The sequence below is a fragment of the Marinobacter sediminum genome (genome assembly GCF_016820575.1).
In the GTDB taxonomy this organism is placed as follows: domain Bacteria; phylum Pseudomonadota; class Gammaproteobacteria; order Pseudomonadales; family Oleiphilaceae; genus Marinobacter; species Marinobacter sediminum.
The window spans coordinates 1-57,671 of record NZ_JAEMQH010000001.1; the positions used below are offsets into that span (position 1 = coordinate 1).

The window sequence follows — 57,671 nt, forward strand, 5'->3', positions numbered from 1 at the left end:
CACCTCTCTGTCAACCGCTTTCTGAAGAATTTTGAAACTCAATTTCTTCAACAATTTCAAACGGTTGCCTTCCTCGGTAGCCGCTGTGTCAGTGGCTTGTCCCTCAGAAGAGATGCGCATTCTACAGACCTGCTGAGAGGTGTCAACGGCGATTCTGAAAAAAACTCAAAATCGCCGTAAATCGATCACGCAGTGATCACTACCCGGGCAATCTTCTTCTTTCCGGCCTGCACCACACAGTCATCACCCTCTTTAAAGAGCCGATCACCCTCAAATTGCTCGCCATCCACAAAGACCGCACCACGACCGAGAACATCCCGGGCTGCCGCACCGTTCTTCACCAGACCCGCCAAACGCAGAACCGAGGCCATCGGGATTTCCGACTGCCCATCCAGTGACACCTCTACTGTAGGTACGTTTTCAGGAATCGCACCAAGCGCCACTCGGTTACCAGCAGACTTGTGCGCAGACTCGGCAGCTTCTTTATCATGGAAGCGGGTAATGATCTCTTCCGCCAGCAGCTTTTTATAGTCCTGGGGATTGGCGCCACCGTCTACAGCCTTGCGGAACTCATCCACCTCCGCCAGCGGCCGGAAGCTCAGCAGCTCATAGTAACGCCAAAGCAAATCGTCCGGCATGGACAACAGCTTGGTGTACATCTCACCAGGGGAATCGTTCACACCTATATAGTTGCCCAATGACTTGGACATCTTCTGGACACCATCCAGCCCTTCAAGGATCGGCATGGTGAGAATGGCCTGCGGAGTCTGGCCATAGGCTTTCTGCAGAATTCGCCCCATCAACAGGTTGAACTTCTGATCTGTCCCGCCCAGCTCAACGTCAGCTTCCATGGCCACCGAGTCGTAGCCCTGCACCAGGGGATACAGAAACTCATGAATCGCGATGGACTGCTCGGCGCGGTAGCGCTTGGTAAAATCATCACGCTCCAGCATCCGCGCCACGGTGTACTGCCCAGCCAGCTTGATCATGTCGGCCGCGCTCATCTTGCTCATCCATTCGGAGTTGAACATGACACGGGTCTTGGCCGGATCGAGAATTTTAAACACCTGCTCCTTATAACTGAGGGCGTTCTGGGCAACCTGCTCTTCTGTTAAAGGGGGACGCGTTGCACTTTTACCCGTGGGGTCGCCGATCATCCCGGTGAAATCCCCAATAAGGAACATCACCTCATGACCGAGATCCTGGAATTGCCTTAGCTTGTTAATAAGGACGGTGTGCCCAAGATGCAGATCCGGGGCGGTGGGATCGAAACCTGCCTTGATTCGAAGCGGGCGACCTTCCTTTAACTTCTCAACCAGCCCCTCTTCGGGAATAAGCTCGTCAACGCCGCGCTTGATTACGGCCAACGCCTCATCAATAGATGCCATGAACAACACGTCCCCAGTTTTTACCTAGATGGATTCTGACAGTTACAGACTTCTACAAAAGAAATCTGTGAGTTACCTGCACTCCTGCTACAGTAGATTTGCCTAGTTTTTGACCAACTCTGACTGGGCAGGGCGGCGTATTATAACAATGCCACCCGAAGAAATCCGGAGGATGGAGCAGTTACCGTAATGTTCCACGCTGTCCCGCATGCATTTTATACGGTAATCTGTTTGTCTATACTTGAACAACAGCTTTAATTAGGTAGTTCAACCTACCGAAATACCGATTAAAACGGGTGCGATACGTGCTGAATATGTTTCCCAAAACACACCTTACCATTGCCGCCGCTGCCACCGTTGTAGTGACTGCCGCCATTTTAATGAGCCCTAGTTCCCAGGTCGAAGCCAAGCGTATGTCCTATGCGCTGGATCTGGAGCAAGGAACGGTGTCTGATAATGGTACCGTAGAAGCGTCTGCGCCCGAGGCGCCAGCCCAGGTAGTGGTTGAAGAACAGGCTCCAGTGGCGGATACCGAGCAACAGGCCACGGTGACCGAACCAGTACCTGCCGCTGAGCCCGCGCTCGACTGGCAGACCTACAAGATCAAATCAGGCGACACACTGTCTTCCTTATTCAAGAAAGCCGGCTTTAACGATGGCATCATGCTGTCGGTCATCCACGGCGAAGGCGAAGCAGACAAACTTCAGCGCCTGTACGCTGGCGAGACCATCCGGTTTGCCACCAACGAAACCGGTGACCTGGCCGCCGTTGAACTGCAACGCAGTCTGCTAGAATCCCTGAAAATCGAAAAAGGGGAAGAAGGCTTTGCCGGCCAGACCGTGATGCGGGAACCGGAGGCACGCCCGGCATTTGCATCCGGTACCATTGACGGCTCCCTTTACCTTTCCGCTCGTGAAGCCGGTCTGAACGACCGCCTGACCATGGAACTGGCGGGCATTTTCGGCTGGGAAATCGACTTTGTTTACGATGTCCGCAAGGGCGATCGTTTCGAAGTGGTTTACGAAGAACTGTATCTCGACGGTGAGAAATTCGACACCGGCCGCATATTGTCGGCACGCTTTGTGAACCGTGGCGAAGACAACACCGCCCTGCTCTACACCGACAGCAACGGTGACAGTGACTACTACGCCCCGAACGGCAAGAGCATGCGCAAGGCGTTCCTGAGAACGCCAATCAACGCCCGGGTATCCTCCGCCTTTAATCTGCAGCGCCGCCACCCGGTACTGGATGTAGTCCGGCCCCATGAAGGCACCGACTACGGCGCGCCAACAGGCACACCGATCAAGGCCGCAGGCGCTGGCAGAGTTCGCTTTTCCGGCTGGAAGGGAGGTTACGGCCGCACCGTTATTCTGCAGCACGGTGACAACATCACTACCCTGTATGCACACATGAGCCGCCTGGGCAAAGGCATCAAGAAAGGCGCGCGGGTGAAACAAGGTGAAACCATCGGCTACGTTGGCTCGTCCGGCATGGTCACTGGTCCGCACCTGCACTACGAATTCCGCCTGAATGGCTCGCCGCGCAACTCCCGCACGGTCAAGCTTCCGGATGCCAAGCCGGTGCCTGCCTCAGAAATGGCGCGGTTCAAGCGCCATACCGAGCAGCGGCTGGCGCAGTTCAATGGCTTTCGTGAAAACTTTCAGCAACTTGCTTTAGCATCGGACGAATAACGGGCATGGATGCCTGGATCGGACTCATGTCCGGCACCAGCATGGACGGCATTGACGCCGTGCTGGTGTCGTTCAACGGTCACTCAGTAGAAGTACATGCCTCCCAGACCCTGAATTACCCGGACGACCTTCGACATCGGCTCCTGGCTGTCAGCCAGAACCAGGGCACTCCCGATGAGATTGGCGAACTGGACACCCTGACCGGCGCGCTCTTTGCCGACGCCGCCTGCCAGCTGATTGAAGCCTCCGATATATCGCCCACATCCATTCGCGCCATCGGCAGTCACGGCCAGACCATCCGGCATCAACCGTCCGGCTCGGCACCGTTTTCCATCCAGATTGGCAACCCGTCAGTGATCGCAGAACGGACCGGCATCACCACCGTGGCCGATTTCCGGCGCCGGGATATGGCCGCGGGCGGCCAGGGTGCCCCTCTGGTACCGGCCTTTCACAAGGCATTTTTCAATTCGGGCACTGAGGACCGGTGCATTCTGAACCTGGGCGGCATTGCCAACATCACCTGGATTCCCGCGGACGACGGCAAACCGGTGACCGGATTCGATACCGGCCCGGCCAATGCCCTCATGGATGCCTGGTGCCTGAACCAGACTGGCTTGCCTTACGATACCGACGGCCACTGGGCCGAGGAAGGCACCGTCAATCAGGCTTTGCTGCACGACATGCTGTCAGACGCGTACTTCTCCCGCCCGGCTCCCAAAAGCACCGGCAAGGAACGGTTTAACCTGGAGTGGGTAAAAACCCTGGTGCGCCGACACCCCGACCTTCCGGCTGAAGACGTGCAGCGAACCCTGCTGCAACTCACAGTCACCAGCATTGTTCAGCAGCTGCCGGAAGCTCCGGCCCTGCGGGTGTACGCCTGCGGCGGTGGTACCCGGAATCCGGTGCTGATGCGGGAACTGGAACAGGCATTGGGCCCGGCGCCCCTGGCCATTACCAGTGATCTGGGCCTGAACCCCCAATGGGTTGAGCCGGTCGCCTTTGCGTGGCTGGCGCAACAATCATTGGCGGGGCAGCCCGGCAATCTGGCGGAAGTGACTGGCGCACGGGGTCCAAGAATCCTCGGTGCCATTCATCACGCCTGACACTCTGGCTCTGCTGATGCGAGAAACAAAAAAGGAGAGCCAATGGCTCTCCTTTTTTAATGCGCGCCTTACCGGCCGGCCCTCGTCAGATCGAGAACGAGCTGCCACAACCACAGGTAGAGCTGGCGTTCGGGTTCTGAACCACAAACTGTGAGCCCTGGAGGCCTTCCTGGTACTCAATGGTAGCGCCCACGAGATACTGATAGCTCATCGGGTCGACCAGCAGGCTGGCTCCATCCCTTTCTACCACGGTGTCCTCTTCGTCCTGACTGTCGTCGAACGAAAACCCATACTGGAAGCCCGAGCAACCACCACCGGTGACAAACACACGTAGCTTAAGATTGGGGTTCTCTTCTTCCTCAATCAACTCCCGCACCTTGGCAACAGCGCTGTCACTGAAGAACAGCGGGGCGGCCATTTGTTGCTGGACTACACTCAAGTTTGCCTCCGGTTTACGTGGTTACGACTCGAACGATTATGGTATTCCTGAGTAAAACAATCAACTATTCGGACTTTCCACCATCGGCGGTGTCCGTCGCCAATTCGTCAGAAACACGGGTTTCCGGCTGACTGCCGGAATTGGACCGGCCCTGGTCGTTGGTCAGCAGGCCTGTTGGCTCGCGCTGATGCACCAGGTTACCGTTAACCGAGGCCCCCATCGCCATTTCGATTAGGTTGTAATAGACGTTGCCATTGATCGAGGCTTTTTCCGCCAGTTCAAGATGAGCGGAGGCGTAGACATCACCGTGAACGGTGCCGTTAATGATGACGTGCGGCGCCACGATGTCACCAGAGACTTCACCAATTTCCGAGATCCGCAGGACGGCATCGCTGCCCTCCTCGGCAATCACTTTGCCATGGATGTGGCCATCCACATGCAAACCGCCAGAAAACTGCACGTCGCCATCAACCCGGGTGCGGGACGAGATCAGTGTGTCAAAATGGCCTGAGGCGCGGCGCGGTTTCTGTTTTTTATTTCCAAACATGTTACTTCTCCGTTAGGTCATCCCAGTCGAATGTTCGTTCGGCCTGTGAGGATTTTCGCCCCTCAGCCTGAGCCACCACCTGGATTTCGATCGGTTCGAATCCGTCTGGCAGCGCCAGCACACCTTCCACATCCTGAAAATAGCGGAAGCGGAATTTTACACCAAGGTCCTCAATATCCTGAGACAGGTCACGCAAGGCGATGACTTCTTTCTCTTCGTCACGCAGGCCTATGACGTTAACCGCCACCACGCCTGAAATATAGCTTTTATTATTACCCACCTGGGTCAGCACCAGCTTGAAGTCGTAGGCGCCGGGCTGCCGGTCGGGGGCCAGCGTAAAGCTGTCCACCTGAAGCCCCTTGCTGATTTCCGAAGGGGCCATGATGTTTTTATAGAACGTCAGATCTGATTTCAGCGATGCAATCCGGGTTTCCAGCTTCACAATGGTCGTCCGGGCCTGCTTTATAGCCTGGCCGTCAATGGCCCGGCCTCGCTCAAGATTAATGACCTGCTGGCGCGCCTCGGTGTACTTGGTCCGAAGCGAATCCAGCTCTTCTTCCAGCACCTGCTTAGACGCTTCAGCACTGGAAGAGCGCAAGCCACCCTGAGACAGCCCGGTGGCGTAGCCGGCAATGGCCGAGATGATGGAAAACGCCAGCAGTATGGCGGTCCGCCGCAGCCGGTAACCTGGCCGGTGGCGGATCACCACATACTCGTGCTCGGGCTTTTGATCCTGGCTCACCACCGCTCCCTATGGCAGAAGTGCCGGGGCTTCCAGCCCAAGCGTTTCTTTCAGGCCAAACATGATATTCATGTTCTGAACCGCCTGTCCGGCTGCGCCCTTCACCAGGTTATCAATCACCGAGGAGACGATGACAATATTGCTCTGCTCCTGCCGGTGCAGCGCCATTCGGCACTGATTGGCACCCCGGACACTGCGTGTTTCCGGGTGGCTTCCAAACGGCATGACATCAACGAACGGCTCATCCTCGAAACGCGCTTCGAACAGGCTCTGCAGCCGGTCAAAATCCGCCGGATTCTTCAGCTCGGCGTAAAGGGTAGCCTCAATACCACGGATCATCGGGATCAGGTGCGGAACAAAGGTGACGCCAACATCGGTTCCGGCCGCACCTGCCAGTCCCTGTCTGATTTCAGGCAAATGACGGTGGCCCGAGGCGCCGTACGCCTTGAAGCTCTCTCCCACTTCGCCGTGCAGCATGCCGATTTTGCCTTGCCGGCCGGCGCCGCTGGCACCGGACTTGGCGTCGGCGATCAGGCGGGCCGGGTCAACCAATTCGTTCTCCAGCAGCGGCAGGAAACCAAGCTGCACGGCTGTTGGGTAACAACCCGGATTGGCAACCAGCTGGGCTTCACGAATGGCACCACGGGCTACCTCCGGCAACCCGTAAACGGCCTTATCCGCCCACTCCGCGCTTTCGTGGGGCATGCCGTACCAGTTTGCCCAGACATCGAGATCTTTCAGGCGGAAGTCGGCCGACAGATCAACCACCCGAACCCCCGCTGCCATCAGTTCAGGCACCATGCGCATGCAGACACCGTGAGGCGTGGCAAAAAACACCAGATCACAAGCTTTGAGCACGTCGGCTTCCGGCTCGGAAAAGGCCAGGTCGTAATGCCCGCGTAAATTCGGATACATGTCAGCAACAGGCATACCTGCTTCCGACCGGGAAGTGATGCAATTGACGGTAACTTCCGGATGAACTGCCAAAATTCTCAGCAGTTCGACACCGGTATATCCGGTGCCACCAACGATGCCTACTTTTATCACCTTATTCTCCAGCGTCTCCAGTGACGTCATCTCGGGGATAGGAGGATTGACCCCGTAGTCTACCATGATAAACCAAGGACTTATTGCAGCTAGCAGGGCGACCGTTACAATGTGGTCCAAAAGGCGCTGTTACCCCATCGCACCTAACCGGAACTCCGGCGTTCATGCAAAAACTCTGGCATCAGATTACCGAGCAACTCATCCCGCTTTTCCGGCGCCGGCTATCCGGCGTTGATGCCCTGCCGCAGCTGGCGGTGCTTGGCCTCTTATCAGGACTGGTCACCGGCGGAGTCATCCTGGTGTTTCGATTAGCGATCGAATGGCCCCTTGAATACTTCCTGCCCGGGGACGGCTCGGAATCCTTTGAAGATCTGGACCTGCTGACCCGGGGATTGCTGCCACTCACCGGCGCCCTGATCCTGGGTTTCATACTCCACCGGCTGGCAGTCCAGGACCGCAAGGTCGGGATTGTTCACGTCATGGAGCGGCTGAACTATCACCAGGGCTACATCCCGTTCCGCAGCGCCGTGGTCCAGTTTGTGGCCGGCGTGGCTACCGTAGTGACGGGCCAGTCGGCGGGCCGTGAAGGCCCCGCAGTGCACCTGGGCGCTGCTTTCTCCAGCCTGATGGGCCAGTGGATGCGCCTGCCCAACAACAGCATCCGCACCCTGGTGGCCTGTGGCTGCGCCGCCGCAATCTCGGCGTCGTTCAACACCCCCATTTCCGGTGTCATCTTCGCCATGGAAGTGGTGATGATGGAGTACACCATCGCCGGCTTTACGCCGATCATTTTGGCGGCAGTGAGTGCGGCCATTGTCACCCAGGCCGTCTACGGCTCGGAACCGGCCTTTAACGTGCCGGCCCTGACCATGAATTCGCTGCTGGAAATCCCCTGGGTACTGGTGATTGCGATCATCATCGGCATTGCCGCAGCAGTTTTTATTCATCTGGTGGAACTGATGGGGCGCCACCAGAACCGCCCGGTTATGCTCAGGATCGCCCTGGCCGGATTGCTGATGGTGCCGTTCGCCATCCTGATGCCGGAAACCATGGGTATCGGCTACGACACGGTGAACGAGACCATCAACGGCCAGCTTGGTTTCTGGCTGCTGCTGGGCATTGGCGTGTCCAAGCTGCTGATCACTTCACTCAGCATTGGCCTGGGCATGCCCAGCGGGGTTATCGGCCCAACCCTGTTCATGGGCGCTACCCTGGGCGGCGCCATGGGCCTGATCGGCGCCCAGATCCTGCCGGAGCAGGCGTCATCGGTTGGCCTCTACGCCATGCTGGGCATGGGCGCGATGATGGGCGCTGTGCTGCAGGCCCCGCTGGCCGCACTGATGGCACTGATGGAGCTGACCCGCAACCCCAAAATCATTCTGCCCGGCATGCTGATCATTACCACCTCCAGCCTGGTCACCAGTGAGGCCTTCGGGAAGAAATCCCTGTTCCTGACCATCCTGAAGAGCCAGGGGCTGAGCTATCAGAATTCACCGATTACCCAGGCGCTGAGACGGGTCTCCGTGGGCGCCATCATGGATCGGAGCATTCTCCGCACTGAACGCCACCTGACGGTCGAAGAAGCCCACAGGGTGCTGAAATCCGAACCGAAATGGTTGATTGTCGAAGGCAGTAACGGACCCACTGCGCTGCTGCCCGCTGTCGATCTGGCCCGGTACCTGGAGGACACGAAACGGCCCAAGGCTGAAGATGAATCCGGGGAGCCGGAAGCCGTGGACCTGATGAACATCCCGGCCAATCGCCGTGACGTGGCGCCGGTGCAGTATCAGGCCACGCTGGAGGAGGCCCTGAACGAATTCGATACAACCAATGCCGAGGCTCTGTACGTACAAAGGCATGTCGCACCGATGATCCAGCGGGTTTACGGCGTGGTGCTGAAATCCGATATCGAAAGCCATTACCAATACCGACGGAGCTAAACCATGCTGTGGGTGAAAGCCTTTCACATAATCTCAATGGTGTGCTGGTTCGCCGGCATTTTTTATCTGCCCAGGCTGTTCGTGTATCACGCCGCCTGCGAGGACGAGCCAGGCCGCGAACGCTTCAAGATCATGGAGCGCAAACTGTATCGGGGCATCACTACGCCCTCGATGGTTGCCACGCTGATCTTTGGCTTCTGGCTGATCAGCTACAATCCGTCCGGTTATGCCAGCCAGGGCTGGCTGCACGCCAAACTTGTGCTGGTCGCGCTACTGGTCGTATATCATTTCTACTGCGGCCATCTGGTCAAGGTGTTCCGTGACGACCGCAACACCCGCAGCCACGTGTTTTACCGCTGGTTTAACGAATTGCCGGTGTTTGTCCTGCTGGCCGTTGTTATTCTGGCCGTTGTGAGACCTTTCTAGGTTTTTAAAACACTTCGAAGGAGCCAAGTCATCAAACGCTATACCCGACCTCAGGTTTTGATCCTGTCCGGCCTGGACCCCTCGGGCGGTGCCGGCATTCAGGCTGATATTCAGGCCGTAACCTCGCTGGGTTGTCACCCACTGCCTGTGCTGACCTGCCTGACCGTGCAGGACACCACCAACGTATACGGCGCCGAAGCCGTTGATGCCGAGCTAGTCCGAAAGCAGCTGAAGTGTGTGGCCGACGACGCCCCGATTCACGCCATTAAAACCGGCGCCCTGGGCAACGCGGCCATTGTCGATGTTCTGGTGGAGTTTCTCGCCCAGCACCCGGCCATTCCAGTGATTACCGATCCGGTGATCAAGGCTGCCGGTGGCGGCGACCTGGCCGATGACGACCTGATTGCCGCGATGAAACAGCGCCTGTTCCCTCTGGCCGAAATGATCACTCCAAACGGCATCGAACTGAGCATGCTGGGTGACCACGGTGACCCGGCCCAGGCGGCCCAGAACCTGCTCGACGGAGGCTGCAAGTCAGTGCTGGCGACCGGCGGCCACGGCACCGGGCCGCACATCGTCAACACCCTGTTCAACCACGCCCCGGACCCGATGACCTGGGAAATCGAACGCGTGGGTGGTGAATATCATGGCACCGGATGCACGCTCGCCGCGGCCATTGCTGCTGGCCGGGCCAGTGGCCTGTCGCCCCGGGCGGCCATATCTCAGGCCCAGAACTACGTTAACCGCGCCATCCTGCACGCTCTGGAAGTGGGCAAAGGCCAGCCAGTGCCCGATCGGGGTATCGTGTGGGAACGATGAGCAACAGTCTCCAGCCCGGGCTTTACGCCATTACCGACAGCAAGCTGACACCCCCGGAATCCTTGATTGCCTCGGTGGAAGCGGCTCTGCGTGGTGGCGCTGTTTTGGTACAATACCGCGAGAAGTCGGCGCCCATGCCGGACCGAATCCGCCAGGCCCAGGACCTTCAGGCGATATGCTCGAATGCCGGTGTGCCGCTGTTGATCAACGATGATGTGGAGCTGGCCCGACGCATTGGCGCCGCCGGCGTTCACCTCGGCCAGACCGACGGTTCTCATCGCCAGGCCCGGGAGGCACTGGGAGAAGACGCGATCATCGGTATCACCTGTCACGCTGACCTTGAGCTGGCGCAAAAGGCCTACGACACCGGCGCCAGCTACCTGGCGTTTGGCCGCTTCTACCATTCGGGCACCAAGCCCAATGCGCCGGCCGCCAACCCGTCGGTACTGACCAGCGCCAAGCGGTTTCAGCGCCCACTCACGGCGATCGGCGGCATCACCGTGGACAACGGTACCCCGCTGATTCTGGCGGGAGCGGACATGCTGGCGGTGGTCGGCGGCGTATTCGGCGGCAGCCCGGCAGACATCGAACAGCGCGCCCGGGCCTTTACCCGCCTGTTCCAGGAACATCATCCACTTTTTTCAATCTCCAGATAACAGGACCCAGCCCATGACACACTCCGAAACTCTGTTCGAAGAAGCCCAGAAATACATTCCCGGCGGTGTGAACTCCCCGGTCCGGGCTTTTCGCGGCGTGGGTGGCACCCCGGTGTTCTTCAAGCACGCCGAAGGCGCTTACCTGTACGACGAGGACGACCGCCGCTATATCGATTACATCGGCTCCTGGGGCCCGATGATCCTCGGTCACTCAGACCCACGCATCAAAGAGGCTCTGCACGCCCAGGTCGATCTGGGCATTGGCTACGGTGCACCCACCTCACTGGAAACCGACATGGCCAAGAAGGTCTGCGAACTGGTGCCCTCCATTGATCTGGTGCGCATGGTCAACTCCGGTACCGAAGCGACCATGAGTGCGGTACGACTGGCCCGTGGTTACACCGGCCGGGATAAGATCGTCAAGTTCGAGGGCTGCTATCACGGCCACGTGGATTCCCTGCTGGTTAAAGCCGGTTCAGGCGCCCTGACCCTGGGTGTGCCCAACTCACCGGGCATTCCCGCCAGCCTGGCGGAACACACCCTGACCCTGACCTTCAACGACATCGACAGCGTGCGCGAAACCTTCGCCAAGATGGGCGGCGAGATTGCCGCCATCATCGTTGAACCGGTTGCCGGCAACATGAACTGCATTCCACCGGTACCGGGTTTCCTGGAAGGCCTGCGGGAAGTCTGCGACGAACACGGCACGGTACTGATCTTTGACGAGGTGATGACTGGGTTCCGGGTTTCCCGTGGTGGCGCCCAGGAATATTACGGCGTAACACCTGACCTGACCGCCCTGGGCAAGGTCATCGGCGGCGGTTTGCCGGTCGGCGCCTTTGGTGGCAAGCGCGAAATCATGGAACACATTTCGCCGCTGGGGCCGGTATACCAGGCCGGAACCCTCAGCGGTAACCCGCTGGCCATGCGTGCAGGCCTGACCACGCTGAATGCGATCTCCGAACCCGGCTTCCATGATCGGCTGACCGAGAAGACCAACGCCGTGCGCGATGGCTTCAAGGCCGCTGCCGACGCCGCCGGCATTCCCCTGGCGGTGCAGAGCGCGGGCGGCATGTTTGGATTCTTCTTCACCAGCGAAACATCGGTAACCCGCTTTGACCAGGTCATGGGTTGCGATATTGAGCGCTTCAAGAAGTTCTTCCAGGGCATGCTCAAAGAAGGCGTTTACCTGGCGCCGTCGGCGTTTGAAGCCGGCTTCACTACTGCGGCGTTGTCCGATGCCGATATCGAGCACACCGTAAACGCGGCCCACAAAGTCATGGCTACGCTCTAACCCGCCATGCTTTAACCGCATCGGCCCGCATGACCGCCACGTTCAACGTGTCATCGCGGGCCATGCCTGTGACCAGCGTCACAACCTGCCCCGGAACTCCCCGCTCTCCCGCCCTGTAGCATTGACTTACACACCGCATCGATCAAATTATGGTCAGATCTCGCAAGAGATGCTCTGACGGTAACGACTCAACAATCACAACAAAGTAATCAGCGCACGGATGCACTCAAGTACCCAGCCCGTCGGGGCAGTTTGAATAACAAACACAACATCAAACTGTAGGAACGACAATGAAATCCTGGATCAAAGTGATGGCTTTGGCCTGCGCTGTGGCGTGGTCAGCTCCCGCTGCCGCCTGGTGGTGGAACTCAACTCCCTCGAACTATACCGACACCCGGTATCCGATTGTCCTCGTCCATGGCATGTTCGGTTTCGACTCCATTGCCGGTGTCGATTACTGGTACGGCGTGGCAGAAGACCTGCGCAAATACGGCGCCGACGTCTACACCACGCAAGTGCCAGCGCTGGACAGCACCATTGCCCGGGGCGAAGCGCTGCTGCCTCAGGTGCAGGCCATTGCCGCGGTGTATGGCAAGGTCAATCTGGTGGGGCATAGCCACGGTGGCCCAACCGCACGCTACATCGCCCGGGTACGGCCAGATCTGGTGGCCTCGGTAACGTCCGTAGGCTCTCCTCACCAAGGCTCACCGGTGGCAGACCTGATCTACGGTTCTCCGGCGGAGAGTCTGGCGGCTTCACTGGGTAATGCCCTGGGTGGGCTGATCGATCTGATCTCCGGGGGTGGCTACAGCCAGGACCTGCGCTCCAGCCTGTATTCCCTGACCTCTGAAGGCAGTGCGGAATTCAACCGCTTTGCGCCAGCCGGCATGCCCACTACTTCCTGCGGTGAAGGCGCCCACTCAGCCAACGGAGTTCGCTTCTACTCCTGGGGCGGTACTGGCGTACTCACCAACGTACTGGATCCGTCCGATGCCCTGCTGGGCACCACCAGCCTCGCCTTCGGCTTCAGCCAGAACGATGGCCTGGTTGGCCGCTGCAGCAACCACTTCGGCAAGGTGATTCGCGACAATTACTTCATGAACCACCTGGACGAAGTGAATCAGGCCCTGGGTCTGCACAGCCTGTTTGAGACTGACCCGAAAACGGTTTTCAAACAGCACGCCAACCGTTTGAAAAACGCCGGACTTTAAGCCCATAAAATAACTCGCCGGGTCGTCTCCCGACCCGGCTTGCCAACCTATCCTGACTGTTACGTTTGCTTAACACTCCTACCTCTTTCCCCAACATGTCGCTAAAGTGAAAAAGAGAATCGGCGATCATTTGTTGCCGATGGATTTCTTTGGACGGACTGAGGAGGTTGTTATGTATCGGTCACTTCGACTATTTGGAGTTTCGGCACTGGCGGCTGGTATTGCGGCCTGCGGCGGTGGTGGCAGCAGTGATTCCGGTGAGACCGGAACTGTATCGTTTGGCGTCACAGACGCTCCGGCCACGGACTTCAGCAACGTTACCGTTGCCTTCACCGAGCTCCGGCTGAAACCGGCCGAGGGCGACTGGATCAGCTTCCCCCTGGAGGGCTTTGAAAGTCAGAATCTGCTCGAGCTTCAGGGAGGCGTAAGCGCCCCGCTCATTACCGATGAGGAGGTACCGGCTGGAACGTACACCGAACTCCGACTGATCGTCGATACCGACAACTCCTTCGTTAAGCGAGAGTCCAAAGGCACCACTGAATATACCCTTGCAGTACCTTCAGGCGAACAGAGCGGCCTGAAGCTAAAAGGTGAGTTTGTGGTCGCGGCGGACACCAGCACCGACTTCACTGTCGATTTTGATGTGCATAAATCCATTGTGAACCCTCAGGGTGGTTCACTGGCGGACTATCTGCTCAAGCCGAGCATGCGGCTCGTTAACAACCTTGAGGTGGGCAAGATCACAGGATTGGTGGACCATGCCACAATTAACTCCACAAGCTCCTGCAATTACGAAGGCTCCGCCTACATCTTTGCCGGCGCTGATGTCGAGCCAAGCGACCTGAATGTGAATAACGATACCGGCAACCCATTGTTGGTCATCCCGGTAACCCCTGACGACGACACCAGCCTGTACGCCTATACCGCCGGCTTCCTGACCGCGGGTGATTACACTGTCAGCTACAGTTGTCAGTTGGACGACAACGAGGCGGATGACGCCATCGAATTCGACGGCACACAAAACGTAACGGTAACTGCCGGAGAAACGGCGCAGGCCGAAACTATTCCGTTGACCCCCTAAGCATGGACAATTCGCTTGTCACCAAAAAACCCCGCTCTTCAGCGGGGTTTTTCTTATCTGCACTTTCGAGATTCACAGATTGGCAGCCCTGGCCTCGGCCTGGTCAGCCCCCGCGACATTGCCCCGGGCCCGGCGAATATCCGCCAGCAGCAACCAGCCTGAACGCTGCAGGCGTGCGTTACTGCCCGCCAATGACAGCCCTTTCAAGGTGAATTGCTCCGCCGTACCCAGCTGATCACTGGCAACGTAGGCTTCCGATAGCTTGAAATACACCTCGGCCGAGCGAGGTGCGATGCGCTGGGCCCGTTCCAGCCGGGCGATGGCCGCCGGAGCATCACCCTGGGCCAGCAGGTTATCGGCTTCACGAATCAGGCTGATGGCCGCCGGTGACAGGCTGTCGCCGGCATCCCGGTAGCTGGGCGAACTGCTGCGTGGAGCCGGCTCGGCCGGTTCAGACACTTCCGGCTGCTCGCTCTTGCGCCATACCCGCGGCTTGTCGTCTTTGCTGCTGGCCTCGGGTGGCTCCGGCGCCTCAGCCCTGCTGCTGCCAGCCGGCACGTAGATGGATTCTCCCGGTGCGGACGCGCAGCCCGCCAGGCCCAGAAACGCCGCCGCCGTGGCGGAATAAATCAGAAAACGCGTATTCATCGGAACAGTCCCTCAAACCAGCCTTCAATTTGCCGCTGCAGGTTACCAGAACAGGACACCGTCTGGGTGGGTTCGCTGCCGGAAATCAGCGGCACCAGCCGTGCGCCGTTACAATGCTCCTTGGTCAGAGCCTGGCGCTCGGCGTTCACCCACTGGTACTGCACGCCATCCGGCACCACCGGCGAGAAGCTGTGCTGGGGCACCTGGGCCATGAACCGGGACCAGACCGGCAGTGCGCCACTGGCGCCGGTGAGCGACGTTGGGCCGTTATCATCCCGGCCGACCCAGGACACCGCCAGCAAATCCCCACTGAAGCCGGCAAACCAGGAATCCCGGCCGTCGTCCGTGGTTCCGGTCTTACCGGCCAGCGTCAACTCCCGGGGCACCGTGTAATAGGCGGACTTGCCGGTACCTTCCTGCATGGTCTCCTGCATGGCGTATTGCACCAGATGCACCGCGGCCGGATCGGCCACCTGATCCACTTCCAGGCTGTAGCGGGACAGCGCTTCCCCGCCAGCATCGGTCACTTCGCGAATGGTGCGCAGCGGCGTGTTGAAGCCGGAAGTCGCCAGCCCCTGGTACATCTGCGCCACGGTTACCGGGTTCATGGTTACCGAGCCCAGCAGCATGGACGGGTACTCTGAGATCGAGGACGTTACCCCGAACGCCTGCAGCGTGTCCTTGACCACATCCACCCCAATATCCAACCCGACCCGCACCGCCGGCAGGTTGTAGGACTGCGACAGGGCCTCGTGCAGCGGCACCTCCCCGCGCTCGGTCTTGTCATAGTTTTTCGGTTGCCAGCGGCGGCCGTCGTCGAACTCCAGAGTGAAGGATTTATCCAGCACCGGGGTGATCAAGGTGTACCGCTCGGGCTGTTCCAGGGCTGCCAGGTAGATAAAGGGTTTGATCAGGGAGCCGATGGGGCGATTGGCATCCAGTGCCCTGTTGAAGCCGGCGTATTGCGGATCGCGACCTCCCACCAGAGCCAGCACCTCGCCGCTGTCTTTCGCGGTGACTACCATGGCCGCCTCCAGCGCCTTACGGGTTTCGCCACTGGCCAGCCGGCCCAGGGTGTCGGTCACCGCATACTCGGCCGCGTTCTGAATGGCCGGGTTCAGGGTGGTGAAGATCCGCAGGCCTTCGCTGCGCAAATCTTCTTCCCGGTAATCCCGGGCCAGGTGGCGACGAACCAGATCGATATAAGCCGGATACCGGTTTTCCGAGTAGGACGGACGGGCACTGACACCCAGAGGCTTGCCCCTGGCCTTGGCGGCCCGCACCGAATCAATCAGGCCGGCCTCTTCCATCTCCGACAGCACCAGGTTGCGGCGTTTGGTGGCGCGCTCCGGGTGCCGGCGCGGGTTGTAATAACTGGGCCCCTTAACCATGCCCACCAGCAGGGCGATCTGATGCTCCTGCAGGTCACGCAGGGATTCGCCGAAATAAAACTGACTGGCCAGACCAAAACCATTGATGCTGCGGGTCCCCGCCTGCCCCAGGTAGACCTCGTTCAGGTAGGTCTCAAGGATATCGCCTTTCTCGTAGTGCAGCTCCAACAGCAGCGACATAAGAGCCTCATTGCCCTTGCGCACCAGGGTCTGGTCCCGGGTCAGGAAAAAGTTTTTGACCAACTGCTGGGTCAGGGTGCTGCCGCCCTGGACGATCTCGCCGGCGCGAATGTTGGCGAGCATCGCCCGGGCAATGGACAGCGGCGCGATCCCGGCGTGATCGAAAAAGTTACGATCCTCGACTGCCATCAGAGTGGTCGGCAGCAGGGCCGGCACTTCTTCCAGCTGCACCAGAATCCGGTCTTCTTTGTGGGATGGGTAAATACCACCGATCTGCGCGGGCTCCAGCCGGACGATGGGTGAAGCCTCGCCGCTCAACACCGAGAAATTCTCGACCCGATCCCGGTACACGGTGAGTGCCAGCCGGCGCCTGGGCTCTTGTCCATCGGGAAACAGGAAGCCACGGGTGCTGATGACAAAGCGCCCGCCGCTGCGCTGATAGGTACCGGCCCGCGAACCATCGCCCTTACGGAACCCGGACAACTCCAGCTCTCGTTCCAGAGCGCTGGCGCTGATGCTGGCGCCGTCATAAAGTTCCAGAGGGCGGGCATACACCCGGGACGGCACTTCAAAGCGGCGGCCCTCGAAACGCGAGGTTATGACCGCATCGAGGTAGACCGTCCACCCCGCCAGCAGGACCAGACCGATGGCACTGGCGCGAAAGACGAAACGCCAGAACCACGGGCGGCGACCGTTTCTTGGTGATTTGCGGGGTGTTTTTCTATTGCGCTTGGAGGAAGGGGTCGATTTTTTCATGGGCCGATTATACCGAACGCGATCGCTCCAAAGGCAGGCCAACTGTGTGTTATTTCTGTAATCCGCCCGTTATAGTAGGGCCAGAGAATTCAATAGGTTCAGGGCACTATCCAGAGCATATTAGCCAGAGCATATTAGGAGCACACTGTGAGCGAGACTTCCCCAGGCACGCTGGTTCAGGCAATGCAAAATGCCGACCTGTACCCGCACCCGGTTCATGAATTTCACGTCATCGAAACTCACATTTCCCAGGTCATCCTGACCGGTGAGTTTGCCTACAAGATCAAGAAACCCATGGATTTCGGCTTCCTGGACTTCTCGACACTGGCCCGCCGCAAGCACTTTTGCGAAGAGGAGCTACGCCTGAACCGTCGTTTGGCAGAGCCCCTGTACCTGGAGGTTCTGCCCATCACCGGCAGCCCCGAACAGCCAGTACTGGGTGGTTCCGGCGAAGCCTTCGAATACGTGATCAAAATGCGCCAATTCAGCCAGGGTCAGCTGTTTGATCGCCTGCAGGAACAGGGTGAGCTGGCACCCGAGGCATTAACCGATCTGGCCCGGCAGGTTGCAGGCTTCCACGAACAGTTGCCGCCGGTGCCTGATGACAAGCCGCTGGGGACGCCGGAAGCCGTGTACGCGGCCATGCAGGAGAACTTCGACCAGATTCGGCCGATGATTGATGATAAAACCCTGCTGGCCCAGCTCGACAACCTCGAGGCCTGGACCGAAACCACCTTTGAGCGCCATCGCGAACTGATCGCCGAGCGCCGTGCCAAGGGACTGGTGCGGGAATGCCATGGTGACCTGCACCTGGCCAACATCACCAGCTACGACGGCAAAGTCACGGTCTTCGACTGCATCGAGTTCAATGAGCCCTTCCGCTGGATCGATGTCATCAACGATCTCGCGTTCCTGCTGATGGATCTGGAATCCCGGCAGGAAGAGGCGCTGGCGAACCTGGTCCTGAACACCTACCTGGAGTATCGGGACGATTTCGAAGCCCTGCCCCTGTTGCCGCTGTACAAGGCCTACCGGGCCATGGTTCGCGCGAAGATCGCCCTATTCACCCTGGGCAATCCCGCCCTCAGCGACGATGAGAAGGCGAGCCTGCATCAGCGTTACCGGGACTATGCCCAGCTGGCTGAAGACTACAGCATTATCCCCAACCCTTACCTGCTGGCCTCAACCGGCCTGTCAGCCAGTGGCAAATCCTTTGTCTGCTCGGCGATGGCAGGTGACCTCGGGCTGATCCGGCTGCGTTCCGACGTTGAGCGCAAACGCATGCATGGGCTGGCGCCGCTGGAGAGCAGCAAGTCACCCACCGGAGGCAACCTCTACACCGAGGAAGCCAATGAGCAAACCTACCAGCGACTGGCGACATTGGCGGGTCAGCTGCTGGCGGCAGGTATGCCGGTCGTGGTGGATGCAGCGTGCCTGAAAGAGCGTGAGCGTTCGCTGTTTGCCGGTGTCGCCGAGGACCTGGCGGTGCCTTTCGCGCTGCTGCACTGCGATGCACCCGAGGAATTGCGCCGGGAATGGATTCGGAACCGCAGCGGAGACGCCTCAGAAGCCACTGAAGAACTGCTGGACGAGCAGCAAACCTGGTACGAGCCCTTAACTCCGGAAGAGCGCAGCCATACCATTCATTTGCAGACGGATCAGGAGCACGTGGCCGAGGCGGTCGCCGATCGGATCCGGCAGCATTTCGGCCTGCCCCCGCGCTGACACCCACCGACACACGGCAAGTAGCGGGAGGAACACCTTGGCGAACACGGCATCAGACAGCGGCCACTGGCAAACCGTTTGCCAGCAGAATGAGCTCCAGCCGGACCAACCCCTGGAGTTTCGTATCCAGCGGCCAGCCGCGGAACCGGGGGGCATGCCGCTGACCGGCTTCCTGCTATTGCACGATGGCCAACCCCAGGCCTACGTTAATCAATGCCCGCACCTGGGCATTGAACTGAACTGGATGCCCGGCAAGTTCATGGATGCCGACAACCTGTTCATTCAGTGCTCCACCCACGGCGCCCTGTTTAAACCGGGCACCGGCGAGTGCATCACCGGCCCCTGCCAGGGCGATGCCCTGACCGCCCTCGATCTTCGGATCGAGGGCGGTGCTATTCAGATCAGACTTCCAGAATAACCGGCACCGATTCGGTCAGCGTCATCTTGCCCGAAGGATCGCCGCTCTCGGTGGCCAGACCGGCACGGTAGGCAATCACCTCAACCCCGGCATCACAGGCTTCCCGCAGCAACCGCCCATAGGTCGGATCAATGTGATCGGCTGGGCGCACGGTCTGAATGCCGGTGTGGTTCACCACAAAGAACAACACCGCCCTATCTCCCCGGGCCACCTGGGCCATCAGCTCCCGCAGGTGTTTCTGGCCTCGAGTAGTGACCGCATCGGGGAAGAAGCCCTGATCCGTTTCTGCCAGGGTGACGTTTTTCGCTTCCACCCAGGCGTCCGGCTGATGGTCGTGGCCGGTCAGCAGAAGATCGATCCGACTCTTTTCGTCGCCGTACTTCACTTCCGACCGGCACTCCGGGTAATCCGCCAGCTCCACCACCACGCCACTTTCGACCGCAGCTCGGGCCTGAGCGTTGGGACGCGCGGTGTTGATGCAGGCCAGCATGCCCGGCGAGGTCTCCACCAGCTCCCAGGTATAGGGCAGTTTGCGCTTGGGATTGTCGCTTCGACTCAGCCAAACCCGAGCATCCTCGGGCTGGCAACCCAGCATGGAACCGGTGTTTGGACAGTGGGCGGTTACCTCGCTTCCGTCCGGCAGGCGCACGTCCGCCAGGAAGCGTTTATAACGGCGAATCAGGCGCCCTTCGACCAGGGGTTCGGGAAAGTTCATGAGGTCTCCATTCAAAAGTCGGTATCACAAGGCTGGCACCCCCGTGACTTATCTGCTATTTTCCGCAAATTCCCGTTTACGGACGAATGCTTCATCCAGGGTTAAACCGCTCAGCCACGGGGGCTCAAGCGGTGGGAAGCAAAGCGTTCTTGTGAAGTACAAACAAGAGGCCGGGTTCAATGGCAAACACTGCAGAACAACCACGCGAACGTTTTACTAACTTCACCCCTTACGAAATGAAGAAGGGTGAAGAGTACATGAGTGCTGAAATGCTGGAGCACTTCAAAAATCTGCTGCTGCAATGGAAACAGGAGCTGATGGAAGAAGTAGACCGCACTATGCACCACATGCAAGAAGACGCCGCAAATTACGCCGATCCCAGTGATCGCGCAACCCAGGAAGAGGAATTCAGCCTGGAGCTGCGGACCCGTGATCGCGAGCGCAAATTGATTAAGAAAATCGACAAGACCATTGATCGCATCGACAAAGACGATTACGGCTTCTGCGATCAGTGCGGTGTCGAAATCGGCATCCGTCGCCTGGAAGCACGGCCGACAGCGACCCTGTGCATTGACTGCAAAACCCTCGCTGAAATTCGCGAGCGCCAGACTGGTATCTAAGCCAGCTCACCCGCGGCAGCCGGCCGTGCTTTTCAAAAGCCGCCGGCTGACTGACCCATCATGACCGTAGCTCGTTACCGGGGCCGATTCGCGCCCTCACCCACCGGCCCTTTGCATTTTGGCTCTCTGGTCGCGGCCGTTGCCAGCTATCTGGAAGCCCGCAGCCACAATGGCCAATGGCTGATTCGTATCGAAGACCTGGACCCACTCCGGGAGCCCGCCGAAGCCACCGGCCAAATCCTGAACAGCCTTGAAGCCCATGGCTTGTTTTCCGACGAGCCTGTCCGTTTCCAGTCCCGCCGCCACGAGGCCTATCAGTCAGCCATCGAGCTGCTGATGTCCACTGGCGACGCCTATCGGTGCGTGTGCTCCCGCAAGGAGCTCCAGCAACACGGCGGCCGACACCCCCATGGCTGCCGGGATCGTCAAGCGGGCCCCACCGATCGCCCATCGGCGGTTCGCTTTGCCCTCACCGATGAACACAATCACTGGCAGGACCTGCTTCTAGGCCCCCAGCACCAAACCGTCAGTGCCGAACTGGACGACCCGGTCATACTGCGAAAGGAAGGCTTTTACGCCTATCAGCTGGCCGTGGTAGTGGACGACATTCACCAGGGCATTACCGATGTGGTCCGGGGCTCCGACCTGCTCGACATGACCGCCCAGCAAACCCAGATTTACCGGGCATTGGGCGCCACCCCGCCCCGTTGGCTGCATGTGCCGGTCATCGTCAACGAACAGGGACAGAAGCTCAGCAAGCAGACCCACGCCCCAGCGCTGAACGACGACAAGCCTGCTGACAACCTGATCCAGGCCCTGGTGGCATTGGGCCAGAGGCCTCCGGCATCACTGGCTGGCGCGTCGGTCGATAGCATCCTGGACTGGGGCGCCAGCCACTGGCGGCGCGAGGCCATCCACCTGACATCCGGGTGAACCCCGTGGTATAAAGCGGTTCACAAACCTCAGCGCGGATAGCATGCCTGATGTATATCTACCGTCTGGTCTTCCTGTTGGTTTTGGCCATCTACATCTTCTCTCCCAATATCCTCGATTGGTGGACCTCGCCGGGTAACGCCTGGTACAGCCCCTATTTGATCTGGGCCGGTATTATTGCCATCGGTTTCTGGCTGGAATGGCGACGGGATCCCAATGAGTTTTAGCGCCGCCGGTCTACTCGCTGCCAGCCTGCTCTACCTGGTGATCCTGTTTGCTATCGCCTGGGCAACCGAGAAAGGCACCCTGCTCCGGCACTGGGTCAGGCATCCGCTGGTCTACACCCTGAGCCTGGGCGTCTATGCCGGTATCTGGGCGGTTTATGCCGCCATTGGCGTGGCGGCGGATTCCGGTTACGGCTTTCTTGCCTATTACCTCGGCATCAGTGGTGCCTTCCTGCTGGCGCCAGTGCTGCTGAACCCGGTACTGCGCATCGGCCGCGCCTACCAGCTCACCTCGCTGGCCGATCTGTTCGCTTATCGATATCGCAGCCAGTGGGCCGGCACCCTGGTCACCCTGTGCTCCGGCGGCGCCATCCTGGCCCTGCTCAGCATGCAGATTCAGGCGGTGACCACCTCAGCCAGCCTTCTGGCTCCGGACACCTCGCCCCAGGCCATTAGCGTGATGTTCAGTATCACGGTGGTACTGTTTGCCATGCTCTTTGGTGCTCGTCGTGACCAGAAGTCTGACAATCATCAGGGCCTGGTGCTGGCCATCGCCTTCGACTCCCTGGTCAAGCTGGTGGCCATGCTGGCACTGGGCGGGGTTATCCTGTTTGGCGTCTTCGGCGGCATGAACGGCCTGGAAGGCTGGCTGCTCAGCAACAGCTCGCCGGCCGCCACCATGACCCTGAGCGTGGACGATGGCAGCTGGCGAGCGCTGATGCTGATGTCGTTTGCCGGGGCCCTGGTACTGCCGCACATGTATCACATGACATTCAGCGAGAACCCGTCACCCAAGGCGTTGGCCAAGGCCAGCTGGGGGCTGCCGCTGTACCTGCTGTTAATCGGCCTGCCGGTTCCGCTGATTCTCTGGGGTGGCCAGGCCCTGGCGGTAACCACCGGCCCGAGCTTCTACGCCATCGGCGTAGCCCAGAGCCTCGGCAGCCCGGGACTAACCCTGCTGATGTACATCGCCGGGTTGTCGGCCGCCAGCGGCCTGATGATCGTCAGCACCCTGGCCCTGGCCGGGATGGTGCTCAACCACGTGGTATTGCCTGTAAAAACCCCTCGGGACCAGGGTGACATTTACCGCTGGCTGCAGGGCATCAAGCGCCTGCTGATCGCCGGCATTATTTTCCTGGCTCTGCTGTTTCATGAAACCCTGGGCAAGAACCTGGGTTTGTCCATTCTCGGGATTATTTCCCTGTCCGGTGTACTGCAGCTGCTGCCCGGCGCCCTGGGAGTGATCTACTGGCCCGAAGGTAATCGCCGGGGCCTGATCGCCGGGCTGTTGGTCGGGCTTGCCATCTGGATCGTCACCCTGGTGCTGCCCTTTGCGCACACCGCTAACCTACTCGCCCTGTTTGATGCGCCGCTGGTGCCGGACTACAGCAACTGGCACATCTTTACCTTCATAAGCCTGACCGCCAATGTCGCGGTATTCGCGCTGATATCCATGGTCAGCACCAGCAGCAACGAAGAAAACAGCGCGGCCCAGGCCTGCTCCCTGGGCGCCCTCTCCCGCCCCCAACGTCGGGAGCTGCTGGCCGCCTCCTCCACCGAATTCGAAAAACAACTGGCCGACCCTCTGGGACGGGGCGTGGCCAAACGGGAAGTTGAACGAGCTCTGGCACAACTGAAGCTGCCCAAGCTGGAGTACCGCCCGTACCAGCTGCGCCGACTGCGGGATCAGATTGAGGTCAACCTGTCCGGCCTGCTTGGGCCTTCCGTTGCCCGGGACATGGTAAAACGGCACCTGGGCTTCAAACCCATGACACGGGGCGGCACCGGCCAGGACATCCGTTATGTCGAGCGAGCACTCGGGGAATACCAGAACCAGCTGACCGGACTTGCCGGCGAGCTGGACAACCTGCGCCGACATTACCGGCAGACCCTGCAGAATCTGCCGATTCCGGCCTGCTCGGTGGGCGAGGACGGCGAAATCCTGATGTGGAACCACACCATGGAAAGCCTGACCGGCATAACCGCCGACGATGTTGTCGGCGCCCGCCTGATGGCTCTACCTGAGCATTGGCACATCCTGCTGGAAGACTTCCACAACGGCGACGAACTGCACCGCTACAAACATCGCCTGGACCTGCGCGGCAAACCCCACTGGCTGAACCTGCACAAGGCAGCCCTGAGCGGGCCGGATCATACCGAGGGCGGCAGTATCATCCTGGTGGAAGACCAGACCGAGACCCGACAGCTGGAAGACGAGCTGATGCACAGCGAACGACTGGCCTCGGTGGGCCGGTTAGCCGCCGGGGTTGCCCATGAGATCGGCAACCCGGTAACGGGCATCTCCTCACTGGCTCAGAATCTGCGGCTGGAAACGGACAACCCGGACATCCTGGATACCGCCGACCAGATTCAGCAGCAAACCCGGCGAATTTCCACCATCCTGCAATCGCTGATGAATTTCGCCCGCACCGGCAACCGCGCCCATGCGAACCGCTATGAGCCGGTGACCATTCACCGGTGCGTGGATGAGTCCATTAATCTGCTGTCACTGAGCGACAAGGGCATGGGGGTGCACTTTGTCAACGACTGTCCCCCGAATCTTCAAGTGCTCGGCGATGAGCAACGCCTGGTACAAGTGTTCATTAACCTGTTGGCCAATGCCCGGGACGCCTCTCCCATTGGCGGCACGGTCCGGGTCAGTGGAAACGGCGACGGCTACTCCGCTATCATCGAGGTCGTCGATGAAGGCTCCGGCATACCGGCCGACCAGCTTGATCACGTGTTCGAACCGTTTTACACCACCAAGGCCCCGAACAAAGGCACCGGACTGGGCCTGTCATTGGTGTACAGTATCGTGGAAGAACATTACGGCAACATCCAGGTGGACAGTCCGGCCAACCCGGACACCGGCACCGGTACCTGTGTACGCTTGAGGCTACCCGCTTACGAGCCGGAAACCGGCACCACCACCGTCAGCCAGAACGAAAGGTCATGAAACCTATATGCCTCGCATTCTGATCGTAGAAGATGAAGACATTATCCGCTCAGCAGTGCGCAAACTGCTCCAGCATGCCGGATACACGGTATCCGACGCCGCATCGGTGGAGGAAGCAGAGCAGAATTTCGAGCCGGAACAGTTTGATCTGATCATTTCCGATCTTCGACTCCCGGGCGCCCCCGGCACCGAACTGATCAACCGGGCCCCGAACACGCCGGTCCTGATCATGACCAGCTACGCCAGCCTGCGCTCGGCGGTCGATTCCATGAAGATGGGCGCGGTCGAATACATCGCCAAGCCCTTTGATCACGATGAAATGCTCGCTGCGGTTGAAAAAATCCTGGCCCGGAAGATACCGGGCGCCACCACTGGCGACCTGCAGGATGGATCAGACGCCAGCCCGGAGGACAGCGACCCGGCCAACATCATGTTTGGCCACTGCGCCCCCATGCAGCGCGTCTTCACGCTGATACGCAAAGTCGCTCCGACCGAAACCACGGTGCTGATCCAGGGCGAATCGGGTACCGGTAAGGAGCTGGCGGCACGGGCTCTGCACCTGCTCAGCCCCCGCGCCGCCAAGCCACTGATCTCAGTGAACTGCGCCGCGATCCCGGAGAGCCTGATTGAGTCGGAGCTGTTTGGTCATGAGAAGGGCGCCTTCACCGGTGCGGTTTCAGCACGGACCGGCCTGATCGAGGCCGCCGACGGCGGCAGTCTGTTCCTGGACGAAATTGGCGAACTGCCAGCAGAAGCCCAGGCCCGCCTGCTGCGAGTGCTGCAGGAAAGCGAAATTCGCAAGGTCGGCTCGACCCAGAGCCGGACCGTGAATGTTCGGATGATTGCCGCGACCCACCGCAACCTGAAAGCCATGACCCGCACCGGCGAGTTCCGGGAGGATCTGTATTACCGTCTCAACGTCATGCAGATCCGGATTCCGCCGCTGCGCGAGCGCCAGGCCGACATACTGGGCCTGGCCCGACGCTTCCTGAAACGTCAGGGCGAGAAGATGGGCAAGCCCCTGCTCAACCTGAGCCCGGAAGCCATGCGGGCGCTGGAACGGCATCGCTGGCCGGGCAACGTGCGCGAGCTTGAGAACGCCATTGAACGCGCGACCATCCTGTGTGACGGCGACGTGATCTCACCAGGGCTGCTCGACCTGGACAGCGAAGCTGGCGACGAACACATCCCGGAAACACTGGTCGAGGGCAACAACGAGCAAACCCGCGCCACCGATGTCGATTCCTCCAACGACCTGTCTCTGGAAGACTACTTCCAGCACTTTGTCCTGGAAAACCAGGATCGCATGAGCGAAACCGAATTGGCCCAGAAACTGGGTATCAGCCGGAAGTCCCTGTGGGAGCGTCGCCAGCGCCTGGGCATTCCGCGCAAGAAAAGTTCAGGCAATTAAAAAAATGAACCCAGGCTCCATTGTTACCGCCTGTTCCTCCCGGTAACACTCGCCACAGAATTAATGAGACCTCAGTAACACTTTCGCTGTATACGGGGTAACACTTACCACCTGAAAAATCGTAAGACGCTGTTAATAAAGAGATTCTAAAAACTGGCACACGGACTGCAACCTATAGGGCGCACGACAACAAAAACAATCGTGACAACGCAGCGCCAAAACAAAAACAAAAAGCTGTAGAAGAGCGTTCAGTAATAAAAACAAATACAGAACGTGAGCGAACTGAGTGTTTTGGGTACTTTGCTTTTTAGTGGTCCCTCGGCACGTGTGAGTTGTAGATGTAGAGAAGAATCGTCCTCCAGGCGACACTGCACCTGCCCTAATCTCATTCGATGTCTCTGACCGCTCTGTGTGTTCAAAGCTTTCCGTTTGCACCGCTGACCCCCGAAATTGGGGACATGCAGTGGGGTAGAAAAACTAAGAAGAATCCCGGTAACAACAAAAACAATGCAGATCGTCAACGCTTTCAGGGCGGATTCGTGAAAACGGATCCGCCTTTTGATTATCTGGACCAGCCACCTTTCAGTGCCTCATTCCCAGTCAAACGTGGGCAAAACCTGCACAAACCGTTAAACTCTCGGTTTTTGCTCTTCGCAACCACGGATTTAAATGCCTAAACGACTCGTCGAAAAACTTCGTTCCTTTATTCCCGGCACCGGGAAAAAGAAGCTCCGTCCCTATCAGCGTCGGGAAATTCCGCGCGACCAGCACAATGTTTCCCGCTCGGCCATCAGCGAACCTGCCAAGAAGGTTCTCAACCGGCTTAACAAAGCCGGCTTCGAGGCCTACCTCGTTGGCGGCGGCGTGCGTGACATACTGCTCGGCGGTGTACCAAAAGACTTCGACATCGCGACCAACGCGACGCCGGAAGAGGTGCACGAATTGTTCCGTAATTCCCGGCTGATTGGCCGCCGCTTCCGTATCGTACACGTGGTGTTTGGCCGCGAAGTCATCGAGGTGACCACCTTCCGCGGCAACGCCAGCGAAGCCGAAGACGACGCGCCGGACGACGATCGCAAAACCTCCGAGCACGGCCTGCTGTTGCGTGACAACGTCTACGGCAGCCAGGAAGAAGACGCCCTGCGTCGGGATTTCACGGTTAATGCTCTTTACTACTGCATCCGTGACTTCACCGTGATCGATTTTGCCGATGGCGTCGAGGATCTGCGAAACCGCCAGCTTCGGCTGATTGGCGACCCGGAAACTCGGTACCGGGAAGACCCGGTGCGTATGCTGCGGGCCATCCGCTTTGCCGCCAAGTTGGATTTCGACATCGAGCCGGACACCGAAGCCCCGATCCGGGAACTCGCGCCCCTGCTCACCCACATTCCGCCCGCTCGCCTGTTCGAGGAAGTGCTCAAGCTGTTCTCGGCCGGCCAAGGCGAGGCGACCTACGATCTGTTGAGCCGCTATAACCTGCTGGCGCCACTGTTCCCCGAGACCGTTCGGGCGATCAATAACGGCGAGTCGGATGAACTTATCCGTCAGGCCCTGCGCAATACGGATGCCCGCATCGCCCAAGGCAAGTCGGTGACACCTTACTTCCTGTTTGCCGCCATGCTCTGGCCGGCCCTGCAGGCGGAATGGACCCGACGCCAAGACAACGGCGACCCGGTTCAACCGGCCCTGCACGGCGCCATCGGCAAAGTCATTGGGCGCCAGGTTCAGGCCACCTCCATCCCCAAGCGCTTCTCCGGTCCGATGAAAGAGATCTGGGAAATGCAGATGCGCCTGCCCCGTCGCCAGGGCAAGCGCGCTTTTGCCGCCATGAGCCATCCCAGATTCCGGGCTGCCTACGACTTCCTGCTGGTGCGTGAAGCGGCGGGCGAAATCGAACCCGGCCTCGGCCAATGGTGGACCGATTTCCAGAAAACCGATGAGCGCGGCCAGGAGCGCATGCTGACTGAGCTGGGCAGCGACGCTCCCAAGAAGCGTAAACGTCGGCGGAAGCCACCCACCAAGCGCCCCGCCGAGTAATGACCACGGACGCCTTTATTGGTCTCGGCAGCAACCTTGAAAACCCGGCAGCACAGCTGGCTCAGGCAGTTGCCGCCCTGGCCAGCCTGCCGGATTCAGTGCTGGTGGCGCAGTCGCCCTTTTACGCCAGCCGCCCGGTTGGCCCGCAGGATCAGCCGGACTTCGTCAATGGCGCGGTCTGGCTGCGCACCACCCTGCGCCCCCACGAGCTGCTTGACCACCTACAGACCATCGAACAGCGCCATGGCCGTGAGCGGCTCAGGCACTGGGGACCGAGAACACTGGATCTGGATCTGCTGATATTTGGCAGCCAGACCCTGGCTGACGAGCGCCTGACCGTCCCCCACAAAGAACTTCCGAACCGGGATTTTGTACTTCAGCCCCTACTGGACTTAGAGCCCGCCCTGACCCTGCCCGATGGCCGCACCGTCAAGGAACTGCGCCAGCATTGCCCCGACAACGATCTGCGCAAGTTGCCGCCAGTGGCGCGGGAACCCTTCACTCCGTCGTGAACCGCGCTCACGCCGTCCTCCCACTAATTTCCAGCAACGCCCGGCCAGGCACTGACTGCACCGGTCCAACGGGGCCCGTGCTACTATTGCCTCAAACATAGCCCCGGATTACCCTTAGCACTGTACGCCGGCAGACCCCGGCCCGGTCTTGGCCCATCCACCCACAAGGCAAGGATTTTATGGCTGTTACCATCAATACCCTTCGGGAATACAAACAAAAGGGCGAAGCCTTTTCCGTCCTGACTTCTTACGATGCCACCTTTGCCCAGGTGGTCAGTGAAGCGGGTGTCGATGTCATCCTGATCGGAGACTCGCTGGGCATGGTGCTGCAGGGCCACGACAGCACCCTGCCGGTCACCATGGACCAGATGGTTTATCACACCAATTGCGTCGCCAAGGGTAATGCCGGTGCCTTAATCATGGCCGACATGCCGTTCATGACCTACGGCACCGTGGACGCAGCCCTGGAAAATGCGGCCGAACTGATGCGTGCCGGCGCCCACCTGGTCAAGCTCGAAGGCACCGATTGGATGAAAGACACCATCCATGCTTTGAGCGAGCGTGGCGTACCCGTATGCGCGCACCTGGGCCTGACCCCTCAGTTCGTCAACAAGTTCGGTGGCTACAAGGTGCAGGGCCGCAACGAGAAAGCAGCAGAAATGATGATCGAACACGCCTGCGAACTGGAAGCGGCCGGTGCTGACCTGATCCTGCTTGAGTGCGTACCCGCACCCCTGGCCGCCCGCATCACCCAGGCCGTCAAAGCGCCGGTCATTGGCATTGGCGCTGGCGCCGATACCGACGGCCAGGTGCTGGTCCTGCACGATATGCTGGGTGTCACCACCGGGCGCAAACCCCGATTTGTGAAGAACTTCCTGGCCGAGACCAATTCCGTCCAGGAGGCCATTGAGGCCTACGTGAGCGCCGTGCGCGCACGAACTTTCCCCGCCGAGGAGCATACGTTCAAGGCATGAGAACCGTACATTCCCTGAAAGAACTTCGCACCATCCTCCGCGGCTATCGACGCCAGGGCAAAACCATTGGCCTGGTGCCGACGATGGGCAACCTCCACGAGGGCCACATATCCCTTGTGCGCAAAGCCGCGGAAGCGGCGGACGTGGTGGTCACCAGCATTTTCGTAAACCCGATGCAGTTCGGGGCTGGCGAAGATCTGGACACCTACCCGCGCACACTGACGGAAGATCAGGAGCAGCTAGAAGCTGCCGGCAACACCCTGGTGTTCGCCCCCGGTGTGGAGGAGGTCTATCCCGAAGGGCTGGCCTTGCAAACCCAGGTGGTGGTTCCAGAAGTCAGCGACGGTCATTGTGGCGCCAGCCGCCCCGGTCATTTCGAGGGTGTGGCAACGGTAGTCACCATGCTCCTGAACATGGTTCAGCCAGACGTCGCGGTGTTTGGCGAAAAGGACTTCCAGCAGCTCGCGGTAATCCGGAAACTGGTCCGCGACCTTATGCTACCGGTGGAAGTCGTGGGCGCGCCCACCATCCGGGAAGACGACGGCCTGGCCAAGAGCTCCCGAAATGGTTATCTAACAGCGAGCGAACGCAAAATCGCCCCGGTGGTCTACCAGACCCTGCAAGCAACCGCCCGCGAACTAGCCGGGGGGCGTTCGGATTTCCAGAGCCTGGAGGAAGAAGCCCGCAACCGCCTTGCCGAGGCCGGCCTGCGGCCGGACTATTTCAACATCGTTAATAGCCAAACCCTGAAGCCGGCCAGCACCGACGACACCGACATTACCCTGCTGGTGGCAGCCTTCCTGGGCACCACCCGTCTGATCGACAACCTGTCAATGAATCGCTAAGACAATACTCAGTAAATCACGGAAAAGGATGTTCTGATGTCTGATCGCGCGTCCCAACTGACCTCCTTCCCGGAGTGGCAGGCGCTGGAGCAACACCGGCTGCACATGCAGTCGGTGTCGATGAAGCAGCTATTTACCGAGGACCCAGAGCGGGCCAGCCGCTACTTCATCAAGGGCGCGGGAATATCCCTGGATTTTTCCAAGAACCGCATCACCGACGAAACCCTGAGCGCCCTGCTGGCGCTGGCCGAACGCTGTGGCCTGCCGGCACGCCGGGACGCCCTGCTGCGCGGCGAGCCGGTCAACCGCACCGAACAACGTCCAGCCCTGCACACGGCCCTGAGACACCCTGGCGACGCCTCGATCATGGTAGACGGCGTCGATGTGGTGGCCGAGGTCCAGCACACTCTGGAGCGGATGGAAGCGGTGGTCACCAACGTTCTGAATCAGTCCCAAACCGGATACAGCGGCAAGGCCTTCACCGATGTGGTCAGCATCGGCATTGGCGGTTCCTATCTCGGACCGAAGCTGGTCAATGAGGCCCTTCAGCCTTACTGGCAGGGCGGCATGCGCTGCCACTTTGTCGCCAACATCGACGGCACCGACATCCTGGAAGTGCTCCGGCAGGTGAACCCGGAAACCACCCTGTTCCTGATCCAGTCGAAATCATTCCGAACCCAGGAAACCCTGGAGAACAGCACCGTGGCGCGGCAATGGCTGGTGGATTATTGTGGAGACGACTCAGCGGTGGCCAAGCACTTCCTGGCGGTTACCGCCAACGTGCCGGGCGCGGAAAGCTTTGGCATCCACGCCGAGCAGGTGTTTCCGATGTGGGACTGGGTTGGCGGGCGCTACTCGCTGTGGTCCGCCATTGGCCTGCCGGTGGCACTGACCATCGGCATGGACAACTTCCGGCGTCTGTTGGCGGGCGCCCATGCCATGGACAGCCACTTCCAGGATGCGCCACTGGCGCTGAATCTGCCCGTGGTCATGGGCTTACTGGGTGTCTGGTACAACAATTTCTGGAACGCTCACACCCACGCCATCCTGCCGTATGACCAATACCTGCGCAGCCTTCCGGATCACCTCCAGCAACTGGACATGGAAAGCAATGGCAAGAGTGTGACCGAGACCGGAGAACCGCTGGCCTGCGAGTCGGGCCCGATCATCTGGGGTGGAACCGGCTCCAATGGCCAGCACGCCTATCACCAGCTGATCCATCAAGGCACCCGGCTGATTCCGGCCGACTTCATCATTCCGCTGAAAACCCACAACCCGGTGGCCACGCACCACGCCGACCTGTTTGCCAACTGCCTGAGCCAAAGCCAGGCAATGATGGCGGGCAAATCACTGGCGGAGGCCCGGGCCGAACTGGCAGCAGAGGGGCTTTCGGAATCGGAGATTGAGCAGCTGGCGCCCCATAAGGTGATTTCCGGCAACAAACCGAGCAACACCCTGGTTTTGGAGCAGGTTACTCCTGAGAGCGTGGGGGCACTGATCGCCCTGTACGAGCATCGAACCTTTGTCCAGGGAGTCATCTGGGGCGTGGATTCGTTTGATCAATGGGGCGTGGAGCTAGGCAAACAGCTAGGCAAGGAAATTTTGCCCCGCCTGCTCGGGAAGGATACGCAGGTCACTGGTAGCGACAGCTCAACCGACCACTTGGTTAAGCTGTTCCGGTCAGTCGGCGACTACTGAAATCTGACGGCCCTGCCAGGTAAAGGACACCGGCCAGAGTTTCTGGTCGGACCGGTAAGCCCGCCACAACTCCCGATAGCTTTGCCCCGTCACCGGATGCAGGGCCTCGGGCGCAATGTCGGCCAACGGCTGCAGAACGAAGGCGTTCTTCAAGATTTCGCCGCGAGGCAACTCAACCCCATCGACTATTCCTACCCGGTCGCCATAGGTCAGAATATCCAGATCCAGGGTTCGGGCACTGAACTTGGGCACATCCCGACGGCGACCGTTATCGGCCTCCAGTTGCTTGAAGCGCTGCGACAGTTCACCCACTGGCAGACCAGTTTTGACGCCAACCACCAGATTCAGAAACGGCGAGCCCTTGAAGCCCACCGCCTCGCTTTCATAAACCGGTGAAATCTCAAGGCCTCCAAACCAGTTCGCCAGCGCGTCCAGGGCTGCGGTAACGTAACGCTCGCGGTCTACGTTGCTGCCAATACTGATGTACACCCGGACCTGGTCGGCCATTAACGCGTTCCCCTTTCTATTCGGACACCCACCGCCTGCGCCGCCGGCACCGCTCCGGGTTTTCTCAGTGTCAGCGCCAGCCAGGTAATTCCAAACTGCCGCTGCAGCTGCGCCGCGAGCTGCTCAGCACCGTGCTCCAGCAACTTGGGCTGAAGTGCTTGCAGGCAGGATGTGACCAACTCGCTGACCGCGGCATAATCCAGGGCATCTCCGACATCATCCGAGGCACCCGGAACCCGGTTATCCCAAGCCATTTCCAAGTCCACAAGCAGGCGCTGGTCGACCTTCCGTTCCCAATCGTAGACACCGACAACGGTCTCAACTACCAGACCTTCAATGAGTACACTGTCTGCCAAGGGGGCTCCCGGAGTATTCCACTCTTTGCTGATTGAATAACGCACAACCAACGGATACTGTGATAACGCTGGCCTGTTTTACTGGGTCGGCATTTTCGCATACTACACCCTGAGACGTCTCCGCCTTCGAGCCGACACCATGAGCCTCCCTTCCGCACTCGCCACCACACTGTCCAGCGACCCGGTTGTCACCGTTCTGCTCTGCTTTGCCGCCTACCTGGCCGGCTCGGTGCTGTTTGCGCTGCCGGTGTGCCGACTGTGGGCGCTGCCCGATCCACGGGCACAGGGTTCTGGCAATCCTGGTGCCACCAATGTATACCGCACCGGCGGCTGGGGGCCTGCCCTGATAACACTGGCACTGGATGCAGCCAAAGGCTGGCTCCCCGTCTGGCTGGCCCACAATCTGGGGCTGTCGGTGATGGCGCAAGCCATAGTGGCACTGTGTGCCGTTACCGGACACATGATTCCCGTGTTCTACCGCTTCAAGGGTGGCAAAGGCGTGGCGACTGCACTGGGCGCAGGCCTGGCCCTAGCGCCGATAACCACCTCGCTGATGGCAGCCATCTGGCTGCTGGTGATTTGGCGCTGTCGCATCTCGGCACTGGCGTCGCTAATCGCCATCGTCTCCGGTCCGATCATCAGCGCCCTGATCGAACCCGACACCCTGGCCTTGTTTGGCTTGCTGGCGCTGCTGATCGTGGTTCGGCACCGGAATAACCTGATCAGGCTGGCTCAGGGCCGGGAAGCCGGTCTTTAACGCGTCAATTGCCCGCCAGCACAAGGCGTGGGCTAATCCACCAAACCGGCTGAGCGCGGCTCAGTAATGGCCGGCAGGGTGTTCATCGGCCAGCGCGGTACCGCAACAATCTTCTCACCATCCCGCTGCCCTGCCCGCAAGCGCTGGGCGCCGGCATAGGCAATCATGGCCCCGTTATCGGTGCAGAATTCCGGCCGGGCGTAGAACACCCCAGCCTGCAGCTTGGCGGTCATGGCTTCCAGGGCGGCGCGCAAGCGCTTGTTGGCGCTGACACCACCAGCAATGACCAGACGCTTGCAGCCGGTCTGCTCAAGGGCTCGCCGACACTTGATGGTCAGGGTCTCAACCACGGCGGTTTCGAACGCCAGGGCGATGTCGGCGCGGGTCTGGTCATCGAGACCGTCCGCATCCCGGGCTGCACTGACGGTATTCAGGGTAAAGGTCTTCAAACCACTGAAACTGAAATCCAGGCCGGGGCGGTCGGTCATCGGGCGCGGGAATCGATAGCGGCCCGGCGTTCCTTTCTCAGCCAGTGCCGCAACCCGCGGCCCGCCGGGGTAATCCAGCCCGAGCATCTTGGCGGCTTTATCGAAAGCCTCGCCGGCGGCGTCATCCACGGACTCACCCAGCATTTGGTAAGCACCAATACCATCTACCCGGACCAACTGGGTGTGACCACCCGACACCAGCAACGCGACAAACGGAAAGGCGGGCGGATTGTCCTCCAGCATTGGCGCCAGCAGATGACCCTCCATGTGATGCACACCCAGAACTGGCACCCCCAGGGCAAACCCCAAAGAGTGAGCAACCGAGCCACCAACCATCAGCGCACCGACCAAGCCCGGCCCGGCCGTGTAGGCAATGCCTTCCAGGTCCGCCCGAACCTTGCCGGCCTGGGCCAACACCTGATCGCACAACGGCAGCAGCTTGCGCACATGGTCACGCGATGCCAACTCAGGCACCACGCCGCCGTAATCGGCGTGCATGTCGATCTGACTGAACAGGGCGTGCGCCAACAGCCCCTGCTCGCTGTCGAACAGGGCCACGCCGGTTTCATCACAGGAAGTTTCAATACCGAGAATCAGCATAATATCCGGGCCACGTTAATAGGCATGTGTGGAAAACGCCGCATTTTAGCAGAAACCCGAAACGCCCTGTCAGATTCATCTGAACAATCATTGACCTTGCCATAACCCAGGCGCTATCATTGCCGCCCTAAAATATGCACTGGTCGAGTTTTAGCCAATCTGACCAGGGATCGAACCGGTCTGGCGCTGCCAGGCGGATTACATTGAAACCGAATCTATCAGGTAGGTGATTTCCGAATGCCAGCTGTTAAAGTGAAAGAGAATGAACCGTTTGACGTAGCACTGCGTCGCTTCAAGCGTTCCTGCGAAAAAGCGGGTGTACTTTCTGAAGTACGTCGTCGCGAGCACTACGAGAAGCCGACCGCTGTTCGTAAGCGCAAAGCAGCCGCTGCCGTTAAGCGTCATCTCAAGAAGCTTCAGCGGGAACAGCGCAAGTTCGAGCGTCTGTACTAAGTTATATCGACGCCGCTTGACTGCAAAGCACTGATTGCCTGTTCAGCCGCAGGCTGCACAGAGCGACTTCAAAAATGCCGCCGAGGCCTGGCTTCGGCGGCATTTTTGGCTATGGCTGAACCCGACACAAGTCCCGGTTGATCTGGAGTCTCCATGAGTGGACTGATCCCTCAACGTTTTGTTGAAGACCTGCTTGATCGTCTCGATCTGGCAGAGCTGATCGGTTCTCGCATCACTCTCAAGAAAGCCGGCGCGAATTACAAGGCGTGCTGCCCGTTTCACGATGAAAAGACGCCGTCCTTCAACGTGCGTCCGGACAAGGGCTTTTACCACTGCTTCGGCTGTGGCGCCCATGGCGATGCCATCAGTTTCATTCGCGAATTCGAGGGCATAGGCTTCACCGAAGCCGTTGAAGAACTGGCCAAGCGGGCCGGCCTGGAGGTGCCTTACGACAAGGCCGCCAAGCAGGAGATCCAGCAGGCCCGAACGCTGACCGATGCGCTCGATTTTGCCAGCCGGTTCTATCAGTCCGCACTGACCAGCCAGCAAGGCGCCTACGCCCGGGATTACCTGCAACAGCGGGGCCTGGACGACGCCATCGTGCAGCAGTACCAGATTGGTTACGCGCCTTCGGCCGGGACTGCCCTGTTCGACGCCGCCAGCAAGGACCTGAAAGGCCCTTTGGTGGAAACCGGCACGGTCTCCGACAAGTACGGACGGCCCCGGGATCTGTTCCGCAATCGGGTCATGTTCCCGATCCGCAACAGCCGGGGCAAAACCATTGCCTTTGGTGGTCGGACCCTGGGTGACGACAAGGCCAAGTACATCAACTCTCCGGAGTCTGATGTCTTTCACAAGAGCCGGGAAATATACGGCCTGTTCGAAGCCAAACAGGCGATACGGCAACTGGACAAGCTGCTGGTTGTTGAAGGCTACATGGATGTCATTGCCCTGGCCCAGCACGGCATTCACTACGCCGTCGCAACGCTGGGCACGGCAACCAACCAGGACAGCCTGACCGCCCTGCTCCGGCAGGTGCGGCACATTGTGTTCTGTTTCGACGGCGACCAGGCCGGGTTCCGTGCCGCTGACCGCGCCATGGACAACGCGCTTGAGCTGATGGCCGACGGCATGCATCTGCAATTCCTGATGCTGCCTCAGGGCGAGGATCCGGACACGCTGGTGCGCAAGGAAGGCCCGGAGGCGTTCCAGGCACGAATTGACGGTGCCACTCCACTGTCCCGCTATCTGTTCGACCGGCAGAGTGAGGGTCTGGACCTGCAGCTTCCGGAACATCGGGGCGAGTTAAGGGCCCGGGTAGAGCCGCTGCTGAACAAGATGCCGAAGAGCACCCTGCGGGATGCCATGTGGCACGAGATGCTCCGGCTGTGCGGCGGCCGCAATCAGTGGCAAAGCCGGCCGAAAAATCAGGGCGGAAACTGGAAAGACGGTCGACGGGATCGGGTTACCGAAGAGCGCATCGACGTAAAACTCAGCAAAGACAGCATCTTGTGCCTGGCCTTGCTGGAAGCGCCGGAAATGGCCACCGAAGTGGTCGAGCTGTCGCGGAGTTCGCGCCAGTTTACCCAGGCCCGCAACTTCGCCAGCTGGATTCTCGATCAGGAAGTCCGAGATCGGAAATCACTGGTGCGCTGCCTGGCCCTTGATGGCCAGGCCCGAGATCGCTTTTTCCATCTTTTCGATGGCATTGAGCACATTCCGGCCAGGGAGAGCACGCTGGAGGCGGCACGGGAACTGCTGAGCCCGAACGAAGAATCATCGCGACAACAGCGGCTTGCGGCTCTGTTGCGCAATTTCTCGAACCTCACAGCCGAGGAACGCAAAGAATTACGAACCCTGAGTAGTGGCACTCAGGAGTAACAGGACTTGAAACTAGACGCATTGATCACCATCTAACCATTCGGTGGCAGTGCGACCGAGCGACAGCTATAATGGCTGTTTCACTTTTTTCCTTCTCAAAGCGAGTTCACAGGGTGTCTATGTCAGGCAATTCGCAAAAATCACGTTTAAAAGACCTCATTGCACGAGGCAAGGAACAAGGTTACCTGACTTACGCCGAGGTAAACGACCACCTCCCGGAAGACATTGCCGATCCGGATCAGGTCGAAGACATCATTCGCATGATCAACGACATGGGTATCCAGGTAACCGAAGAAACACCGGATGCCGATACTCTGCTGATGACCGAAGGCGACTCCACTGCGGACGAAGCCGCTGCCGCCGAAGCCGCAGCCGCGCTCGCTGCAGTTGAAACCGATGCTGGCCGCACCACCGATCCAGTGCGCATGTACATGCGTGAGATGGGTACCGTAGAACTGCTGACCCGTGAAGGCGAAATTGTTATCGCCAAGCGCATCGAGGAAGGCATTCGTGACGTCATGGCGGCCGTTGCCCACTTCCCGGGCACCGCGGGCACCGTGATTCAGGCGTACAACCGCATTATCGAAAACGAAGGCCGCATCAGCGACATCGTCACCGGTTTCCTGGATCCCGACGACGCTGAGCCGTTCATGGGCGAGGAAACCCCGGCCGCCAGCACTGACACTTCCAGCGCTTCATCCGACGATGACGATGATGACGAGGAAGAAACCGAAAGCGGCCCGGATCCTGAAGAGACCCGGCTGCGTTTCGAACTGCTGACCGAAAAACTGGAAGCAGCCGACAAGGCGCTGGCCAAGCACGGTCGTGGTGACAAGAAAACCCAGGAAGCACTGAACGAACTGGGCCAAGTATTTGCCCCGTTCAAGCTGGCCAACAAAGCCTTCGACGAGCTGGTCAACGTGGTCCGTTCCACCAACGTGCTGGTGCGCGAGAACGAACGCGCCATCATGCAAATCTGTGTCCGCGACTGCAAAATGCCACGGAAGGACTTCATCAAGTCCTTCCCGGGTAACGAAACCAATCTGGACTGGGCCGAAAAGATTGGCCGGAGCAAGAAGCCGTACGCCGCGCCCATGTCAGAGCGCATTGACGAGATCGTTCGCCTGCAGAAGCGCATCCAGAACGTTCAGACCGAAGTAGATCTGGACGTGGCCGACGTCAAGGAAATCAACCGTCGCGTTTCCATCGGTGAAGCCAAGGCCCGCCGCGCCAAGAAGGAAATGGTTGAGGCCAACCTGCGACTGGTTATCTCCATCGCCAAGAAGTACACCAACCGCGGCCTGCAGTTCCTGGACTTGATCCAGGAGGGCAACATCGGCCTGATGAAGGCCGTCGACAAGTTCGAATACCGTCGTGGTTACAAATTCTCGACCTATGCCACCTGGTGGATTCGTCAGGCCATCACCCGCTCCATCGCGGACCAGGCTCGCACCATCCGTATTCCGGTGCACATGATCGAGACCATCAACAAGCTCAACCGGATCTCCCGCCAGATGCTGCAGGAGATGGGCCGCGAGCCCACGCCGGAAGAGCTGGGTGAGCGCATGGAGATGCCGGAAGACAAGATCCGCAAGGTCCTGAAGATCGCCAAAGAGCCGATCTCCATGGAAACCCCGATCGGTGATGATGAAGACAGCCATCTGGGCGACTTTATCGAGGACATCCAGGCACTGTCTCCGGTGGACTCCGCGACGGCCGAAGGTCTGCGTGAAGCCACCCGTTCGGTACTGGCCGGCCTGACCGCGCGTGAGTCCAAGGTACTGCGTATGCGTTTCGGTATTGAAATGAATACCGACCACACCCTGGAAGAAGTCGGCAAGCAGTTCGACGTTACCCGGGAACGCATTCGTCAGATCGAAGCCAAGGCTCTGCGCAAACTGCGCCATCCGTCCCGCTCCGATCACCTGCGTGGCTTTATCGATGATCAGGGCAATCCTCAGGGATAAGGCTCACAACAGTAGCGGGCGCCTCACCTCACCGGTATAATGGCGCCCGCTCTGTTTCCCCTCCCGGAAACACCTTTTAAAACAGCAAGTAGTGTACGGGCCTATAGCTCAGTTGGTTAGAGCAGGGGACTCATAATCCCTTGGTCGCTGGTTCGAGTCCAGCTGGGCCCACCATCCTCTTCTTAGCACTCACTTCTTTTGCGATACTTGGCTGTTTGTTTTCGCCTCGGCGCTTTGATAACGCTCTAATGCAAAAAAGCCCCGGTATAACCGGGGCTTTTTCACTCATTAACATATCACGCTTTTTTGAATCGCCGCCTGCATCCCAACGCCGCCAAGCCCAGCCCCATAATGGCCAGCGTACCAGGCTCGGGTACCTCAACCGCGCGCCCAATGGGGGCTATGTGACTGATGGTATACCCGTCTCTCGGCAAGTTGAAGCCGGCAGCAAGCACCGACGTATCGATAACCGCCCAGTTCAGATTAGTCGTGTTTTCGAACAACCCGTACCACTGCGCATTCTTGATAAAGAAATACTCTGTCGGGCTCGACAACTCAAACGCAATCACCGAAGAGCTGCCGTTTACCTTCCCATACGACTGGGATTCAACCTTATTACCCTCTTCATAGGTAGTTGGCGCTTTACCCAGGCTCGCTAGAAGGTTGTTAATCCAACACAGCTCAGTTCTGGGGCTGTTTCCACGGCCGCAAGTACCTGTAGGGCTAGAGTTCAAGTTACTGGTTTGTCCCAGCAATGCATCGGCACTCCCAACATCCTGCAGACCTACCAGGTACGCCGACGCTGGGCCTACCCAAGCGAGAGATGCCGCCATCACCAACGATTTTGTTAACGCCTTCATTCTATTTACTCCCCTAGCAGGGATGATCCAATTCAACTATTCCCCCTGTCGATATCACAGGCCCTGACCGCGAATCATCGCAACACCATCAAGAACTTGCCCTGTGCTTATACTCGCTTCTCAAAAGAGGCATAACATAGGCCAAAAAAGAACTAACACAGCAACTTCAACATGATAATCATCGGCGAAGGAACAGCCTCGCGTATCAGTGTAAAAATCTTCGACACATCACGTTGGAATGGCATGGCAAAAGATTGAAATGCTCGTCACCAGAGACCATCAGAAAACGGAACGATAGCTCAGATTCCGTCCGACAAAGCGCTGGCACCACCCTGGTTGAGCGGCTTTGGCACTGTTGGCAACGAATTTGTCCTCCCCTCCCTCGCTTAAATCCCTGTATTTTTTAGATTTAGTCCGACAATCTGGCAATTATGGTTGTGCAGACACAAACCTTTGTCAAAAAAGCCAACGCCCTCATCAGAAAAGCCTCATAAACTACCCCTGATAATAAAAAAGGAATAACCGTGTTCCATGATTGGTCACGGCTCGAGAACAAAAAACAACGAAATAATGGAGTGTATCAATGCCTTCCACCTCCCGATCTTCAGTACGGGCGATGTCTCTGGCCGTTGCGACGCTGTCCTCTGGCCTTTCCCTGTCTGCCGCTGCCAGCATGGGCAATCTCGGCACTACCTATGGTGTCATGCCGGTCGACGTTGCGACGGCGCAATCCCTGTCCATGTTTAATGACCAGGTCTCGGCCACTTACTACAACCCGGCCTACCTCACCAAGGACGCCCGGGGTGAACTGACCACCGGCATCCTGCACGCCGAGCAGGAGTTGCGGTCGGCCAATCCGAACGCCAACAGCGACGTCCTTTCGAACTCACCCAGCCAGCACGTGCTGATTGGCATGAAGACCAACCTTGGCTCGCTGACCCGCTCCAAGCATCCGATCTACCTCGGTTTTATCGCCGGCGTCGAGAAGTACGGCAAGGAGATGCTGGCCTTCCGCTCGGAGACCACTGAAAGCGGACAGTTCCTGCAGTATGGCAAGGAGCCTCTGTTCCTGAACATTGGTGGCGCCACCCCAATCTGGCGGGGCATCTCCGCTGGAGCGTCGGTACGAATTACCCTGGAGGCTGCGGCTAACCTCGAGGCAGTCTCAACCCTGGGCGGTGAAACCAGCCGGGAACGGCTGGGCGTTAATGCGGAGCCGTCCCTGAAAACCATCCTCGGCACCAGCATGGACTTGGGGAGCACCTTCTGCCCCGACTCTGAGTGTTTCCTGGATGGCTGGGAAACAGCTCTGACCTACCGCACCAAGTCGGCTGCGTCCACCGCCGTCGACTCCAACATCATCGTGACCCAGACCATTCCCGACCCGGGTCTAAGCCTGGCAGTCTCCACCATTGACTCATTCCAGCCGGAAACCATTGGCATCGGGGCTCAGTACCGGACGGAAAACTGGCGAGTCGGCGGCTCTATTGAGCAGCAGAACTGGTCTGAGCTCGAGGATGAATTCGCCTCTGACACCATCAAGGATCAGGAGTCTCAATCACCGGGCGATCGCATCCAGTTCGACGACATTCTTATCCCCCGCCTTGGTGCGGAATACCAGTTGAACAAGAACTTTGCAGTGCGGGCCGGCGTTGCCTACGAGGAATCGCCCCTCAAGACCACGCGCAACCCCGAGCTCAACTACCTCGATACCGACAAGATCGTGCTCGGGCTGGGCCTGAGCGCCACCTACGATCGCACCCGGCTGCTCGCCTACCCGGTTCGACTCGATGTTGGCTATCAGTATCAGCAGCTTCAGGAGCGGGACTTCACCCTGGTGGATTACGACGGCAACGAGACCGACGTGACCGCCGACGGCGATGTTCATGTCATTAGCGGCTCCATCACCCTGAAGTTCTGAGCGCCTGACCTCTTCAGCCTCTGAATTCCTGAGCATCCAGCTTTGAGGAGAAGTTCTGCCATGAAATACAACAAGACTCTGGCACTGATACCCGCGCTTCTGCTCGCCGCCTGTGGCGGCGACGAACAGAGTGTGACCAAGACCACTCCGGGCTCGGTGGTCTACTCCTACCCGGCTGATGGCCAGACCGGCATCAGCCCGGCTGCAGACATTGTGGTCCGGTTTTCCCACGCTATTACCGATACCGAAGCCGACCTGAAGGACAAGATCCGTGTCACAGACGGCACCACCCTGGTGGATTTCACCGTCACCAAGGTGGATGGCGGACACAGTCTTAAACTGACGCCGGCAACGGCCCTGAGTACCGGAACCAACTACTCGGTAACATTCCAGGATCCGCTTCTGGCCGAGGAAGCCAGAACCATCAGCACACCCAACGCCCAGGGCGCTGAAGGCATTCAGTTTTCTACCCGTGGCGGTTTTACCGGAATCGCCAGCCTGGACAACAGCGCCGGCGATTTTGCAGTAGCGGAGATGGTCCCGGCTCCGAATAGCGAATTCCAGCCGATGAACTTCTCCACTTTCCGGCTGACACTGACCCACCCGGTGCATCCGAACTGGCAGGCCATGGGCGGCCAGATCCTCCTGGAAGATTCAGCTGGTGAGCCCGTGCCCGCCACCGTGCTGGTGGATGGCCGCCGCATAACCGTCGACCCCTGCACCGTCGAAGCCCAGGAACTCTGCGGCACCAAGGACGATGCCCTTACCGCCGGCCAAAGCTACACGCTCCGGATACAGGCTCTGCCGAGCCACACCACCGGCGGAACCCTGGATTTCAGCAAGCAGTTTACCGCCCGCGAAACCGGCCCGACCGTAGTTCTGTTCCAGGAAGTGATTGACTCAGGCTTGCTCGCCGGCACAGGTGAATCCGGCGCCCGCAAATCCCGGCTCAACGGCCAGATTATCAATGGAGTCACCCTGAACTCGGTCCTCCAGGGCGTTGCCGGGCCGTCCCAGCAAACTGGCGGGCTGTTCGCCGAACTGGCCTACGCGCCATCCTTTGACGCCGATGAACCCCTGCCCCTGCGTGTGCCGAAAGGCAGCGTGCTCACCAGCAGCAGCCTGGATGTAAAGATCAATGGCAGTGTGCCGGTGATCAACCCCAGAACCGGTCAGATGCAAACCACCGGCGACATCAAGGTCACCATGCTCTCTGACGCCACCGGTTACCTGAGCCCGAACCCGTACACCGACGATCTCAATGCGCCACGTCACGTTAAGCTGTTTATGGATGTCTCCATGAACACCGAGGAAGCACAGCCCAATGCCTCCCTGTCCCAGGACCTGCTCGGGGTCGAATTGAGCGGCATTGCCATTGTGCAGGATGGAGTCCTCACCATTGATGCCATCGGCGTGGTCGAACCTGAGCTGCTGGGCCAGGAGTACACCGACTCCACCATCGCCTTCCGGATCGAGGCAGCCACCGATGCCGACTCGGCACTCGATGCCGAAGAACTGTATGAACCCGACAGCACCATCCCACAGCTGGTCAGCTGGATGCCAGGCCCGACGGACGCCATTCCGGCCACCCGACAGTCAATGCAGCGACCCGGCGACCCGGTGATCCTTAATTTCGATGAACCGCTGGATGCCAGCACGATTCCCAAGGGCATCACCCTGATTGAGGGCGGCACACCGTTGGCCACTGACCAGCTCGAAACCAAGCTGGACGGTACCGCTGTGGTGATCAACCCCAAGGGTGGGCTCAAGCACGGCGTCGACTACAGCGTTCAAATCGATTCCAGCCTGACTGACCTGGCCGGTAATAGTGCCACATCCCAAGCCCTCGCATTCCGCCTACCGGAACTCGGCGACGGCTCTGTGTTTACGGTATCTCCGATCGCCCTGACCACCTACCCGGGCTACCCCTGTGCCACCACCGGTGTCGATCTGAACGCAGGAAACCACGGTCAGTGTTTGGACGACGCACCCAATGGTCCCCGCGGGGATACCCTGCCAGTCACCAGCCTGCCGGCTGACCGGCCCATTGTGGTGGTGTTCTCCCAATCGATGGATCTCGACTCGATCCGGGCCGGTGAAACCTTCCAGGTCGAGCAAGTGGCGGCTGACGGCAGCAGCCTAGGCGCCGTCAGCGGGCGGCTGGAGAAGAACAACCAGCGCATTCGCTTCTTCCCTGATCAGCCCTGGGAATCCGGAGCTTTCTATCGCTATACCCTGGCGTCGTCCACCGCCAGGAATGACTGCGCCAACGCGATCTGCTCGGAATCTGGGAACCCGCTGCAAACGGATCTGCTGGTCGATCCCGGTGACGAACGCGATGAGCCGTCAAACGTCGACATCGGTGGTCCCGACCTGGCTATTTACTTTGAAGGGGCGGACCCCGTTCAAACGGTATTCACCCCACTGCGTAATCTGCCCATCCGCGATGTGAACTCGAATTATGTCGTCGACTGCCCCACCCCGGGTGGCACCGCCTGTCTTGAGCCGTTCGATCATGAAAGCGATGGCAATGGCGGATACAAACCCTCCGCCAATTCCGCGGCATTGGCGGTACAAGGTCAAACGGCGAAGGTTTTGGGCGCAAACGCTGGCGCCAGTGTCGGCTGCAACGACGGTGACGTGTGTCCGGAAGCCAAGTTCATCTACCAGACCTACGGCCTGAACACCGAAGTCACCGGACCCGCAGTAGATGAGGACACCGGCAAACAGGGAGTCGGGGTTTTGCTGTACCCCACCATGCTCGCCACTACTTCAGCGACGGTGGTGCTCGACGGCTTGGGCGATCAGGTCACCGGCCCCCAGATCTTGCGCATGCGCTATACCAAAGACGATCCAACCTGCGAGGAGAACTGTGCCCGAAGCGGCCTCATTCCGGGCATTATTATCGAGGGCGACGATGGCCGGCCAGTATTCAAGACCACCGCCGAGCTAACCCTGGATGCGCCCAACCTGCAAGTGCCGCTGGAAGGCGTGCTGCAACACAACCTTTATGCCTACCCGTTCACGCTTGAGCTGGCTGGGCCGATTACCTTCTTTGATGACGGACGCATGCAGATCGAGCAGCGCAATACCAACGTGCCGGAAATCGAGGTACTGGTCACCACCGAGGATGCCATCACGAATGCGGTTATCGATTTCACCTCCTGTCTTGGTGGCCTGCTGACCGGTAATACTGACGCCTGCGGCGCTCTTTTCGATCAGACCGCGAAATCCACCGGAGCCGTTCAGATCCCGCTGCAGATTCCGGAACAAGGGGTCTATCTCAACTTTATCTCCAACCCGGTAAAGGAAATTCCTGCCCAGCAGTAACTTCAGGCCTTTACCCTTTCAGGCCAGCCTTCGCGGCTGGCCTTTTTTGTGGCCAATGCTGGCCGGGCGGCTTTTCCCATCCCCGGGCTTTCCTGCTAATCTCGATTCAACCCCAAGCACTACAACAACAAGATCCCGCCAAAAGAGAGCGCTCCATGGACAACGCTACCCATTACCGCACCTGCCACCTGTGCGAGGCCATGTGCGGCGTCGCCATTGAAGTGACTGACGGAAAGATCAGCTCGATCAAGGGCGACGAAGACGACCCGTTGAGTCAGGGCTACATCTGCCCCAAGGCGGTGGCCTTGCAGGATCTCCACAACGATCCCGACCGGTTGCGCAAGCCCGTGCGCCGCACGGACACCGGCTGGCACGAAATGGAATGGGACGAAGCCTTCGACCTGGTAGCCCGGAAGCTACACCAGACCCGCTCCGAATTCGGCCGCAACAGCATCGGCGTCTACCTGGGCAACCCCAATGTTCACAACCACGGCTCTCTGGTCGCTACCATGCCGTTCCTTCGCGCCATCGGCAGCCAAAACCGGTTCTCGGCCACGTCCAATGATCAGTTACCGCACATGCTGGCCAGTCTGGAAATGTTCGGGCACCAGATCCTGTTCCCGATTCCGGATATCGACCACACTGATCTATTGATCTGCGTTGGCGCCAACCCCATGGCCTCCAATGGCAGCCTGATGACGGTCCCGGATTTCCGGGGGCGGATCAAGCGGCTGCATGAGCGCAGCGGCCGGCTTATCGTGATCGACCCACGACGCACCGAAACTGCCAAGTTGGCCGATGAATTCCATTTTATCCGGCCGGGCAGCGACGCCTTGTTGCTGATGGCCATGGTGAACACTCTGTTTGCCGAAGGCCTGGTCGAGCTGGGGCCGGCTGAACGTCTGGCCAAAGATGCTGACCTATTGCGCCTGGCGGCATTGGCGTTCACCCCGGAAGCGGTCAGCGACCACACCGGCATCACCGCCGAGGCCATCCGCCAGCTCACCCGCCAACTGGCCAGCACCCCAAAAGCCGCCCTGTATAGCCGGATGGGCACCAGCACCCAGCGCTTTGGTGGCCTGGCGACCTGGCTGACCTATTGCCTGAACATCCTCACCGGCAAACTCGACACACCCGGAGCCATGCTGTTTACCCAGCCTGCCATTGACCTGGTGACTCTGGGCGCCCTGGCCGGGCAAAGTGGTCATTTCGGCACCCGCCACAGCCGGGTAAAAGGCCTGCCGGAGTTTGGCGGTGAGTACCCGGCCAGCACCATGGCCGATGAAATTCTAACCCCCGGCGAGGGCCAGGTCCGCGCATTCGTAACCGTGGCCGGCAACCCGGTGCTGTCCAGCCCCAACGGCACCCGGCTGGAAAAAGCCTTTTCCGGGCTCGATTTCATGGTGTCGGTGGATTACTACCTGAACGAGACCACGCGCCATGCCGATGTTATCCTGCCGCCGACCGCGGCCCTGGAACGCAGCCACTACGATCTGATTTTCAGCATGTTCGCAGTACGGAACGTCGCAAAATACAGCGAGCCCCTGTTTGACGCCGGCCCGGACAGCCGCCACGACTGGCAAATCCTGCTGGAGCTGGCGCACCGGCTCGAAAAACACCGGAACGGCGGCCGCCTGCCCTTGCGCTCGGAACTGGGTTGGCGCACCTTCAAGCAGATCGGGCCGGACCCGATTCTGGACCTGTTGCTCCGATCCGGGCCCTATGGCACCGATGGTGGCCGTGTCCGCGGCCTGGTGCAGCCGGCGGTGGACCTGATTCTCGACATATTGCCCGAGCGCCATCCCGTGCGTGCGCTTACCAAACTCAGCCCGCTGAACCGCAACTGGCAGGCGTTGCCAAAGGGCTTGTCGCTGGCAGCACTGCGTGAGATTCCCAACGGCGTGGACCTGGGCCCGCTGCGACCGTCCCTGCCCGACCGGCTGTTTACCCGGGACGGCATGATTCATCTTGCACCACGGCGCTACCTCAATGATATCGAGCGCCTGCACCGGTTCCTGCAGGAGCCGGTCAACACCGAGTTGCTGCTGATCGGGCGCCGCCATGTACGCAGCAACAACTCCTGGATGCATAACAGCCAGCGTCTGGTTAAAGGCAAGGACCGCTGCACACTGATGATTAATCCCAGGGACGCCACCCGGTTGGGCCTGCTGGCAGGCAATTCGACGCAGATCAGCACGGACACCGGCACCATCGTTCTACCGGTGGAGATCACCGAAGATCTGATGCCCGGCGTGGTATCAATTCCCCACGGCTGGGGCCACGATCGCTCCGGCACCGGGCAAACAGTAGCCACTGAGCACGCCGGGGCCAGCATCAATGACGTGCTCAGCGATGAGCAGATTGATCCGCTGGTGGGCACCTCCGTATTGAATGGTCAGGTCGTAACTGTCAAAGTCTGGCGGCCTGATCGGCAACGCAAACAAGCCTAACCCGGACGAGGAGACGAGAATGCCCCAGTGGCTGCAATGGACCCTGATTATTGTCGGCGTGATTGCCATCGCCTTGCTGTTGGTATTTATCCGACGCCAGACCAATACCCTTTCTGAAGGCCGACGCCGCCAGGAAAAGGCCGAGGCGTTCAATCAGAAGCGACGCGAAGACATGATCTCCAGTATTCAGGTGATTGCCATGGCCGTGGAATCGGACCAGGTTGAGTATTCCGAGGCGTGTCTGCGCCTGAAGGGCTTGCTGGATCACGTGGCGCCAGAACTGCTGGAGCAGCCGCCGTTCTCCGTATTCCAGAACGTGTACGAAAAGCTGAAACACATGCCGACGCATCAGGCCCGGCAAGACACCGATACCCGCTTTGTGGAAAAGTTGGACAAGGAGCGGTTCGAGGTGGAAAAGGCTCATGCCGAAGAGATCAAGCGAGCCGCGACCGCCATTCGCCACCACCCGTTCGACGCCAGCTGAACGCCAGGCCGACGCCCGAGCCGCACTCGCCAAACTTTGTAATTTTTTGTAAATTTCGAGCTGAGTGCGACCGGTTGTTTCGTCATCGAATCAACCGGTTAAGTGCCTCGAAAACTGTGCCCCCCCTTCTCAACTTACCCAAAACACCGCCGATGACTTTTCTTTTCGGCTGCTTTGACTAAATTGAAAACAAGGGCGCTGCCTTAATCTGCGACGGCAAGGGCTCTTTGTTGTTTTCTCCTGATAAGTTTGGACGACTCTGCAACAAGCGGGTGAGCTTGCCGGCCTTAGGGCCGGCTCTTTTTTGGCGGGGAAAAGGGAAGGCAGTAACTCAGGGGCTCATCATCCCGGCCATGGCCATGATGCTGTCCTTACTGCTGACCAGCTCATCAAATTGTGCCTCGACCGCATCCCGATCCAGCCCCAATTCGTCATAGAATGATTGCGGCACTGCTTCACCCGCGCCCAGCGCGACACCGCGAGCGGTCAGCAGCTGGCGCCCGAGCCAGAGCAGCTTGGCATAGACCTGACAATCGCCATCGTAAGCCGGATTCTTCTGGAAACGGATGGCCAGCGTGACCTCATCGGGCATACCCCAGTTCTCCATCAGCTGGGCCGCCATCTGTTCCCGGGTAATGCCCAGCAGGTAATGCTCGGTCACCGACGAATCAATGCCCGGGTTTACCTCCAGCGAGCGACACACCAGCTTGAAGTGAGGTGGAAACACATGGGCCAGCACCAGGTGACCAAAGTTGTGCAGCAACCCGGCCAGGTAGGCCAGACCAAAATACGGCCGCTGCCCTCTCGGCATCATGCTGGCCAGCACCCCGGCTGATTGGGCCTGCCAGATCGCCTGCTGCCAGTAGTCCACGTAGCCTTCCGGGTGATCTTGGGGCTGTTTCAGCGCGCGGCCCAGAGATAGTCCCATGGCCAGGTTCATCACCAGGTCGAAGCCCAGCACTCGGGACACCGCATCATGCACCGAACGAACCTGCCCTGCGGCCGCGTAAAACGAGGACGAGGCCCAGCTGACCACTTGCGCCGCCAGACTGGGATCGCTTTCAACGATGTCCACCAGGTCGCCCATGACGGCATTCGGGTTCACTCGCAGGTGAATGATTCGCTGTGCGGTCTCCGGCAATGGCGGCAGTTCAAGGGTGTCTTCCAGGCGCTGTTGGATGCGTACGCTGGTAAACTTCTTGAGTGCGGTGTGCAGCTGCTCCCGGTCCCGCTCGCTGTCATCAAGATTAACCTCGATGGATTGCGGGTCCATGGTGAAACTCCAGCGCTCGGCTTTACTGGTCAACGCCCGAAAGTCGGCACCGGGCATGACCATCGCAAGATCGTGTTCCTCTAACTCGAGGGCAACAGCGGACATGTCGTCAACCCGGCTGTCGACCACGGTCGGCCAGCCGGTGAGAGATGGCAGGGCCGGCAGTTCCTTTAAGCCGGCCCGCTCACGGACCCGCACCTGTTCGCGGCGTTTCATAACCCGGAAATCGCGACCGAGACGCTTGTTCAGTGCTTCCAGGTCGATCAGATCGTGCTTCCGGCAAATCACCTGGAGGTTACCTGCCGAGTCGCTCAGCAAAGCCATGCGCAGGAGTTCCTCTCCGTTCGCCTGGCTTGCGTTGCGCAGCGACACGCCCGAAGCGGAAGCCCCAAGTGCCTGCTGGACTGCGACAGGTAATTCCATAGTGTTTGCTCCTGATTGTTGCTAAAGGCCGACACGCGGCCCTTTCCTTGAAAAGTCTGAGTCAGTATAGGGCAAGAGGGCAAGGCGCGCGGTCACACATCGCCATAGCGAAGTTTTTCGCCCAGCCACCGCCGGATCAGGGCGTCGACCCGCTGCCGGTCGCCCATCAATGCCGGCGCCATTTCCCGCACCGGCTCAATCCAGCCCTTATCCCGTTCAAAGTCCGCCAGCCGGAACTGCATCATGCCGGTCTGTCTGGTCCCCAACACCTCTCCCGGGCCTCTAATCTCGAGATCCTTTTCGGCAATGACGAATCCGTCCTGACTGTCCCGCAGCGCCTGCAGTCTCGCTTTACCGTTATTGGACAGGGGTGGGTGGTACATCAACACACAATAGCTGGCCTGTTCACCTCGCCCTACTCGCCCCCGTAACTGGTGCAGCTGTGCCAGGCCAAGGCGTTCCGGGTTTTCAATAATGATCAAAGAGGCGTTCGGAACATCGACGCCAACCTCGATAACCGTGGTTGCCACCAGCAGATCCAGCTCGCCATTCTTGAACTGTTCCATCACCGCGGCTTTTTCCACCGCTTTCAGGCGACCATGGACCAGCCCCACCTTGAGATCTGGCAGCCGCTCCGTCAACTCCTGCGCGGTCACTTCCGCGGCCTGACATTGCAAGGCCTCAGATTCCTCAATCAGGGTGCATACCCAATAGGCCTGGCGCCCCTCGTTGCAGGCACTGCGAACACGACCGATAACGTCTTCCCGACGGCTATCGGGGATGACGATGGTCTCGATGGGCTTGCGCCCGGGCGGCAGCTCGTCGATCACCGACGTATCCAGATCGGCGTAGGCGCTCATGGCAAGGGTTCTGGGAATGGGGGTCGCGGTCATGATCAGCTGGTGTGGCGCAAGCGAGCCGCCGACACCTTTCTCCCGCAACGCCAGACGCTGATGCACCCCGAATCGGTGCTGTTCATCAACAATGACCAATGCCAGACGATCAAATGCCACGTCGTTCTGGAACAGCGCGTGGGTGCCAATCACCACTGTAGCCGCTCCCGACCGGACTGCTTCCAACGCCTGCTGTCGCGCCTTGCCTTTTACCTTGCCAGACAGCCACGCCAGCTCGATACCCAGTGGCTCAAGCCAGCCGCGGAAGTTCTGGTAATGCTGTTCAGCGAGGATTTCAGTCGGCGCCATCAGCGCCACCTGGGCACCCGCGGCAATCGCCTGCAGAGCCGCCAACGCGGCCACCACGGTTTTACCGGAACCAACATCGCCCTGGACCAGTCGCAACATCGGCAGCGGCTGGCTCAGATCCTGACGAATGTCGGTCATGACGTGGCGCTGGGCCCCGGTCAACTGGAATGGCAGGGAGTCGAGAAATTGATCGGGTAAATCGCCGGTGGGTAACAGCGGTAGCGCTTCCCGGGTCTGGATTTGTTCCCGCACCTGGAGCAGGCTGAGCTGATGCGCCAGCAACTCCTCCATCACTAGCCGCTGCTGAGCCGGATGCCGGCCTTCCATCAACAGATGGACCGGCGCGTCGGCAGGAGGCGAGTGCACCAGCTGAACCGCCTCGCCGATGCCCGGCAATTGATAATCTGCCAGCAGTGACGAGGGCAACCAGTCCCGAATCGGATAACGCTGCAGATAACCCAGCGCCTGCTGGCACAGTGCCCGCACTCGGGGCTGCTGGATGCCCTCGGTAAGGGGATAGACCGGCGTCAGCGTGGCCTGACCTTCCGCCGGCATCGGCGGTGGATCAACCTGGTATTCGGGATGGTAGAACTCGTAACCGGCACGGCCCGGACGAACTTCACCGAAGCAGCGTACCCGCGCGCCCTGGGACAGCTGGCTTTTCTGGGCGGCGTTGAAGTGGAAAAACCGCATGACCAGGAAACCGCTGTTGTCCTTGAGGGTAACCTGCAGACTGCGGCGACGCCCCATCACCAGATCGGCCTTCATGACCTCACCTTCCACCACGGCCACGTCGCCAATCCTGAGATTGCCCATGGCCACCACCCGGGTGCGGTCCTCGTACCGATGCGGTAGATGGAACAGCAGATCCTGAAGCGAGGAAATACCCAGCTTGCCTAACTTTTCGGCCAGGGCGCTGCCTACGCCCTTGAGCTGGGTAACCGAGATGTCATCCAGCGACGTCATGCAGGACTCAGGCGCTCTCGGCCACGGCCGGTGTATCAGTCTTGGCTTTTTCGATGACCCGGCACTGGCTGGCCGCCAGCGACAGCATGTCGATAGCCTTGGGACGCGGGAAAGTCACCCGCCAGGCCAACGCAACCGTGCGGAAGGGTACCGGCGGGGCAAACCGCCGCACCGCCAGGATGTCTTCGTGGTATTGCATGGCCGTCGCCGCCGACAGTGGCAGTACCGTAATACCCAGCCCCGAGGCCACCATGTGACGAATGGTTTCCAGCGAACTGCCCTCGGTCACCAGCGCCGGCGAGTCGACATCCACACGGCGGGTTACGGCCTCGACCAGGGGCGGACAGGATTCCAGCACCTGATCCCGGAAACAGTGACCCGGCCCAAGCAACAGCAACTGCTCCTTGGCCAGCTCTTCGGCGGTCAGCTCATCCTTCTTGGCCAGCGGGTGCCCGGCCGGCAGCAGTACCACGAAGGGCTCGTCGTAAAGTGGCAGGGTCAGCACTTCGGGTTCTTCGAACGGCAGCGCTATGATGATGGCGTCCAGCTCCGACTGGCGCAGCTTCTGCCGCAGCGTGGCAGTGTAGTTCTCTTCAATGTACAGAGGCATCTGCGGTGCCGCGCGCCGCAATTCTGGCAGGAGATGAGGGAACAGGTAGGGACCGATGGTGTAGATAGCCCCTACCTTCAGCGCGGAATTCAGCTGATTCTTACCGTCCTGGGCCATGTCCTTGATCACCCCGACCTGGTCCAGAACCCGCTGCGCCTGCTCGATGATCCGCTGCCCGGTTTCGGTGACCCGGATACTGCTTTTACTGCGCTCGAACAGCGGAATACCCAGCTCGTCTTCGAGCTTCTTAACGGCCACACTCAGTGTCGGCTGGCTGACATGGCAGCGCTCGGCCGCACGGCCAAAATGCCTTTCGCGGGCAAGCGTAACGACGTATCGTAACTCGGTGAGAGTCATGGTGAGCTCCGGTCAGGTGGATACGGGGCAATAGTTCATTAATTTATGGGTTCAAGCATAAGGATTGAGATTGTCTATGGCAATGACTGAACGCTCCAACACGCCCCGGATTCTGGTGGCCGGCTGTGGCAAACTCGGGGGCGCCATTGCCAGCCTGCTCAGCGACTCGGCAACCGTATTCGGATTGCGCCGAAATCCGGCCCAGGTTCCGGCCGGTGTCCACGGCGTTAAAGCCGACCTGATGGCGCCGGAGTCCCTCAAACAGGCCGTGCCGGACGGCCTCGACGTCATTATCTACTGCCTGACCCCCGCCAGCTACGACGAACAGGGCTACCGGGATGCTTACGTCAACGGGCTTGCAAACCTGCTGGACGTGGTTAAAAGCCAGCCTTTGACGCGCCTCGTGTTTATCAGCAGCACCAGCGTCTACTCCCAGGATGATGACAGCTGGGTGGACGAAACCAGCCCGGCACAGCCCGCTCGCTTCAGCGGTGAACAGATTCTGGCGGGTGAGCGCACGGCCCTGGACAGCGGACACCCGGCAACCATTGTGCGGTTCAGCGGTATATACGGCCCCACCCGGCAAAGGTTTCTGGACGAGGTTATCGCCGGGCGGATGGCGCCCAAGAAACCCGCGCCGTTCACCAACCGCATCCATGAAGACGACGCCGCCCGAGTGGTTCAGCATCTGGCGCTCAAGGCACTGGCCGGCGAGCTATTGGAGCCTCTCTATGTTGCCAGCGACAGCGAACCGGTGCGATTGGATGAGGTGGTGGAATGGGTACAGGCGCACACCGACTGTGCATCACCGGTCGACGACGCCCGCACCGGCGGACGCGCAGGCAGCAAGCGGTGCCGCAATCAGCGCCTGCTGGAGAGCGGTTTCGAGTTCCAGTTCCCGGACTTTCGGGCCGGCTACCGAGCCATGATCGCCGGACGGTAGCCGAGCCACAGCCACAAAAAAGGCGGCCGAAGCCGCCTTTTTCTCACTGATTCCGAGGGCCTGGCCCAAGGCTTCAGGTCAGTACCATTACCGCTTCCATCTCAACCGGCACCCCTTTGGGCAGCGCTGAAACACCAACGGCAGCGCGGGCCGGGTACGGCTCCTCAAAGTAGGTCGCCATGATCTCATTGACGGTGGCAAAGTTTTCGAGGTCCGTCATGTAGATGTTGAGCTTGACGATGTCCTTCAGCTCGCCGCCGGCCGCTTCACAGACCGCTTTGAGATTCTCGAACACCTGTCGAGTCTTGGCAGCAAAATCCCCGGCAACCACTTCCATGGTTTCCGGCACCAGCGGAATCTGACCAGACAGGTAGACCGTGTCACCGGCTTTTACTGCCTGCGAGTAGGTACCAATCGCCTGCGGGGCGTTTTCAGTCTGGATAACGGATTTGTTGGTCATGACTTGGGTATTCCTCTCTTCCAAAACGCCAATCGTCACCTCTGGGCGCGGCTGCTGTCAACCAGACGTTGGGAGAGATGGCTTACGCCGCACCGGACGGGTCAGTGACGAACCCGCCCGATGTGGGTCACCGCACGGATGTTCTTCACCCGCCGCATGACCCGCGCCAAATGCCGGCGTCCGTTTACATGCAACACCAGGCTGACGATGCTGAACTTGGCGTTCTGCTCTTCCACGTTGATGCGCTCGACGTTGCCATCGGCCATCGCTATGGCATTGGCGACTTCTGCGATCACACCGCGTTGGCGCTCCAGCTCAACCCGAAGCTCAACCGAGAACTCGTCGGCAATGTCCTTGGCCCACTTGAGATGGGTCAGGCGGGCGCGCCCCTCATCGTCTTCCGGCAAGCGGGAGCAAGTGTCAGAATGAATCACCATGCCTTTGCCGGAATCCATCATGCCCACCACCGGATCGCCCGGAATGGGTTTGCAGCAACTGGCAAAGCGCACCAACAGGCCTTCCGTACCACGAATCGTAACCGGGCTGTTCTCGCCGCTGCCATGCACCTCTTCCGCCACCTCGGCAATCGGGGACGACTCGGCGCCAGTCACCAACTGCCGCGCCACCAGGTAGGCCATGCGATTACCCAAGCCAATATCCGCAATCAGGTCATCCAGGCTATTGACCTGGTTGTGACTCACCACGGCCTGAACCTGCACATCGCCGATGTCCGCCAACCGGGTACCAAAGCCTTTCAGGGATTTCTTCAGGAGGGTCTTGCCCAGCTCCAGCGATTCAGCCCGTTTCTGATGCTTGAGTACGTGGCGAATGCTGCTGCGCGCCTTACCGGTTACCACGAAACTGAGCCAAGCCGGGTTAGGCCGGGCGCCCGGCGCGGTGATCACCTCCACCGTCTGTCCGCTCTGAAGCGGCTGACTCAGGGAACTCAGATTCCGGTTGATCCGGCACGCCACGGTAGCGTTACCGATATCGGTGTGGATGGCGTAGGCAAAGTCCACCGGCGTGGCGCCGCTGGGCAGTTCCATGATCTTGCCCTTGGGAGTGAAGACATAGATCTCGTCCGGGAACAGATCGACCTTCACGTGCTCGATAAACTCCAGGGAGTCATCGGCGCGCTCGCGCATCTCCATCAGCCCCTTCACCCAACGATCCACTCGGGCCTGGTTGGCGTTGGACACGCTGCTCGGATCGCTCTTGTACATCCAATGGGCGGCGATGCCGTTGTTGGCAATGTGCTCCATCTCCTCGGTACGGATCTGGATCTCGATATTCACGTGCATGCCAAACAACGTGGTGTGAATGGACTGGTAGCCGTTGGCTTTGGGCATGGCAATGTAATCTTTAAAACGCCCCGGCAGCGGCTTGTACAAGCTGTGCACAGCACCCAGGATGCGGTAACAGTCGTCCTCGGTGTCGGTAATAATCCGGAACGCGTACACATCCATGATTTCGTGGAAGGATTTCTGCTTGAACTTCATCTTGTTGTAGATGCTGTTCAGGTGTTTCTCGCGCCCCTGGATGCGCCCTGGCAAGCCACGTTCTTCCAGCTTTTCCTGCAACTTGCCGCGGATCTCTTCGATGATCTCGCGATGACTGCCCCGCAGCTTGTCCACCGCCTTGGAGATGTACTTGGAGCGCATCGGATAAAGCGAGGAGAAGCCCAGGTCTTCCAGTTCGGTACAGATGGAATGCATACCGAGGCGATTGGCGATGGGGGCGTAGATGTCCAGGGTTTCGGTGGCGATGCGCTGGCGCTTTTCGTAGGGCATGGGGCCCAGCGTGCGCATGTTGTGCAGGCGGTCGGCAAGCTTTACCAGGATAACCCGGATATCCCGCGCCATGGCCAGGGTCATCTTCTGGAAATTTTCCGCCTGGGCTTCCGCTCGGGACCGGAATTCAATCTGGGTCAGCTTGCTGACACCGTCGACCAGTTCGGCCACGTCATCGCCAAACTGCTCGGCCAGGGCATCCTTGGGAATGCCGGTGTCTTCGATGACATCGTGGAGCATGGCCGCCATCAGGCTCTGATGGTCAAGCCTCAGGTCGGCCAGGATGTGGGCAACGGCCAATGGGTGGGTGATGTAACGATCACCGCTTTTGCGCATCTGCCCTTCATGGGCCTGTTCGGCATAATAGTAGGCGCGTCGCACCTGATTGATGCGATTGGTATCCAGATAGGTACTGAGCTCTTTCGCCAGCCCCTCAACCGTAGCCTCTGCCGACACCGCGCCTCCGTATACTTATGAAATCCAGGGACAAAAAAACCCGAATGCACGCATCCGGGTCCTTCCTGATCCTGCCAACAACGTCCGTTCTATAGCTACACTATAAAGCGCCGAGACAGATTTCAATGCTTCCGAGGCGCGGATACGTATTTGTACCCGTACCTGAGGTCACTCGTCGTCGTCTTCCTGCAACAACTCACGACCTACTTTACCTTCAGCAATCTCGCGCAGGGCGATAACTGTCGGCTTGTCGTTCTCTTCAGCCACCGCCGGTTCCGCACCTTTGGTCGCAAGCTGACGGGCACGCTTGGTAGCCAGCATCACCAGCTGGAAGCGGTTATCAACGTTTTCCAGACAATCTTCAACGGTAACTCGTGCCATAACTTCCCCGAAAATAAAATGACTGATCTAGCAGACCGCGTAGTTTACTGCGCCCGGCTCAATTTGTATACAGCAACAAGCACCACAAACTACTGCGACAACTGGGTCAGCAGCTCGCTGTGGCGATCCTGCTGCACCCCGATACGCACCCGCTGACTGCGGACAATGGCCAGCAGATCCGCCAGCGCCACATCAAAGTCGTCATTCACCACCAGGAAATCGAACTCCAGTGCGTGCCGGCACTCATCCCTGGCCTCGGTCAGGCGACGCTCCACCACGTCCGGTGCGTCGGTACCACGCCCGGTCAGGCGCTCCCGTAGAGTTGCCGC

General features: G+C 59.5%; 49 protein-coding genes, 1 tRNA gene and 1 pseudogene (1 of these 51 running past the window's edge). 32 read left to right on the forward strand and 19 right to left on the reverse strand.

Annotated features, from left to right (window positions below; genetic code table 11):
- The coding region (locus FGO67_RS17005; protein ID WP_238942110.1) for a hypothetical protein at positions 1 to 180 on the forward strand (180 nt) is incomplete at its 5' end.
- A 5-nt stretch (positions 181 to 185) separates the two neighbouring features.
- On the opposite strand, the gene tyrS is transcribed toward FGO67_RS17005, so the two are convergent.
- Positions 186 to 1,388, reverse strand: coding sequence for a tyrosine--tRNA ligase (gene tyrS / locus FGO67_RS00005; RefSeq protein ID WP_203298708.1), 1,203 nt, complete (start codon positions 1,386 to 1,388; stop codon positions 186 to 188).
- Positions 1,389 to 1,693: 305 nt separating this feature from the next.
- Between tyrS and FGO67_RS00010 the strand changes: the two genes are divergently transcribed.
- Together FGO67_RS00010 and FGO67_RS00015 are read left to right on the forward strand one after the other, a co-directional pair.
- Positions 1,694 to 3,079, forward strand: a complete 1,386-nt coding sequence (locus FGO67_RS00010) for a peptidoglycan DD-metalloendopeptidase family protein (RefSeq protein ID WP_203298709.1) — start codon at positions 1,694 to 1,696, stop codon at positions 3,077 to 3,079.
- A gap of 5 nt (positions 3,080 to 3,084) precedes the next feature.
- Positions 3,085 to 4,182, forward strand: coding sequence for an anhydro-N-acetylmuramic acid kinase (locus FGO67_RS00015; RefSeq protein ID WP_203298710.1), 1,098 nt, complete (start codon positions 3,085 to 3,087; stop codon positions 4,180 to 4,182).
- Between the two features lie 85 nt (positions 4,183 to 4,267).
- Here FGO67_RS00015 and erpA read toward each other — a convergent pair whose 3' ends face one another.
- The 4 genes from erpA to argC all read right to left on the reverse strand — a co-directional run bounded on the left by erpA (position 4,268) and on the right by argC (position 6,957).
- Positions 4,268 to 4,600, reverse strand: a complete 333-nt coding sequence (erpA, locus tag FGO67_RS00020) for an iron-sulfur cluster insertion protein ErpA (RefSeq protein ID WP_238942190.1) — start codon at positions 4,598 to 4,600, stop codon at positions 4,268 to 4,270.
- Between the two features lie 85 nt (positions 4,601 to 4,685).
- Positions 4,686 to 5,168, reverse strand: a complete 483-nt coding sequence (locus FGO67_RS00025) for a bactofilin family protein (protein ID WP_203298712.1) — start codon at positions 5,166 to 5,168, stop codon at positions 4,686 to 4,688.
- A 1-nt stretch (position 5,169) separates the two neighbouring features.
- Positions 5,170 to 5,910: a DUF6776 family protein gene (locus FGO67_RS00030; protein WP_203298713.1), complete on the reverse strand. Its 741-nt coding sequence runs from the start codon at positions 5,908 to 5,910 to the stop codon at positions 5,170 to 5,172.
- A gap of 9 nt (positions 5,911 to 5,919) precedes the next feature.
- On the reverse strand, positions 5,920 to 6,957 hold the full coding sequence (argC, locus tag FGO67_RS00035; RefSeq protein WP_203298714.1) for an N-acetyl-gamma-glutamyl-phosphate reductase: 1,038 nt from the start codon (positions 6,955 to 6,957) through the stop codon (positions 5,920 to 5,922).
- Positions 6,958 to 7,121: 164 nt separating this feature from the next.
- Here argC and FGO67_RS00040 point away from each other — a divergent pair, with 164 nt between their 5' ends.
- The 7 genes from FGO67_RS00040 to FGO67_RS00070 all read left to right on the forward strand — a co-directional run bounded on the left by FGO67_RS00040 (position 7,122) and on the right by FGO67_RS00070 (position 14,384).
- Positions 7,122 to 8,897 carry a chloride channel protein gene (locus FGO67_RS00040; protein WP_203298715.1) on the forward strand — a complete coding sequence of 592 codons (1,776 nt, stop codon included), beginning with the start codon at positions 7,122 to 7,124 and terminating at the stop codon, positions 8,895 to 8,897.
- Between the two features lie 3 nt (positions 8,898 to 8,900).
- Entirely contained in the window at positions 8,901 to 9,323 is a 423-nt protein-coding gene (gene hemJ, locus FGO67_RS00045) for a protoporphyrinogen oxidase HemJ (RefSeq protein ID WP_203298716.1), read from the forward strand.
- A 60-nt stretch (positions 9,324 to 9,383) separates the two neighbouring features.
- Positions 9,384 to 10,142, forward strand: coding sequence for a bifunctional hydroxymethylpyrimidine kinase/phosphomethylpyrimidine kinase (gene thiD, locus FGO67_RS00050; protein ID WP_203299899.1), 759 nt, complete (start codon positions 9,384 to 9,386; stop codon positions 10,140 to 10,142).
- Positions 10,130 to 10,798, forward strand: a complete 669-nt coding sequence (gene thiE / locus FGO67_RS00055) for a thiamine phosphate synthase (RefSeq protein ID WP_203298717.1) — start codon at positions 10,130 to 10,132, stop codon at positions 10,796 to 10,798. The genes thiD and thiE overlap by 13 nt, the downstream gene beginning before the upstream one ends.
- A gap of 13 nt (positions 10,799 to 10,811) precedes the next feature.
- Positions 10,812 to 12,092, forward strand: a complete 1,281-nt coding sequence (gene hemL / locus FGO67_RS00060; RefSeq protein WP_203298718.1) for a glutamate-1-semialdehyde 2,1-aminomutase — start codon at positions 10,812 to 10,814, stop codon at positions 12,090 to 12,092.
- A 290-nt stretch (positions 12,093 to 12,382) separates the two neighbouring features.
- Positions 12,383 to 13,303 (forward strand): lipase family alpha/beta hydrolase, encoded by a 921-nt coding sequence (locus tag FGO67_RS00065; RefSeq protein WP_203298719.1) that lies wholly within the window; start codon positions 12,383 to 12,385, stop codon positions 13,301 to 13,303.
- Between the two features lie 172 nt (positions 13,304 to 13,475).
- Complete coding sequence (locus FGO67_RS00070; protein WP_203298720.1) at positions 13,476 to 14,384, forward strand: DUF4382 domain-containing protein; 909 nt, start codon at positions 13,476 to 13,478, stop codon at positions 14,382 to 14,384.
- Positions 14,385 to 14,456: 72 nt separating this feature from the next.
- Here FGO67_RS00070 and FGO67_RS00075 read toward each other — a convergent pair whose 3' ends face one another.
- Complete coding sequence (locus FGO67_RS00075) at positions 14,457 to 15,032, reverse strand: tetratricopeptide repeat protein (RefSeq protein WP_203298721.1); 576 nt, start codon at positions 15,030 to 15,032, stop codon at positions 14,457 to 14,459.
- The gene (gene mrcB, locus FGO67_RS00080) at positions 15,029 to 17,359 is read right to left on the reverse strand and encodes a penicillin-binding protein 1B (protein ID WP_203298722.1); all 2,331 of its coding nucleotides are present in this window, start codon (positions 17,357 to 17,359) and stop codon (positions 15,029 to 15,031) included. The genes FGO67_RS00075 and mrcB overlap by 4 nt, the downstream gene beginning before the upstream one ends.
- Before the next feature lie 183 nt (positions 17,360 to 17,542).
- Between mrcB and FGO67_RS00085 the strand changes: the two genes are divergently transcribed.
- Positions 17,543 to 19,084, forward strand: a complete 1,542-nt coding sequence (locus tag FGO67_RS00085; protein WP_238942193.1) for a bifunctional aminoglycoside phosphotransferase/ATP-binding protein — start codon at positions 17,543 to 17,545, stop codon at positions 19,082 to 19,084.
- 37 nt (positions 19,085 to 19,121) lie between these two features.
- Positions 19,122 to 19,502, forward strand: coding sequence for a Rieske (2Fe-2S) protein (locus tag FGO67_RS00090; protein ID WP_203298724.1), 381 nt, complete (start codon positions 19,122 to 19,124; stop codon positions 19,500 to 19,502).
- Here FGO67_RS00090 and sfsA read toward each other — a convergent pair.
- Entirely contained in the window at positions 19,486 to 20,217 is a 732-nt protein-coding gene (gene sfsA, locus FGO67_RS00095) for a DNA/RNA nuclease SfsA (RefSeq protein WP_203298725.1), read from the reverse strand. The two genes, FGO67_RS00090 and sfsA, sit on opposite strands and share 17 nt — an antisense overlap.
- A gap of 179 nt (positions 20,218 to 20,396) precedes the next feature.
- On the opposite strand from sfsA, the gene dksA reads away from it, so the two are divergent.
- The 10 genes from dksA to pgi all read left to right on the forward strand — a co-directional run bounded on the left by dksA (position 20,397) and on the right by pgi (position 32,427).
- Positions 20,397 to 20,837, forward strand: coding sequence for an RNA polymerase-binding protein DksA (dksA, locus tag FGO67_RS00100; RefSeq protein ID WP_041340960.1), 441 nt, complete (start codon positions 20,397 to 20,399; stop codon positions 20,835 to 20,837).
- 60 nt (positions 20,838 to 20,897) lie between these two features.
- On the forward strand, positions 20,898 to 21,770 hold the full coding sequence (gene gluQRS, locus FGO67_RS00105; protein WP_203298726.1) for a tRNA glutamyl-Q(34) synthetase GluQRS: 873 nt from the start codon (positions 20,898 to 20,900) through the stop codon (positions 21,768 to 21,770).
- A gap of 50 nt (positions 21,771 to 21,820) precedes the next feature.
- Positions 21,821 to 21,997, forward strand: a complete 177-nt coding sequence (locus FGO67_RS00110) for a hypothetical protein (protein WP_041340954.1) — start codon at positions 21,821 to 21,823, stop codon at positions 21,995 to 21,997.
- The gene (locus FGO67_RS00115) at positions 21,987 to 24,950 is read left to right on the forward strand and encodes an ATP-binding protein (RefSeq protein ID WP_203298727.1); all 2,964 of its coding nucleotides are present in this window, start codon (positions 21,987 to 21,989) and stop codon (positions 24,948 to 24,950) included. The genes FGO67_RS00110 and FGO67_RS00115 overlap by 11 nt, the downstream gene beginning before the upstream one ends.
- A 7-nt stretch (positions 24,951 to 24,957) precedes the next feature.
- Positions 24,958 to 26,361, forward strand: a complete 1,404-nt coding sequence (locus FGO67_RS00120) for a sigma-54-dependent transcriptional regulator (RefSeq protein WP_203298728.1) — start codon at positions 24,958 to 24,960, stop codon at positions 26,359 to 26,361.
- A 669-nt stretch (positions 26,362 to 27,030) separates the two neighbouring features.
- Positions 27,031 to 28,398, forward strand: coding sequence for a polynucleotide adenylyltransferase PcnB (gene pcnB, locus FGO67_RS00125; protein WP_203298729.1), 1,368 nt, complete (start codon positions 27,031 to 27,033; stop codon positions 28,396 to 28,398).
- Positions 28,398 to 28,910, forward strand: a complete 513-nt coding sequence (gene folK, locus FGO67_RS00130) for a 2-amino-4-hydroxy-6-hydroxymethyldihydropteridine diphosphokinase (RefSeq protein ID WP_203298730.1) — start codon at positions 28,398 to 28,400, stop codon at positions 28,908 to 28,910. Before pcnB ends, folK (FGO67_RS00130) begins: the two co-directional genes overlap by 1 nt.
- A 179-nt stretch (positions 28,911 to 29,089) precedes the next feature.
- Positions 29,090 to 29,884, forward strand: a complete 795-nt coding sequence (gene panB, locus FGO67_RS00135; protein WP_203298731.1) for a 3-methyl-2-oxobutanoate hydroxymethyltransferase — start codon at positions 29,090 to 29,092, stop codon at positions 29,882 to 29,884.
- A complete protein-coding gene (gene panC / locus FGO67_RS00140; protein WP_203298732.1) occupies positions 29,881 to 30,729 on the forward strand; it encodes a pantoate--beta-alanine ligase in 849 nt (282 codons plus the stop codon). The genes panB and panC overlap by 4 nt, the downstream gene beginning before the upstream one ends.
- Positions 30,730 to 30,765: 36 nt before the next feature.
- A complete protein-coding gene (gene pgi / locus FGO67_RS00145; protein ID WP_203298733.1) occupies positions 30,766 to 32,427 on the forward strand; it encodes a glucose-6-phosphate isomerase in 1,662 nt (553 codons plus the stop codon).
- Here pgi and folK (FGO67_RS00150) read toward each other — a convergent pair.
- Together folK (FGO67_RS00150) and folB are read right to left on the reverse strand one after the other, a co-directional pair.
- The gene (gene folK / locus FGO67_RS00150; RefSeq protein WP_203298734.1) at positions 32,410 to 32,934 is read right to left on the reverse strand and encodes a 2-amino-4-hydroxy-6-hydroxymethyldihydropteridine diphosphokinase; all 525 of its coding nucleotides are present in this window, start codon (positions 32,932 to 32,934) and stop codon (positions 32,410 to 32,412) included. The genes pgi and folK (FGO67_RS00150) overlap by 18 nt on opposite strands.
- Positions 32,934 to 33,290 carry a dihydroneopterin aldolase gene (folB, locus tag FGO67_RS00155; protein WP_203298735.1) on the reverse strand — a complete coding sequence of 119 codons (357 nt, stop codon included), beginning with the start codon at positions 33,288 to 33,290 and terminating at the stop codon, positions 32,934 to 32,936. Before folB ends, folK (FGO67_RS00150) begins: the two co-directional genes overlap by 1 nt.
- A 139-nt stretch (positions 33,291 to 33,429) precedes the next feature.
- On the opposite strand from folB, the gene plsY reads away from it, so the two are divergent.
- Complete coding sequence (plsY, locus tag FGO67_RS00160; protein ID WP_203298736.1) at positions 33,430 to 34,047, forward strand: glycerol-3-phosphate 1-O-acyltransferase PlsY; 618 nt, start codon at positions 33,430 to 33,432, stop codon at positions 34,045 to 34,047.
- A gap of 32 nt (positions 34,048 to 34,079) precedes the next feature.
- Here plsY and tsaD read toward each other — a convergent pair whose 3' ends face one another.
- Positions 34,080 to 35,135, reverse strand: coding sequence for a tRNA (adenosine(37)-N6)-threonylcarbamoyltransferase complex transferase subunit TsaD (gene tsaD / locus FGO67_RS00165; protein ID WP_203298737.1), 1,056 nt, complete (start codon positions 35,133 to 35,135; stop codon positions 34,080 to 34,082).
- A gap of 237 nt (positions 35,136 to 35,372) precedes the next feature.
- Between tsaD and rpsU the strand changes: the two genes are divergently transcribed.
- The 4 genes from rpsU (at position 35,373) to FGO67_RS00185 (ending at position 39,610) form a co-directional block, all read left to right on the forward strand.
- The gene (gene rpsU, locus FGO67_RS00170) at positions 35,373 to 35,588 is read left to right on the forward strand and encodes a 30S ribosomal protein S21 (RefSeq protein ID WP_007153483.1); all 216 of its coding nucleotides are present in this window, start codon (positions 35,373 to 35,375) and stop codon (positions 35,586 to 35,588) included.
- 153 nt (positions 35,589 to 35,741) lie between these two features.
- Complete coding sequence (dnaG, locus tag FGO67_RS00175) at positions 35,742 to 37,469, forward strand: DNA primase (protein WP_203298738.1); 1,728 nt, start codon at positions 35,742 to 35,744, stop codon at positions 37,467 to 37,469.
- Between the two features lie 119 nt (positions 37,470 to 37,588).
- The gene (gene rpoD / locus FGO67_RS00180; protein WP_203298739.1) at positions 37,589 to 39,436 is read left to right on the forward strand and encodes an RNA polymerase sigma factor RpoD; all 1,848 of its coding nucleotides are present in this window, start codon (positions 37,589 to 37,591) and stop codon (positions 39,434 to 39,436) included.
- A 97-nt stretch (positions 39,437 to 39,533) separates the two neighbouring features.
- Positions 39,534 to 39,610: transfer RNA gene (locus FGO67_RS00185), tRNA-Ile, on the forward strand.
- A gap of 122 nt (positions 39,611 to 39,732) precedes the next feature.
- On the opposite strand, the pseudogene FGO67_RS17320 reads toward FGO67_RS00185, so the two are convergent.
- A pseudogene (locus FGO67_RS17320) lies at positions 39,733 to 39,825 on the reverse strand (PEP-CTERM sorting domain-containing protein); the annotation flags it as partial.
- Between the two features lie 1,054 nt (positions 39,826 to 40,879).
- Here FGO67_RS17320 and aupA point away from each other — a divergent pair.
- The 4 genes from aupA (at position 40,880) to FGO67_RS00210 (ending at position 48,481) form a co-directional block, all read left to right on the forward strand.
- A complete protein-coding gene (gene aupA / locus FGO67_RS00195) occupies positions 40,880 to 42,217 on the forward strand; it encodes an alkane uptake protein AupA (RefSeq protein ID WP_203298741.1) in 1,338 nt (445 codons plus the stop codon).
- A gap of 60 nt (positions 42,218 to 42,277) precedes the next feature.
- Positions 42,278 to 45,547, forward strand: coding sequence for an Ig-like domain-containing domain (locus FGO67_RS00200; RefSeq protein WP_203298742.1), 3,270 nt, complete (start codon positions 42,278 to 42,280; stop codon positions 45,545 to 45,547).
- A 155-nt stretch (positions 45,548 to 45,702) separates the two neighbouring features.
- Positions 45,703 to 47,997 (forward strand): molybdopterin-dependent oxidoreductase, encoded by a 2,295-nt coding sequence (locus tag FGO67_RS00205; RefSeq protein WP_203298743.1) that lies wholly within the window; start codon positions 45,703 to 45,705, stop codon positions 47,995 to 47,997.
- Positions 47,998 to 48,016: 19 nt separating this feature from the next.
- Positions 48,017 to 48,481 carry a DUF2489 domain-containing protein gene (locus FGO67_RS00210; RefSeq protein ID WP_203298744.1) on the forward strand — a complete coding sequence of 155 codons (465 nt, stop codon included), beginning with the start codon at positions 48,017 to 48,019 and terminating at the stop codon, positions 48,479 to 48,481.
- A 331-nt stretch (positions 48,482 to 48,812) separates the two neighbouring features.
- Here FGO67_RS00210 and FGO67_RS00215 read toward each other — a convergent pair whose 3' ends face one another.
- The 3 genes from FGO67_RS00215 to FGO67_RS00225 all read right to left on the reverse strand — a co-directional run bounded on the left by FGO67_RS00215 (position 48,813) and on the right by FGO67_RS00225 (position 53,312).
- Positions 48,813 to 50,177 carry an HDOD domain-containing protein gene (locus FGO67_RS00215; protein ID WP_203298745.1) on the reverse strand — a complete coding sequence of 455 codons (1,365 nt, stop codon included), beginning with the start codon at positions 50,175 to 50,177 and terminating at the stop codon, positions 48,813 to 48,815.
- A 92-nt stretch (positions 50,178 to 50,269) separates the two neighbouring features.
- Positions 50,270 to 52,345 carry an ATP-dependent DNA helicase RecG gene (gene recG / locus FGO67_RS00220; protein ID WP_203298746.1) on the reverse strand — a complete coding sequence of 692 codons (2,076 nt, stop codon included), beginning with the start codon at positions 52,343 to 52,345 and terminating at the stop codon, positions 50,270 to 50,272.
- 7 nt (positions 52,346 to 52,352) lie between these two features.
- Entirely contained in the window at positions 52,353 to 53,312 is a 960-nt protein-coding gene (locus FGO67_RS00225) for a hydrogen peroxide-inducible genes activator (RefSeq protein WP_203298747.1), read from the reverse strand.
- Positions 53,313 to 53,388: 76 nt separating this feature from the next.
- On the opposite strand from FGO67_RS00225, the gene FGO67_RS00230 reads away from it, so the two are divergent.
- On the forward strand, positions 53,389 to 54,255 hold the full coding sequence (locus FGO67_RS00230) for an NAD-dependent epimerase/dehydratase family protein (RefSeq protein WP_203298748.1): 867 nt from the start codon (positions 53,389 to 53,391) through the stop codon (positions 54,253 to 54,255).
- A 73-nt stretch (positions 54,256 to 54,328) separates the two neighbouring features.
- Here FGO67_RS00230 and FGO67_RS00235 read toward each other — a convergent pair whose 3' ends face one another.
- From FGO67_RS00235 to gmk, 4 genes are all read right to left on the reverse strand, one after another.
- Positions 54,329 to 54,715 carry a RidA family protein gene (locus FGO67_RS00235; RefSeq protein ID WP_041340926.1) on the reverse strand — a complete coding sequence of 129 codons (387 nt, stop codon included), beginning with the start codon at positions 54,713 to 54,715 and terminating at the stop codon, positions 54,329 to 54,331.
- Between the two features lie 101 nt (positions 54,716 to 54,816).
- Positions 54,817 to 56,961, reverse strand: coding sequence for a RelA/SpoT family protein (locus FGO67_RS00240; RefSeq protein ID WP_203298749.1), 2,145 nt, complete (start codon positions 56,959 to 56,961; stop codon positions 54,817 to 54,819).
- Between the two features lie 168 nt (positions 56,962 to 57,129).
- Entirely contained in the window at positions 57,130 to 57,342 is a 213-nt protein-coding gene (gene rpoZ / locus FGO67_RS00245) for a DNA-directed RNA polymerase subunit omega (protein WP_041340923.1), read from the reverse strand.
- Positions 57,343 to 57,431: 89 nt separating this feature from the next.
- Positions 57,432 to 57,671, reverse strand: the 3' end of a protein-coding gene (gene gmk / locus FGO67_RS00250; protein ID WP_203298750.1) for a guanylate kinase. It continues 387 nt past the right edge of the window; only the last 240 of its 627 coding nucleotides appear in the window; its start codon lies beyond the right edge, outside the window; its stop codon occupies positions 57,432 to 57,434.

Bases quoted from the DNA above. Each gene is read 5' to 3' on its own strand.
- folK (WP_203298734.1), bottom strand. From the start codon at position 32,934: ATGGCCGACCAGGTCCGGGTGTACATCAGTATTGGCAGCAACGTAGAC.
- FGO67_RS00120 (WP_203298728.1), top strand. From the start codon at position 24,958: ATGCCTCGCATTCTGATCGTAGAAGATGAAGACATTATCCGCTCAGCA.
- pgi (WP_203298733.1), top strand. From the start codon at position 30,766: ATGTCTGATCGCGCGTCCCAACTGACCTCCTTCCCGGAGTGGCAGGCG.
- folK (WP_203298730.1), top strand. From the start codon at position 28,398: ATGACCACGGACGCCTTTATTGGTCTCGGCAGCAACCTTGAAAACCCG.
- FGO67_RS00085 (WP_238942193.1), top strand. From the start codon at position 17,543: ATGCAAAATGCCGACCTGTACCCGCACCCGGTTCATGAATTTCACGTC.
- dnaG (WP_203298738.1), top strand. From the start codon at position 35,742: ATGAGTGGACTGATCCCTCAACGTTTTGTTGAAGACCTGCTTGATCGT.
- erpA (WP_238942190.1), bottom strand. From the start codon at position 4,600: ATGGCCGCCCCGCTGTTCTTCAGTGACAGCGCTGTTGCCAAGGTGCGG.
- panB (WP_203298731.1), top strand. From the start codon at position 29,090: ATGGCTGTTACCATCAATACCCTTCGGGAATACAAACAAAAGGGCGAA.
- panC (WP_203298732.1), top strand. From the start codon at position 29,881: ATGAGAACCGTACATTCCCTGAAAGAACTTCGCACCATCCTCCGCGGC.
- FGO67_RS00235 (WP_041340926.1), bottom strand. From the start codon at position 54,715: ATGACCAACAAATCCGTTATCCAGACTGAAAACGCCCCGCAGGCGATT.
- rpoZ (WP_041340923.1), bottom strand. From the start codon at position 57,342: ATGGCACGAGTTACCGTTGAAGATTGTCTGGAAAACGTTGATAACCGC.
- FGO67_RS00205 (WP_203298743.1), top strand. From the start codon at position 45,703: ATGGACAACGCTACCCATTACCGCACCTGCCACCTGTGCGAGGCCATG.
- hemL (WP_203298718.1), top strand. From the start codon at position 10,812: ATGACACACTCCGAAACTCTGTTCGAAGAAGCCCAGAAATACATTCCC.
- FGO67_RS00115 (WP_203298727.1), top strand. From the start codon at position 21,987: ATGAGTTTTAGCGCCGCCGGTCTACTCGCTGCCAGCCTGCTCTACCTG.
- FGO67_RS00015 (WP_203298710.1), top strand. From the start codon at position 3,085: ATGGATGCCTGGATCGGACTCATGTCCGGCACCAGCATGGACGGCATT.
- FGO67_RS00110 (WP_041340954.1), top strand. From the start codon at position 21,821: ATGTATATCTACCGTCTGGTCTTCCTGTTGGTTTTGGCCATCTACATC.
- plsY (WP_203298736.1), top strand. From the start codon at position 33,430: ATGAGCCTCCCTTCCGCACTCGCCACCACACTGTCCAGCGACCCGGTT.
- FGO67_RS00200 (WP_203298742.1), top strand. From the start codon at position 42,278: ATGAAATACAACAAGACTCTGGCACTGATACCCGCGCTTCTGCTCGCC.
- FGO67_RS00065 (WP_203298719.1), top strand. From the start codon at position 12,383: ATGAAATCCTGGATCAAAGTGATGGCTTTGGCCTGCGCTGTGGCGTGG.
- FGO67_RS00225 (WP_203298747.1), bottom strand. From the start codon at position 53,312: ATGACTCTCACCGAGTTACGATACGTCGTTACGCTTGCCCGCGAAAGG.
- dksA (WP_041340960.1), top strand. From the start codon at position 20,397: ATGGCAAACACTGCAGAACAACCACGCGAACGTTTTACTAACTTCACC.
- FGO67_RS00025 (WP_203298712.1), bottom strand. From the start codon at position 5,168: ATGTTTGGAAATAAAAAACAGAAACCGCGCCGCGCCTCAGGCCATTTT.
- mrcB (WP_203298722.1), bottom strand. From the start codon at position 17,359: ATGAAAAAATCGACCCCTTCCTCCAAGCGCAATAGAAAAACACCCCGC.
- recG (WP_203298746.1), bottom strand. From the start codon at position 52,345: ATGACGTCGCTGGATGACATCTCGGTTACCCAGCTCAAGGGCGTAGGC.
- aupA (WP_203298741.1), top strand. From the start codon at position 40,880: ATGCCTTCCACCTCCCGATCTTCAGTACGGGCGATGTCTCTGGCCGTT.
- tyrS (WP_203298708.1), bottom strand. From the start codon at position 1,388: ATGGCATCTATTGATGAGGCGTTGGCCGTAATCAAGCGCGGCGTTGAC.
- FGO67_RS00040 (WP_203298715.1), top strand. From the start codon at position 7,122: ATGCAAAAACTCTGGCATCAGATTACCGAGCAACTCATCCCGCTTTTC.
- tsaD (WP_203298737.1), bottom strand. From the start codon at position 35,135: ATGCTGATTCTCGGTATTGAAACTTCCTGTGATGAAACCGGCGTGGCC.
- FGO67_RS00070 (WP_203298720.1), top strand. From the start codon at position 13,476: ATGTATCGGTCACTTCGACTATTTGGAGTTTCGGCACTGGCGGCTGGT.
- hemJ (WP_203298716.1), top strand. From the start codon at position 8,901: ATGCTGTGGGTGAAAGCCTTTCACATAATCTCAATGGTGTGCTGGTTC.
- gluQRS (WP_203298726.1), top strand. From the start codon at position 20,898: ATGACCGTAGCTCGTTACCGGGGCCGATTCGCGCCCTCACCCACCGGC.
- sfsA (WP_203298725.1), bottom strand. From the start codon at position 20,217: ATGAACTTTCCCGAACCCCTGGTCGAAGGGCGCCTGATTCGCCGTTAT.
- rpsU (WP_007153483.1), top strand. From the start codon at position 35,373: ATGCCAGCTGTTAAAGTGAAAGAGAATGAACCGTTTGACGTAGCACTG.
- FGO67_RS00210 (WP_203298744.1), top strand. From the start codon at position 48,017: ATGCCCCAGTGGCTGCAATGGACCCTGATTATTGTCGGCGTGATTGCC.
- pcnB (WP_203298729.1), top strand. From the start codon at position 27,031: ATGCCTAAACGACTCGTCGAAAAACTTCGTTCCTTTATTCCCGGCACC.
- FGO67_RS00075 (WP_203298721.1), bottom strand. From the start codon at position 15,032: ATGAATACGCGTTTTCTGATTTATTCCGCCACGGCGGCGGCGTTTCTG.
- FGO67_RS00230 (WP_203298748.1), top strand. From the start codon at position 53,389: ATGGCAATGACTGAACGCTCCAACACGCCCCGGATTCTGGTGGCCGGC.
- rpoD (WP_203298739.1), top strand. From the start codon at position 37,589: ATGTCAGGCAATTCGCAAAAATCACGTTTAAAAGACCTCATTGCACGA.
- FGO67_RS00215 (WP_203298745.1), bottom strand. From the start codon at position 50,177: ATGGAATTACCTGTCGCAGTCCAGCAGGCACTTGGGGCTTCCGCTTCG.